This window comes from Rahnella selenatireducens (genome assembly GCF_046449555.1).
Taxonomy (GTDB): Bacteria; Pseudomonadota; Gammaproteobacteria; order Enterobacterales; family Enterobacteriaceae; genus Rahnella; species Rahnella selenatireducens.
Map to the genome: position 1 here is coordinate 346,029 of NZ_JBKEZJ010000004.1, position 57,671 is coordinate 403,699.

General features: G+C 50.9%; 52 protein-coding genes and 1 pseudogene (2 of these 53 cut by a window edge). 23 read left to right on the forward strand and 30 right to left on the reverse strand.

What is annotated here, in order from left to right:
- A protein-coding gene (gene zapD, locus ACLBVC_RS09310) for a cell division protein ZapD (RefSeq protein WP_410149363.1) crosses the window boundary here: on the reverse strand, positions 1-186 show its beginning. Its footprint begins 567 nt before the window's first position; only the first 186 of its 753 coding nucleotides appear in the window; it begins with the start codon at positions 184-186; its stop codon lies off the left edge, out of view.
- A complete protein-coding gene (coaE, locus tag ACLBVC_RS09315) occupies positions 179-808 on the reverse strand; it encodes a dephospho-CoA kinase (RefSeq protein WP_410149364.1) in 630 nt (209 codons plus the stop codon). The genes zapD and coaE overlap by 8 nt, the downstream gene beginning before the upstream one ends.
- A 241-nt stretch (positions 809-1,049) precedes the next feature.
- Between coaE and ACLBVC_RS09320 the strand changes: the two genes are divergently transcribed.
- Positions 1,050-2,093, forward strand: coding sequence for a GMP reductase (locus ACLBVC_RS09320; protein ID WP_410149365.1), 1,044 nt, complete (start codon positions 1,050-1,052; stop codon positions 2,091-2,093).
- A 61-nt stretch (positions 2,094-2,154) separates the two neighbouring features.
- On the opposite strand, the gene hofC is transcribed toward ACLBVC_RS09320, so the two are convergent.
- The 4 genes from hofC to nadC all read right to left on the reverse strand — a co-directional run bounded on the left by hofC (position 2,155) and on the right by nadC (position 6,503).
- The gene (hofC, locus tag ACLBVC_RS09325; RefSeq protein ID WP_410149366.1) at positions 2,155-3,375 is read right to left on the reverse strand and encodes a protein transport protein HofC; all 1,221 of its coding nucleotides are present in this window, start codon (positions 3,373-3,375) and stop codon (positions 2,155-2,157) included.
- Positions 3,372-4,868 (reverse strand): type II secretion system protein GspE, encoded by a 1,497-nt coding sequence (gene gspE / locus ACLBVC_RS09330; RefSeq protein ID WP_410149367.1) that lies wholly within the window; start codon positions 4,866-4,868, stop codon positions 3,372-3,374. The genes hofC and gspE overlap by 4 nt, the downstream gene beginning before the upstream one ends.
- Positions 4,865-5,314, reverse strand: coding sequence for a prepilin peptidase-dependent pilin (gene ppdD, locus ACLBVC_RS09335; protein ID WP_410149368.1), 450 nt, complete (start codon positions 5,312-5,314; stop codon positions 4,865-4,867). Before ppdD ends, gspE begins: the two co-directional genes overlap by 4 nt.
- 295 nt (positions 5,315-5,609) lie before the next feature.
- Positions 5,610-6,503, reverse strand: a complete 894-nt coding sequence (gene nadC, locus ACLBVC_RS09340; RefSeq protein WP_410149369.1) for a carboxylating nicotinate-nucleotide diphosphorylase — start codon at positions 6,501-6,503, stop codon at positions 5,610-5,612.
- Positions 6,504-6,597: 94 nt separating this feature from the next.
- Here nadC and ampD point away from each other — a divergent pair, with 94 nt between their 5' ends.
- A complete protein-coding gene (ampD, locus tag ACLBVC_RS09345) occupies positions 6,598-7,170 on the forward strand; it encodes a 1,6-anhydro-N-acetylmuramyl-L-alanine amidase AmpD (RefSeq protein ID WP_410149370.1) in 573 nt (190 codons plus the stop codon).
- Between the two features lie 54 nt (positions 7,171-7,224).
- A complete protein-coding gene (gene ampE, locus ACLBVC_RS09350; RefSeq protein ID WP_410149371.1) occupies positions 7,225-8,079 on the forward strand; it encodes a beta-lactamase regulator AmpE in 855 nt (284 codons plus the stop codon).
- A gap of 90 nt (positions 8,080-8,169) precedes the next feature.
- Here ampE and ACLBVC_RS09355 read toward each other — a convergent pair whose 3' ends face one another.
- The 3 genes from ACLBVC_RS09355 to aroP form a co-directional block, all read right to left on the reverse strand.
- Positions 8,170-9,150 (reverse strand): glycoside hydrolase family 43 protein, encoded by a 981-nt coding sequence (locus ACLBVC_RS09355; protein WP_410149372.1) that lies wholly within the window; start codon positions 9,148-9,150, stop codon positions 8,170-8,172.
- Positions 9,143-10,579: an MFS transporter gene (locus ACLBVC_RS09360; protein ID WP_410149373.1), complete on the reverse strand. Its 1,437-nt coding sequence runs from the start codon at positions 10,577-10,579 to the stop codon at positions 9,143-9,145. The genes ACLBVC_RS09355 and ACLBVC_RS09360 overlap by 8 nt, the downstream gene beginning before the upstream one ends.
- 216 nt (positions 10,580-10,795) lie before the next feature.
- Positions 10,796-12,166: an aromatic amino acid transporter AroP gene (aroP, locus tag ACLBVC_RS09365; protein ID WP_410149374.1), complete on the reverse strand. Its 1,371-nt coding sequence runs from the start codon at positions 12,164-12,166 to the stop codon at positions 10,796-10,798.
- Positions 12,167-12,595: 429 nt separating this feature from the next.
- On the opposite strand from aroP, the gene pdhR reads away from it, so the two are divergent.
- From pdhR to yacL, 6 genes are all read left to right on the forward strand, one after another.
- The gene (gene pdhR, locus ACLBVC_RS09370) at positions 12,596-13,366 is read left to right on the forward strand and encodes a pyruvate dehydrogenase complex transcriptional repressor PdhR (RefSeq protein ID WP_013576986.1); all 771 of its coding nucleotides are present in this window, start codon (positions 12,596-12,598) and stop codon (positions 13,364-13,366) included.
- Between the two features lie 164 nt (positions 13,367-13,530).
- Complete coding sequence (aceE, locus tag ACLBVC_RS09375; RefSeq protein ID WP_410149375.1) at positions 13,531-16,194, forward strand: pyruvate dehydrogenase (acetyl-transferring), homodimeric type; 2,664 nt, start codon at positions 13,531-13,533, stop codon at positions 16,192-16,194.
- Between the two features lie 13 nt (positions 16,195-16,207).
- Entirely contained in the window at positions 16,208-18,097 is a 1,890-nt protein-coding gene (gene aceF, locus ACLBVC_RS09380; protein ID WP_410149376.1) for a pyruvate dehydrogenase complex dihydrolipoyllysine-residue acetyltransferase, read from the forward strand.
- 213 nt (positions 18,098-18,310) lie between these two features.
- A complete protein-coding gene (gene lpdA / locus ACLBVC_RS09385) occupies positions 18,311-19,735 on the forward strand; it encodes a dihydrolipoyl dehydrogenase (protein WP_165059027.1) in 1,425 nt (474 codons plus the stop codon).
- A 937-nt stretch (positions 19,736-20,672) separates the two neighbouring features.
- Positions 20,673-23,270: a bifunctional aconitate hydratase 2/2-methylisocitrate dehydratase gene (gene acnB / locus ACLBVC_RS09390; RefSeq protein WP_410149377.1), complete on the forward strand. Its 2,598-nt coding sequence runs from the start codon at positions 20,673-20,675 to the stop codon at positions 23,268-23,270.
- Positions 23,271-23,347: 77 nt separating this feature from the next.
- Entirely contained in the window at positions 23,348-23,713 is a 366-nt protein-coding gene (gene yacL / locus ACLBVC_RS09395; RefSeq protein WP_410149378.1) for a protein YacL, read from the forward strand.
- A gap of 3 nt (positions 23,714-23,716) precedes the next feature.
- Here yacL and yddG read toward each other — a convergent pair whose 3' ends face one another.
- The 8 genes from yddG to ACLBVC_RS09435 form a co-directional block, all read right to left on the reverse strand.
- Positions 23,717-24,595: an aromatic amino acid DMT transporter YddG gene (gene yddG, locus ACLBVC_RS09400; protein ID WP_410149379.1), complete on the reverse strand. Its 879-nt coding sequence runs from the start codon at positions 24,593-24,595 to the stop codon at positions 23,717-23,719.
- Positions 24,596-24,696: 101 nt separating this feature from the next.
- Complete coding sequence (locus ACLBVC_RS09405; protein WP_410149380.1) at positions 24,697-25,566, reverse strand: hypothetical protein; 870 nt, start codon at positions 25,564-25,566, stop codon at positions 24,697-24,699.
- A 340-nt stretch (positions 25,567-25,906) separates the two neighbouring features.
- Positions 25,907-26,596 carry an SDR family NAD(P)-dependent oxidoreductase gene (locus tag ACLBVC_RS09410; RefSeq protein ID WP_410149381.1) on the reverse strand — a complete coding sequence of 230 codons (690 nt, stop codon included), beginning with the start codon at positions 26,594-26,596 and terminating at the stop codon, positions 25,907-25,909.
- 3 nt (positions 26,597-26,599) lie between these two features.
- Positions 26,600-27,070, reverse strand: coding sequence for a YhcH/YjgK/YiaL family protein (locus ACLBVC_RS09415; RefSeq protein ID WP_410149382.1), 471 nt, complete (start codon positions 27,068-27,070; stop codon positions 26,600-26,602).
- Between the two features lie 46 nt (positions 27,071-27,116).
- A complete protein-coding gene (locus tag ACLBVC_RS09420) occupies positions 27,117-28,295 on the reverse strand; it encodes a sialidase family protein (RefSeq protein WP_410149383.1) in 1,179 nt (392 codons plus the stop codon).
- Positions 28,296-28,297: 2 nt separating this feature from the next.
- On the reverse strand, positions 28,298-29,713 hold the full coding sequence (locus ACLBVC_RS09425; RefSeq protein WP_410149384.1) for a sodium:solute symporter family protein: 1,416 nt from the start codon (positions 29,711-29,713) through the stop codon (positions 28,298-28,300).
- 83 nt (positions 29,714-29,796) lie between these two features.
- Complete coding sequence (locus tag ACLBVC_RS09430; RefSeq protein ID WP_410149385.1) at positions 29,797-30,684, reverse strand: dihydrodipicolinate synthase family protein; 888 nt, start codon at positions 30,682-30,684, stop codon at positions 29,797-29,799.
- Between the two features lie 43 nt (positions 30,685-30,727).
- A complete protein-coding gene (locus ACLBVC_RS09435; RefSeq protein WP_410149386.1) occupies positions 30,728-31,864 on the reverse strand; it encodes an iron-containing alcohol dehydrogenase in 1,137 nt (378 codons plus the stop codon).
- A 194-nt stretch (positions 31,865-32,058) separates the two neighbouring features.
- Between ACLBVC_RS09435 and dtnK the strand changes: the two genes are divergently transcribed.
- The 3 genes from dtnK to ACLBVC_RS09450 are packed head-to-tail and all read left to right on the forward strand — an operon-like array spanning position 32,059 to position 35,173.
- The gene (gene dtnK, locus ACLBVC_RS09440) at positions 32,059-33,405 is read left to right on the forward strand and encodes a D-threonate kinase (RefSeq protein WP_410149387.1); all 1,347 of its coding nucleotides are present in this window, start codon (positions 32,059-32,061) and stop codon (positions 33,403-33,405) included.
- The gene (locus ACLBVC_RS09445; protein WP_410149388.1) at positions 33,398-34,378 is read left to right on the forward strand and encodes a D-threonate 4-phosphate dehydrogenase; all 981 of its coding nucleotides are present in this window, start codon (positions 33,398-33,400) and stop codon (positions 34,376-34,378) included. Before dtnK ends, ACLBVC_RS09445 begins: the two co-directional genes overlap by 8 nt.
- A gap of 36 nt (positions 34,379-34,414) precedes the next feature.
- The gene (locus ACLBVC_RS09450; RefSeq protein ID WP_410149389.1) at positions 34,415-35,173 is read left to right on the forward strand and encodes a DeoR/GlpR family DNA-binding transcription regulator; all 759 of its coding nucleotides are present in this window, start codon (positions 34,415-34,417) and stop codon (positions 35,171-35,173) included.
- 71 nt (positions 35,174-35,244) lie between these two features.
- Here the strand turns inward: ACLBVC_RS09450 and speD are convergent, their stop codons facing one another.
- The 3 genes from speD to ACLBVC_RS09465 form a co-directional block, all read right to left on the reverse strand.
- Positions 35,245-36,039, reverse strand: a complete 795-nt coding sequence (gene speD / locus ACLBVC_RS09455; RefSeq protein ID WP_410149390.1) for an adenosylmethionine decarboxylase — start codon at positions 36,037-36,039, stop codon at positions 35,245-35,247.
- A gap of 28 nt (positions 36,040-36,067) precedes the next feature.
- Positions 36,068-36,943: a polyamine aminopropyltransferase gene (gene speE, locus ACLBVC_RS09460; protein ID WP_410149391.1), complete on the reverse strand. Its 876-nt coding sequence runs from the start codon at positions 36,941-36,943 to the stop codon at positions 36,068-36,070.
- A 191-nt stretch (positions 36,944-37,134) separates the two neighbouring features.
- On the reverse strand, positions 37,135-37,482 hold the full coding sequence (locus ACLBVC_RS09465) for a YacC family pilotin-like protein (protein WP_195813749.1): 348 nt from the start codon (positions 37,480-37,482) through the stop codon (positions 37,135-37,137).
- 212 nt (positions 37,483-37,694) lie between these two features.
- Here ACLBVC_RS09465 and cueO point away from each other — a divergent pair, with 212 nt between their 5' ends.
- The 9 genes from cueO to hpt all read left to right on the forward strand — a co-directional run bounded on the left by cueO (position 37,695) and on the right by hpt (position 45,162).
- Positions 37,695-39,314 (forward strand): multicopper oxidase CueO, encoded by a 1,620-nt coding sequence (gene cueO / locus ACLBVC_RS09470; RefSeq protein ID WP_410149392.1) that lies wholly within the window; start codon positions 37,695-37,697, stop codon positions 39,312-39,314.
- A 259-nt stretch (positions 39,315-39,573) separates the two neighbouring features.
- Entirely contained in the window at positions 39,574-40,122 is a 549-nt protein-coding gene (srlA, locus tag ACLBVC_RS09475; RefSeq protein ID WP_104923303.1) for a PTS glucitol/sorbitol transporter subunit IIC, read from the forward strand.
- Between the two features lie 14 nt (positions 40,123-40,136).
- The gene (srlE, locus tag ACLBVC_RS09480; protein WP_410149393.1) at positions 40,137-41,117 is read left to right on the forward strand and encodes a PTS glucitol/sorbitol transporter subunit IIB; all 981 of its coding nucleotides are present in this window, start codon (positions 40,137-40,139) and stop codon (positions 41,115-41,117) included.
- A 9-nt stretch (positions 41,118-41,126) separates the two neighbouring features.
- On the forward strand, positions 41,127-41,489 hold the full coding sequence (gene srlB, locus ACLBVC_RS09485) for a PTS glucitol/sorbitol transporter subunit IIA (protein WP_104923301.1): 363 nt from the start codon (positions 41,127-41,129) through the stop codon (positions 41,487-41,489).
- A gap of 21 nt (positions 41,490-41,510) precedes the next feature.
- Positions 41,511-42,290 carry a sorbitol-6-phosphate dehydrogenase gene (gene srlD / locus ACLBVC_RS09490; RefSeq protein WP_410149394.1) on the forward strand — a complete coding sequence of 260 codons (780 nt, stop codon included), beginning with the start codon at positions 41,511-41,513 and terminating at the stop codon, positions 42,288-42,290.
- 49 nt (positions 42,291-42,339) lie between these two features.
- Positions 42,340-42,702, forward strand: a complete 363-nt coding sequence (gene gutM, locus ACLBVC_RS09495; RefSeq protein ID WP_410149395.1) for a transcriptional regulator GutM — start codon at positions 42,340-42,342, stop codon at positions 42,700-42,702.
- Between the two features lie 80 nt (positions 42,703-42,782).
- A complete protein-coding gene (gene srlR, locus ACLBVC_RS09500; RefSeq protein ID WP_104923298.1) occupies positions 42,783-43,556 on the forward strand; it encodes a glucitol operon DNA-binding transcriptional repressor SrlR in 774 nt (257 codons plus the stop codon).
- A complete protein-coding gene (gutQ, locus tag ACLBVC_RS09505) occupies positions 43,549-44,514 on the forward strand; it encodes an arabinose-5-phosphate isomerase GutQ (RefSeq protein ID WP_410149396.1) in 966 nt (321 codons plus the stop codon). The genes srlR and gutQ overlap by 8 nt, the downstream gene beginning before the upstream one ends.
- Positions 44,515-44,625: 111 nt before the next feature.
- On the forward strand, positions 44,626-45,162 hold the full coding sequence (gene hpt / locus ACLBVC_RS09510; protein ID WP_104923296.1) for a hypoxanthine phosphoribosyltransferase: 537 nt from the start codon (positions 44,626-44,628) through the stop codon (positions 45,160-45,162).
- A gap of 184 nt (positions 45,163-45,346) precedes the next feature.
- Here hpt and ACLBVC_RS09515 read toward each other — a convergent pair whose 3' ends face one another.
- The 5 genes from ACLBVC_RS09515 to ACLBVC_RS09535 form a co-directional block, all read right to left on the reverse strand.
- Positions 45,347-45,568, reverse strand: coding sequence for a DNA-binding transcriptional regulator (locus ACLBVC_RS09515; protein ID WP_410149397.1), 222 nt, complete (start codon positions 45,566-45,568; stop codon positions 45,347-45,349).
- A 97-nt stretch (positions 45,569-45,665) separates the two neighbouring features.
- On the reverse strand, positions 45,666-46,022 hold the full coding sequence (locus ACLBVC_RS09520; RefSeq protein WP_410149398.1) for a nuclear transport factor 2 family protein: 357 nt from the start codon (positions 46,020-46,022) through the stop codon (positions 45,666-45,668).
- 56 nt (positions 46,023-46,078) lie between these two features.
- Positions 46,079-47,227, reverse strand: coding sequence for a phage late control D family protein (locus ACLBVC_RS09525; protein ID WP_410149438.1), 1,149 nt, complete (start codon positions 47,225-47,227; stop codon positions 46,079-46,081).
- Positions 47,228-47,235: 8 nt separating this feature from the next.
- Positions 47,236-47,706, reverse strand: coding sequence for a phage tail protein (locus ACLBVC_RS09530; protein WP_112286890.1), 471 nt, complete (start codon positions 47,704-47,706; stop codon positions 47,236-47,238).
- A gap of 12 nt (positions 47,707-47,718) precedes the next feature.
- Positions 47,719-48,129, reverse strand: coding sequence for a hypothetical protein (locus tag ACLBVC_RS09535; RefSeq protein WP_410149442.1), 411 nt, complete (start codon positions 48,127-48,129; stop codon positions 47,719-47,721).
- Here ACLBVC_RS09535 and ACLBVC_RS09540 point away from each other — a divergent pair.
- Both ACLBVC_RS09540 and ACLBVC_RS09545 read left to right on the forward strand, forming a co-directional pair.
- A pseudogene (locus ACLBVC_RS09540) lies at positions 48,119-49,732 on the forward strand (terminase large subunit domain-containing protein); the annotation flags it as partial. The gene ACLBVC_RS09535 and the pseudogene ACLBVC_RS09540 overlap by 11 nt on opposite strands.
- Before the next feature lie 2 nt (positions 49,733-49,734).
- The gene (locus ACLBVC_RS09545) at positions 49,735-50,760 is read left to right on the forward strand and encodes a phage portal protein (RefSeq protein ID WP_410149399.1); all 1,026 of its coding nucleotides are present in this window, start codon (positions 49,735-49,737) and stop codon (positions 50,758-50,760) included.
- A 167-nt stretch (positions 50,761-50,927) separates the two neighbouring features.
- Here ACLBVC_RS09545 and ACLBVC_RS09550 read toward each other — a convergent pair whose 3' ends face one another.
- The 5 genes from ACLBVC_RS09550 to ACLBVC_RS09570 all read right to left on the reverse strand — a co-directional run.
- Positions 50,928-52,016, reverse strand: coding sequence for a hypothetical protein (locus ACLBVC_RS09550; RefSeq protein WP_410149400.1), 1,089 nt, complete (start codon positions 52,014-52,016; stop codon positions 50,928-50,930).
- Between the two features lie 1,000 nt (positions 52,017-53,016).
- Complete coding sequence (locus tag ACLBVC_RS09555; RefSeq protein WP_410149401.1) at positions 53,017-54,792, reverse strand: AIPR family protein; 1,776 nt, start codon at positions 54,790-54,792, stop codon at positions 53,017-53,019.
- Positions 54,793-55,331: 539 nt separating this feature from the next.
- Positions 55,332-56,027 (reverse strand): nucleotidyltransferase domain-containing protein, encoded by a 696-nt coding sequence (locus ACLBVC_RS09560; RefSeq protein WP_410149402.1) that lies wholly within the window; start codon positions 56,025-56,027, stop codon positions 55,332-55,334.
- The gene (locus tag ACLBVC_RS09565; RefSeq protein ID WP_410149403.1) at positions 56,024-57,259 is read right to left on the reverse strand and encodes a pentapeptide repeat-containing protein; all 1,236 of its coding nucleotides are present in this window, start codon (positions 57,257-57,259) and stop codon (positions 56,024-56,026) included. The genes ACLBVC_RS09560 and ACLBVC_RS09565 overlap by 4 nt, the downstream gene beginning before the upstream one ends.
- Before the next feature lie 348 nt (positions 57,260-57,607).
- Positions 57,608-57,671: the 3' end of a replication endonuclease gene (locus ACLBVC_RS09570; RefSeq protein ID WP_410149404.1), read on the reverse strand. Its footprint extends 2,093 nt past the window's final position; only the last 64 of its 2,157 coding nucleotides appear in the window; its start codon lies beyond the right edge, outside the window; its stop codon occupies positions 57,608-57,610.

A 57,671-nucleotide genomic window follows, 5' to 3' on the forward strand; every position in this document is an offset into this window, starting at 1 on the left:
GACTTCTCCGCGCTCCAGCACGTCCAGTAAATCAGACGCGGTGCGGAAGAACAGCAGGGCCGAAGCCGCAGCAGTAATTTGTGCATTCGCATGCATCTGCTGTAACAGGAATTCGATACGCAACCAGGTACGCATTTTTTCATTCAGAGGATGTTCAAAAAGAACGGTTGCAGCTACATCAATCATGCTTGGCAATATCCTGTCTGTTTTCGCCCGCTGCCAGTTTCAGATAGCAGCGATGTAATTGGGCAACACGCGGTTCGATCGTTTGCGGATCGCCGCTGTTATCAATAATGTCATCCGCGCAGGCCAGGCGTTTTTCACGGCTCACCTGCGCGGCAATAATACTTTCAGCCTGGAGGCGGTCAACGCCGTCGCGCAACATGGTGCGGGAAAGCTGAATTTGTGGCTCGACGTCCACCACCAGAACGCGATCAGCCTGCGTTTGCAATCCGTTTTCAATCAATAACGGCACCACCCAAAGCACGTAAGGCGTATCAGCCTGCGCAATAAGGTTCTGTGTCCGGGCGTGAATAATAGGGTGTAATAATTTATTAACCCATTCTTTTTCAAGCGGATTACTAAAAATACGCTCCCGTAACGCCGGGCGATTCAGTGAGCCATCGGCAAGAATAATACTTTTGCCAAATCGTTTGCCCAGTTCTTCCAGCGCCTGCTCACCTGGCGCTACAACCTGGCGGGCAATAATATCTGCATCGACAATGCTTACGCCATGACGGCTGAAGCTTTCGGCAACGGTACTTTTGCCGCTTCCGATACCTCCGGTCAATGCAACGATATAGCTCATACTGGCGCTCTGATAAAATTAGTTAGGTAAATGATAAAGAGATTATGAGTAAGTGCAAGCCGCCTTCGACGTGGTTTTGATGCGAAGAATTATTCATCAGCGCAATCAAAAGTCTGTGATGTATGTTGTAAAAGCCATCTTGCCGTTGTCATTTTCCTGTGTATGATAAAACCACTGGAAAGGGTGTCTAAAATTTGTTGTACGCCCTAGCGATTCGTCGCCAAACCAGGACAAAGCCGTCATGCGTATTGAAGAAGATTTGAAGTTAGGTTTTAAAGACGTACTCATCCGCCCTAAGCGTTCTACCCTCAAAAGCCGTTCCGAAGTTGAACTGGAACGCACATTCACATTCAAACACTCTGGTATCAGCTGGTCAGGCACGCCGATTATTGCTGCCAATATGGACACAGTGGGTACATTCCGCATGGCGACGGTACTCGCGTCTTTTGGTTTGCTGACCGCGGTGCATAAGCATTACAGCATCGAACAATGGCAGGCTTTCATTACTTCCGCTGACGAGTCAGTATTACGGAATGTGATGGTGTCGACCGGGACGTCTGAAGCTGATTTTGTTAAAACACTGCAAATCCTGGCGCTTTCCCCGCTGCTGAAATTTGTTTGCCTTGACGTCGCTAACGGCTATTCCGAACATTTTGTCAGTTTCTTACAGCGCGTTCGTGAAGCCTGCCCGGACAAAGTCATTTGTGCTGGCAACGTGGTCACGGGCGAAATGGTTGAAGAGCTGATTCTCTCCGGCGCAGATATCGTTAAAGTCGGTATCGGCCCGGGTTCTGTCTGCACTACACGTGTGAAAACCGGTGTGGGCTATCCGCAACTTTCTGCTGTTATCGAATGTGCGGATGCTGCGCACGGTTTGGGCGGACAAATCGTCAGTGACGGCGGTTGCGCAGTCCCTGGTGATGTGGCGAAAGCGTTTGGCGGCGGCGCAGATTTCGTGATGCTTGGCGGTATGCTGGCAGCGCACGAAGAATGTGAAGGCACCGTCGTTGAAGAAAATGGCGAGAAATTCATGCTCTTCTACGGCATGAGCTCAGAGTCTGCCATGAAACGCCACGTTGGTGGTGTCGCCGAATACCGCGCTGCAGAAGGCAAAACAGTGAAACTGCCTTTGCGCGGTCCGGTCGAGAACACGGTACGCGACGTTCTTGGCGGCCTGCGCTCTGCCTGTACCTATGTCGGCGCAGAGCGTCTCAAAGAGCTGACCAAACGTACTACCTTTATCCGCGTAGCAGAACAGGAAAATCGCTTGTTCGGCAGTAATTAAGCCAGTAAAGCCAATTGCGGCGAAACGTGTTTTCGCCGCAATTATTTCCCCCGCACTATCGTCATTCCATTACTGATCCCAGCTGGAAAATGGGCAAGTACATCGCAATCACTAATCCGCCAACAATCACCCCCATCACTGCCATCAGTACCGGCTCAATCGTTTGAGATAAAGTATCAGCCAGCGAATTTGCCTTGTTATTGTGCAACTGCGCCAGCTTAAGCAACAGCTCATCGAGCGTTCCGGATTCCTCACCGATTTTAATCAGTTGCTGACATAACACAGGGAACAATGACGATTCCTGAAATGCTTTATGTAAGGGCGTCCCCTGCATAATTCTTTCGCGAATCACCTCGAGCGCAGCTTGAAAATGCAGGTTGGATGTCGACGCTGACGCGGCAGTCAGCCCGGAAATCAGCGTCATTCCGGCGCGTTGTGTCATCGCCAGCGTTTGAAAAACCTGACTGAGGCAACTGTCAGTGACCAGCCGAGACATCAGTGGTAATCGCAGAAGCAGTTTTTGTTCGCGCAGTTTCCAGCGAATATGCGGATGCAGTCTTTGCTGATAGCCAAAACAGCAAAACGATAAAATACCTGCCAGCCACGGGCCTATGCTGATCAGAACTTCGGATACGCCGATCAGCATGCGGGTAAACCAGGGTAACTGAGCATCAAATGTGGCATAAATTTTTGCAAACTCCGGCAGAACCAGCGTCAGCATTAACAGTGTGACGAGAGTGGCGATGAAACTGACGATCAGCGGATAGCGCAACGCTTTTCTCACCTTTGTTCTCAGTTCCGTCAGTTGTTCCTGCTGTGCCGACAGCTGCAAACAGCATTGGTCTAACTGACCAGTCAGCTCGCCCATAGAAACGAGTTGCCGGTAAATCGGCGGGAAAACGTCAGGGTATGCGCTCAGCATGGCCGATAACGGTTTGCCTTCTCTGACACCTTTCGCTACGTTTAGCAAAACGCAGCGCCATGCGGCTTTCGGGTGTTCGTTTGCCAGCAACGCCAGGCTACTGACCAGCGGCAATCCGGCCTGTAGCAGTATAGCGAGTTGCCTGACAACGGAAATACGCTCCTGGTTTTTCCAATAACCCGGCGTGAGGCGCCTGATCATTATGATCTTCAGTGGCTGTAAACCCGCAACGTAAAGTTGCTGATAAATGCTGTCTTTGTTTATCTCAATGGCGTCGCCTTGTTGAATGCTTCCCTGAGTATCAATAGCCTGCCAGTGAAAAAGCCGCCATTTTGGAGCGATCACTGGCGTTTCACTCATGCGCAATGACCTTCGCCGGTCACCCGATAAAGCTCTTCAAGTGAGGTGATACCTTGTTCAACCAGCAACATTCCCGCTTCCTGTAATGTCTTTTGCCCCTGTTCTCGGGCGATTTTACTCAGCTCGCTGACACTGGCATCGGCCACCAGTGCCTGCTGTAGGCGGGGAGTGATGTTCAGTATTTCGTAAATCCCCATCCTGCCGTAATAGCCGGAAAAGCATTGATTGCAGCCTGATGCCCGCCACATTGGCGCGGGCCCACTGTTCCCGTCCGGCCCGTTTACGACCAGGGACAAATGTGGCTTCCGGCAGTGTGGGCACAGTTTTCGCACCAACCTTTGGGCGATCACCAGCCGCAAACTGGCAGCGATATGGAAACCTTCAATGCCCATCTGCCGTAGCCGGGTCAGTGTTTCGCACGTTGAGTTGGTATGCAGCGTGGAAAGCACCAGATGTCCGGTCTGCGCGGCTTTAACGGCGATCTCGGCCGTTTCTCTATCGCGAATTTCGCCGACCATAATCACATCCGGATCCTGTCGCAACAATGCCCGCAGGACGCTGGCAAAACTGAGGTCCGTCTTGCTGTTGATCTGCGTTTGATTGATGCCGCTGACTGGGATTTCCACCGGATCCTCGACGCTGCTGATATTGCGTGAAATGGCGTTGAGATGACGCAATCCGCTGTAAAGCGTCACCGTTTTGCCGCTTCCTGTCGGGCCCGTTACGAGGATCAGTCCCTGCGGGTGTTTTAGCGCGGCTTTAAAGTATTCCAAATCGCGCAGCGTGAAGCCTAACTGAGACATCGCCAGATCCTGCTGTGTCATGTGCAGGATCCTCAGAACAATTTTTTCACCATGCAGGGTGGGCAGGGAAGAGACGCGCATGGAATAACGCTGATTTTGCAGGATGACGGAAAGCTGGCCGTCCTGCGGTAAGCGACGTTCGGCGACGTTAAGTTGCCCCATGATTTTCAACCGCGCGCAAACTCCGGCGGCCATTGAAAATTCAGGTCCGGGAATTTCTTGCAACACGCCGTCAATTCTCACCCGTACGCGGAAACTGTTTTCGTAGGGTTCAAAATGGATATCCGACGCCCTGCGGCTGATTGCCTGCCGCAAAATCTGGTTGAGGATATTCACCACTGGTGCATCGCTTTGGTCATTTAGCGCATTATCCTCAGCGCCTCCGGAAGACGAAGATTGTCCTCCGGCGGCAGGTTCCTGCTTCATTTGCGCCGGGCTGTTTCCTTTGTATTGTTCCATTCTGGCCTGCGGCCAGTGCTCTACCTGAACTTTCAATCCGCTGGCAAAGCGCAGCACGTTACTCAGCGTTTCTGTATCTGTCTCGGCTTCATGGCAGGCAATGCGCAGAGTCTGTTTATCGCGATGCACAATAATGGCTTTATAACGCTGACAAAGGGCGTCCAGCGAGGCGTCGCTGTGCTGCCTTTCTCTATCTGTTGGTGAAACAGGATTGTGCGGGGTATCGGTCATTTTGCGGCTCCCGTGGTATCAAAACGGAACACGCTTTCACAAGCTTCCACCATTGCGGCATTACCGGCGCTGGTGCAGGTGCGGTTCCAGATAATGCCGCCCGCCTGAGCATCCACGGACGGGATCATGACGACGCTTAGCCCGTTAAGGGCCTGCTGGCCGGTGAGTGAGATCACGCCTGCGGTGACCTGCGTTTTACTGACATAACGGCTGGTGGCGGCTGCCGGAATACCTTCGCTGCCTGCGTTGCAGCTGCTTAATGAGCCGGTATCAATGACGCACAATTCGACGCCGGTTTTATACGGCACCATAGTTTGCAGCATGTCGGTCATTGCGGCTTTCTGAATGTAAGTCTGGTAAGCGGGAATGCCGATGGCGCTCAGGATCGCAATAATCGCGATCACGACCATCAGTTCAATGAGGGTAAATCCTTGTTGCCGGTGCATGGCGTTCTCCATTTGTGAGGCTGCATGGTTGTTGCTCGGCAGCAAATTAAATGGGGAAGGAACTTTCTTCCAGCGTCTTTGGTGAGTTTTCCAGGATGCCTTCCATGCTCTTTTCCGGAGGCGACAAAAGCATCAAAACATTTGCGGCATGCCTCGCAGCGATGAAAGACAAATGAAAAAGAGTCTGGTAGTCAGAAGTGATGAGTGTGAGGGTAATGCGGCAAGATGAAATATACCGAAGGGAAGTCGTGCTACCCCTGAAATGGAATTCAGGGGTAGCAGCGTAGAAATGGGATCAGCTAAAACGCATCGAGAGATCCATTGCGCGGACATGCTTAGTCAGTGCGCCCACGGAAATATAATCCACACCTGTTTCCGCAAATTCACGCAGCGTTGCCTCAGTGACATTGCCGGAGACTTCAAGCAGCGCGCGGCCTGCGGTAAGTGCCACGCCTTCACGCATCATCGGGACGGTGAAGTTATCGAGCATGATAATGTCAGCACCGGCATCCAGTGCCTGCTGAAGTTCGTCGAGTGATTCTACTTCCACTTCAACAGGAACATCCGCGTGGATCCACAATGCGCGTTCAACGGCGGCTTTGATCGAGCCACAGGCAATAATGTGGTTTTCTTTAATAAGAAATGCATCGGCCAGGCCGAGACGGTGATTGCTTCCGCCACCGCACAGGACAGCGTATTTCAGCGCAGTACGCAGCCCGGGTAAGGTTTTACGCGTGTCCAGCAGCCGGGTTTTGGTGCCTTCGAGTAATTTCACGTGGTGATTTACTTCGGTTGCCACGCCCGAGAGCGTCTGGACGAAATTCAGTGCAGTACGTTCGCCGGTCAGCAACATGCGCGCAGAGCCGGTCAGTTCACACAATTTCTGATTTTCAGAAACGACATCGCCGTCTTTGACGTGCCATTTTACTGAGACGTTATCACCGGCGAGCTGGAGGAAGACTTCATCCAGCCAGCGTTGTCCGCAAAAAATACCGGCTTCGCGAGTGATTATCGTCGCATTAGCTTCTTTATCCTGCGGCAGAAGCTGTGCGGTTAAGTCATTGTCAGCGTTGGCCTCGCCCCCGAGGTCTTCGCCAAGCGCCTGAGTCACAATGGCAGGGATATCATGCTGAATACGTTCGAGTAACTGTGCGCGGCGACTTTCAGGGCTGTAGCTGCGTGTGGACATACAAATACTCCGAAATGGCGGATAAGAAGGACAAAAAAACATGCTACCCTGTTGCTGTGATAAGTACCACACAAGCACATCACTGAGGCCTTTGATGCACTTACAACATGGCTGGATTGCCGGAGCCCGGCAGGTCGCTTCCCCCCATTTTGATCTCCGTCCTGACGACGAGGTCCCTTCTTTGCTGGTGGTCCATAACATCAGCCTGCCACCCGGAAAGTTCGGCGGCCCTTATATTGATCAATTATTTACCGGTACGCTGGATCCGCAGGATGATCCTTACTTTGAAGGGATCCACCATCTGCGTGTGGCGGCACATTGCTTGATCCGCCGCGATGGTGAGATTGTTCAGTACGTTCCTTTTGATAAACGCGCCTGGCATGCCGGTGTTTCCGTCTGGAACGGGCGCGAACGTTGCAATGATTTTTCGATTGGTATTGAGCTGGAAGGTACCGATTTTGTGCCTTTCACTGACGCGCAGTATCGTAGTCTTGCCGACGTTACCGGCTTGTTAATTAAGCACTATCCAATTAGTCTGGATGCCATTACCGGGCACAGCGATATCGCGCCGGGGCGTAAAACCGATCCCGGTCCTGCGTTTGACTGGGCATTTTATCGCAAGCTGTTAGCATCGCCGGTAGGGCAAAATGAGTCTTCTGACCAGTGAGTGAAAAGGCCGCCGGTTTTTTGTTTTAAGAATGTGTAGAGAGAGTGATAGGCGATGACGTTATTTACTTTGCTGCTGGTGCTGGCCTGGGAACGGTTGTTTAAACTGGGTGAACACTGGCAGTTGGATCATCGGTTTGAGGTCATTTTCCGCCGCGGGCGGCAGACTTCTTTAGTCAAAACGCTGGCGATTATGATTGTCTGGATGGCGGTGATCTGGGCTATTTTGCGCGCCCTGCACGGGCTGTTTTTTGGCGTGCCGTCCCTCGTTATCTGGGTGATTTTGTGTCTGCTGTGCATCGGTGCAGGTATCAAGCGCAAACATTATCGCGCCTATTTGAAATCTGCCCGTCAGGGTGATGCGGACGCCTGTAAAGAGATGGCGGAAGAACTGGCGCTGATCCACGGTTTGCCGAGTGATTGCACGGAAGAAGCCCGTTTGAGAGAACTACAAAACGCGCTCTTGTGGATAAACTACCGTTATTATCTCGGGCCGTTGTTCTGGTTTGTGGTCTGCGGGCCTTACGGACCTGTTGCGTTGGGCGGATATGCCGTTCTAAGGGGTTATCAAACCTGGCTGGCGCGTCACATGACGCCACTCAAACGTTCACAATCTGGCGTCGACAGCCTGCTGCATGTTCTTGACTGGATCCCTGTTCGCCTTGCGGGTGCGGCATATGCGCTTCTCGGGCACGGCGAGAAAGCATTGCCCGCGTGGTTCGCTTCGCTCGGCGATATTCATTCTTCCCAGTATCAGGTGCTGACTCGGCTGGCGCAGTTCTCTCTGGCACGCGATCCGCATTTAGATCCTGTACAAACGCCTCGTGCCGCAGTAGGTCTGGCGCGCAAGGTCACCATGATAATTCTGGTTGTCGTTGCGGTACTGACGATTTACGGCACACTGATTTAAGATCTGAATTTCACGCCTGAATTTGGTTATGTAACCTGAATTTGGTTATGTAAAAAGCCCGGCAGATTTCTGTTGCCGGGCTTTTTGTTTTTATTGTTCAGTATTTTTCTGCAACGTCAGCAGCCGGTTATCGGGGCCGGGAACCCCAAAGTCTGGCAGCCCGTTTTCACCCCAGACGAAGGTTTTAATCCGCGTATGGCGGTTCGGGTCGTAGAGCGGGTCACCCTCAATTTCAGTGTAATTTCGGGCATGGTAAACCAGCACGTCTTCGCCCTGTTCGTTGCGCGTAAAGCTGTTGTGACCGGGACCAAACTGCCTGTTCTGCTTATGTGTGGTGAATACCGGTCGAGGCGACTTATGCCATGCAGTTGCGTCGAGCAGATTGCTGCCGGTATCTGCCGAGAGCAGCCCGATACAGTAATTTTCATCGGTCGCGCTGGCGGAATAAGTAATGAAGATTTTATCGCCGTGCTTAATCACTGCCGGACCTTCATTTACCCAAAATCCTATAATTTCCCAGTTCAATTCCGGTTTGCTGAGCATGACGGGCGGTGATTTCAGCGTCCACGGATTTTCCATTTCGGCGATGTACAAATTAGAGTTACCCCGAATCACCGGGTCTTTTTGCGCCCACAGATAATAGCTTTTCCCCTGATGTTCAAAGTGCGTTGCATCGAGCGAGAAGCTGTCGATTGGCGTCTGGATCCGGCCTTTTTCTCTCCATTTCCCTGTCAGCGGATCGGTATCCTCGCACACCAGCGCATACATGCGGTGCTGGAATAAGCCATCAACAATGTCCTGCGAAGGTGCAGCGGCGTAGTAAATAACCCATTTTCCATTGATGAAATGCAATTCGGGTGCCCAGATCAGCGCGCTCATCGGGCCGGTATCGGGTTTATGCCAGACAATGTTAGCAGGCGCGTCGGCCAGCCCCGTCAGCGTTGCTGAGCGCCGGATTTCGAGCCGGTCATATTCCGGAACCGAAGCAATAAAGTAATAGTGACCGTCGTTGTGCAGCCAGATGTGCGGATCCGCGCGCTGTTCGATCAGCGGATTCGGGTAATTACTCATGTTTCAGCTCCTTGCTGTGAAGGGGCGCAGTGGCAAGTTCCTGCGCCTGTTTTTCATCATGATATTCATTGAGTTCGCGGTAGTTGCGGCGGCGAATTTCCAGATCTGCCTGGATCGTCCGCATGGTTTCGCGATCCACTTTCAGCAGGCGTACAACTCCAGCCGTAATGAGATAACCTATGCCGGGAATGACGGTAAACAGCAGCATAATCCCGTTGATGGCGTGGTCACTTTGTTGCGCCGCGCCGGCGTTGTAGCCATAAGCGGAGAGCAGGAATCCGACCATCGCACCCGCCACGGCCAGGCCACATTTCAGGAAGAACAGGTTGCCGGAGAAGCTGATCCCGGTGACGCGTTTACCGGTTTTCCATTCTCCGTAATCATCCACGTCGGCCATCAGCGACCAGTGCAGCGGCGAAGGGAGCTGATGCATGATGTTCAGAATAAAGTAAGCCACCAGAATCAGCGTCGTGGCGTGCGGGTCGAGGAAATAAAAACCGCAGGAGAAAATGGTCAGGATGATATTGGCCCAGAAGAAGACTTTCAGTTTGCAGTATTTGTCCGTCAGCGGTTTCGCCAGCGCACTGCCAATCATCATGCCAACCACTCCAAGGCTGATAAACATACTGGCGAATGACGTCGATTTTTCCATCACCCACGTGACGTAATACATAGTGGCCGCCATGCGGATGAAGCCGGGGCAGACGTTGCAAAAAGTCAGCAGCAGAATGCGAACCCATTGGTCGTTTTTCCATACGTCTTTCAGGTCAGATTTTAAGGCGTGTTTGGACGGCACGGCAGGCTGGATACGTTCTTTCACAGAACTGAAACAGAACAGGAACATAAATAACGCGATGATCGCCATAACGCCCATCGACATCTGATAGCCCTTGGCTTTGTCCGCGCCACCGAAAAAATCGGCCATGGGCAGCAGGGTGGAAGATAAAATCAATGTCGCAATACCGACCATAAAGAAGCGGTAAGACTGGCAAGCGACGCGTTCATGCGGGTCAGCGGTAATCACGCCGCCGAGCGAGCAGTACGGAATATTTATGGCGGTATAGGTTAGCGACATCAGGAAATAGGTAATGAAAGCATAGATAACTTTGCTGTTGTAGCTCCATTCGGGCGTGGTGAACATCAGTACGCTGAACAGAACGTAGGGCACCGATACCCATAACAAATAGGGGCGGAAACGGCCCCAGCGGGTGGTGGTTCGGTCAGCAATTGCCCCCATTATCGGGTCAGTGACGGCGTCAATGACCCGCACCGACAGCAGCAATACGCCGACCAGCGCCGGGGCGAGGCCGAAAACGTCGGTATAGAAATAATTGAGAAACAGCATGATGGCACCGCCAATCATATTGCAGCCCGCATCTCCCATTCCGTACGCTACTTTCTCTTTGAACGACAGCGCGCCTTCCTTCATGGATATTCTCCGGCTATTGGTTAAAAAGGTAAGTTTTTAAAACTGTTTGATAGCGTTGAGTATTGGCTGGTGAGGCGAAGAGGAGTCAGGAGGTAAGAGTCGTGAAGATGGACGATTTGGTCATGTCGGACAAACTGTGACGCATATAACAAAGCGCCCCGGTAAGTGAAACTTAGCCGGGGCGCTTTACGTTTTTAACAATGATAAACCGGGGTCTTACGCGTTAACCGATTTGCCACTTTGTTGATTTTTAATCCAGTAGCCAACGCCCAGGATCACCAGCCAGACCGGGATCAGCCAGACGGAAATCGCCATGCCCGGCGTGATAGCCATAATCACCAGAATTGCGGCCATGAACAGCAGGCAGATGTAGTTACCCAGCGGATAAAGCAGCGCTTTAAACTTGGTTTCCACACCCTCACGACGTTTTGCCTGACGGAATTTGATATGTGCAAGGCTGATCATCGCCCAGTTGATCACCAGAGCAGAAACCACCAGCGCCATCAGCAGACCGAAAGCTTCACCCGGCATCAGGTAGTTAATCAGTACACAAAGTGCAGTGGTCACGGCAGACACGAGGATTGATGCCACCGGAACGCCGCGCTTGTCGACATTAAGCAAGGCTTTTGGCGCGTTGCCTTGCTGAGCCAGACCAAACAGCATGCGGCTGTTGCAGTAAACGCAGCTGTTATAGACCGACAATGCAGCCGTCAGGATCACGACGTTCAGCGCGTTGGCGACCAGCGCATCACCCAGATCGTGGAAAATCAGGACAAACGGGCTGGTATCCGGCCCGACGCGGGTCCATGGCATCAGGGAAAGCAGAACCGCCAGTGAGCCCACATAGAAAATCAGGATGCGATAGATAACCTGGTTGGTTGCTTTCGGAATGCTGACTTCAGGATTATCTGCTTCTGCCGCGGTAATACCGACCAGCTCAAGACCGCCGAACGAGAACATGATGATTGCCATCATCATCACCAGCCCTGTCATGCCGTGGGGCAGGAAACCGCCTTGCTCCCACAGGTTACGGACTGTCGCTTGCGGGCCTGCGGTGTCGCTAAACAGTAACCAGCCGCCGAACAGAATCATGGCCACAACGGCAACCACTTTAATGATGGCAAACCAGAATTCCATTTCCCCGAATACTTTGACATTGGTCAGGTTGATGGCGTTAATCACCACGAAGAAGACCGCCGCTGAAGCCCAGGTCGGGATCTCCGGCCACCAGAACTGAATGTATTTACCGACTGCCGTCAGTTCGGCCATCGCGACCAGAACGTAAAGCACCCAGTAGTTCCAGCCGGAAGCAAAACCGGCAAATCCGCCCCAATATTTATAGGCAAAATGGCTGAATGACCCGGCAACCGGCTCTTCAACAACCATTTCGCCTAACTGGCGCATAATTAAAAACGCAATAAAACCAGCGATTGCGTAGCCGAGAATAATCCCCGGGCCCGCAGACTGGATGACGGAGGCGCTGCCCAGAAACAGACCTGTCCCGACAGCCCCACCCAGCGCGATCAACTGAATATGACGGTTTTTCAGGCCGCGCTTCAGCTCATCGCCTTGTTGTTGATCAACCATTTACCTGTCCTCTGTCATTGGGGCAAAACCCATAACATTCTGCGTGTTAGAAAGAATGTAAGGCGATAATTACACTTTTTGTATTTAATTATTTACGGCTGGATTGTGCCTAAAAAGCAGCATCATCTACCGTTCGGGCAAGAATAGTGTTATGCGCAAAAGTTTGCACGGGGTTTATGCACCGTCTGCATAACAAATAGCCAAATTGACTGGAAATTTGTTCAGGATCTAAAAAATGTGATCTGACGCAGAGAAAAATCGAGAGATGATAAGAATTTGTTAAATTGTGCGAGGGCGACGCATTTACTGGGTCACCATATGGACACAAGGTGAATACTTTGTTACTTTACGGCCACGTTTTTTAAATTGGTATTACCAATTGACTCCGGCAACTTACAGAGTCGCTACTCGCAGAGAACAACACATATTATGGCTTACAGCAAAATCAGACAGCCTAAGTTATCCGATGTGATCGAGCAGCAACTTGAGTTCCTGATCCTCGAAGGCACCTTGAGACCCGGGGAAAAGCTTCCGCCAGAGCGCGAACTGGCCAAACAGTTTGATGTTTCGCGACCTTCTCTCAGAGAGGCTATCCAAAGCCTGGAAGGGAAGGGACTGCTCCTGCGCCGCCAGGGTGGTGGTACTTTCGTCCAAAGTAATCTGTGGCAAAGCGTGAGTGATCCGCTGGCTGAGTTACTGGCCGACCATCCTGAATCACAATTCGATCTCCTTGAAACACGACATGCCCTTGAAGGGATCGCTGCGTATTACGCGGCGCTTCGTGGCACAGAGGAAGATTTGCAGCGCATTCGCGATTGTCACGTGGTCATTCAGACTGCACAGGACAGCGGGGATCTGGACGCAGAAGCCGATGCGGTTATGCAGTATCAGGTCGCTGTAACAGAAGCAGCGCATAATGTTGTGCTGTTGCATCTGGTTCGTTGTATGGGACCGATGCTCGAGAAGAACGTTCGACAGAACTTTGAATTGCTTTACTCACGCCGGGAAATGCTGGCCACGGTAAGCAACCACCGCGCCAGTATTTTCGAGGCGATTGTTGCACGGGAACCAGAAATAGCGCGTGCCGCATCTCACCGTCACCTGGCGTTCATTGAAGAAGTTTTGCTGGATCTCAGCAGGGAACACACCCGGCGGGATCGGTCTTTACGACGGCTCCAGCAACGAAAAGATGAAAGTTAACCTTCGGGGTTAATTTTAAGAGCCTTCATTTGAGGGCTCACGGCAACTACATGACGGGCCTGTCTTCGTGCGTTTTGTTCAGTATGAAGAGCTTTTGAAGCAAGAGCGCAGGAAGACAGGCTCCAGATAAACCAACGTATAAGATACAGATAAGGAAAAGCACCATGTCAGAACGTGTAAATAATGACGTGGATCCGATCGAAACTCGCGACTGGCTACAAGCGATCGAATCGGTCATCCGTGAAGAAGGTGTTGAGCGTGCGCAGTTCCTGATCGATCAGGTTCTGAGTGAAGCGCGTAAGGGCGGCGTCAGCGTCGCTGCTGGTGCTGCCAGCCGTAACTACGTCAATACCATCGCTGTTGAAGACGAACCGCAATACCCGGGTAACCTGGAGCTGGAACGTAATATTCGTACCGCAATCCGCTGGAACGCCATCATGACCGTTCTGCGCGCTTCCAAGAAAGACCTGGAACTGGGCGGCCACATGGCTTCCTTCCAGTCTTCTGCGACCGTGTACGAAGTGTGTTTCAACCACTTCTTCCGCGCACGTAACGAGAACGACGGCGGCGATCTGGTGTACTTCCAGGGCCACATCTCTCCGGGCGTGTACGCGCGTGCTTTCCTTGAAGGCCGCCTGACCGAAGACCAGATGAACAATTTCCGTCAGGAAGTTCACGGTAAAGGTCTGTCTTCTTATCCGCACCCTAAACTGATGCCTGAATTCTGGCAGTTCCCGACCGTTTCCATGGGTCTGGGCCCGATCGGTGCAATCTATCAGGCTAAATTCCTGAAGTACCTGGAACACCGCGGTCTGAAAGACACCTCCGCGCAGCGTGTTTACGCGTTCCTGGGCGACGGTGAAATGGACGAACCAGAATCCAAAGGTGCGATCACCATCGCGACCCGTGAGAAACTGGACAACCTGTGCTTCATCATCAACTGTAACTTGCAGCGTCTTGATGGCCCGGTAACCGGCAACGGCAAAATCATCAACGAACTGGACGGCATCTTTGCAGGCGCTGGCTGGAACGTGATCAAAGTGATTTGGGGCGATCGTTGGGATGCTCTGCTGCGTAAAGATACCAGCGGCAAACTGATCCAGCTGATGAACGAAACTGTGGACGGCGACTACCAGACCTTCAAGTCCCGCGACGGCAAATACGTTCGTGAACACTTCTTCGGTAAATACCCGGAAACTGCGGCACTGGTCAAAGACATGACCGACGACGAGATCTGGGCATTGAACCGCGGTGGTCATGATCCTAAGAAAGTCTTTGCTGCACTGAACAAAGCGGCAAATACCAAAGGCCAGCCTACCGTGATCCTTGCGCATACCATCAAAGGTTATGGCATGGGTGATGCGGCCGAAGGTAAAAACATAGCTCACCAGGTGAAGAAAATGAACATGGATGGCGTGCGCTATATCCGTGATCGTTTCAGCGTGCCGGTTTCCGATGAAAATCTGGAAAAACTGCCGTACATCACTCTGGAAAAAGACTCTGCAGAATACAAATACCTGCATGAGCGTCGTGCTGCGCTGAAAGGCTATCTGCCGACGCGTCTGCCTAACTTCACTCAGAAGCTGGAAATGCCTGCGTTGTCTGATTTCGCTCAACTGCTGGAAGAGCAGAAGAAAGAAATCTCCACAACCATCGCTTTCGTTCGTGCCCTGAACGTGATGCTGAAAAACGACTCCATTAAAGACCGTCTGGTCCCGATCATCGCCGATGAAGCGCGTACATTCGGTATGGAAGGCCTGTTCCGTCAGATTGGTATTTACAGCCCGAACGGCCAGCAGTACACCCCGCAGGACCGTGAGCAGGTTGCTTACTATAAAGAAGACGAGAAAGGTCAGATCCTGCAGGAAGGTATCAACGAATTGGGTGCCGCGTCTTCATGGCTGGCTGCAGCGACTTCTTACAGCACCAATGATCTGCCAATGATCCCGTTCTACATCTACTACTCCATGTTTGGTTTCCAGCGTATCGGCGACCTGTGCTGGGCAGCGGGTGACCAACAGGCACGTGGCTTCCTGATCGGCGGTACTTCAGGTCGTACGACCCTGAACGGTGAAGGTTTGCAGCACGAAGATGGTCACAGCCATATTCAGTCTCTGACTATCCCTAACTGTATTTCTTACGACCCGTCTTACGCGTACGAAGTGGCTGTCATCATGCATGACGGTCTGGTTCGTATGTACGGCGACGCGCAGGAAAACGTTTATTACTACATCACTACGCTGAACGAAAACTACCACATGCCAGCAATGCCGGAAGGCGTTGAAGAAGGCATCCGTAAGGGTATCTACAAGTTAGAAACTCTGGAAGGTAGCAAAGGTAAAGTACAGCTTCTGGGCTCCGGTTCTATCCTGCGTCACGTTCGTGAAGCGGCTGAAATCCTGTCCAAAGACTACGGCGTAGGCTCTGACGTTTACAGCGTAACTTCCTTCACCGAACTGGCCCGTGACGGTCAGGACTGTGAGCGCTGGAACATGCTGCACCCAACTGAAACTCCACGCGTTCCGTACATCGCTCAGGTGATGACCGGCGCGCCAGCGGTTGCGTCTACTGACTACATGAAACTGTTTGCTGAACAGGTTCGTACTTACGTTCCGGCCAGCGATTATCGCGTTCTGGGTACGGATGGCTTCGGTCGTTCAGACAGCCGCGAAAACCTGCGTCACCACTTCGAAGTTGATGCTTCCTATGTTGTGGTTGCTGCGCTGGGTGAATTGGCTAAACGCGGCGAAATCGAAACATCTGTAGTGGCTGAAGCCATTAAGAAATTCGATATCAATCCAGAAAAAGTTAACCCGCGTCTGGCATAAGAGGTAAAGACAGATGGCTATTGAAATTAACGTACCGGACATCGGTGCAGATGCAGTGGAAGTCACCGAAATCATGGTGAAGGTGGGCGATAAAGTCGAAGTTGAACAATCGCTGATCACCGTTGAAGGCGATAAAGCTTCTATGGAAGTGCCTTCTCCACAAGCAGGCGTGGTCAAAGAGATTAAAGTTGCGGTCGGCGATACCGTCGAAACCGGCAAACTGATCATGATCTTCGAAGCCGCTGATGGTGCTGCTGATGCAGCACCTGCGAAACAGGAAGCAAAAGCAGAAGACAAACCTGCTGCTGCCGCACCTGCTTCCAGCGAAAGCAAAGAAGTGAACGTGCCAGATATCGGCGGCGACGAAGTTGAAGTCACCGAAATCATGGTCAAAGTGGGCGACACCGTGACAGCTGAACAATCGCTGATCACCGTAGAAGGCGATAAAGCTTCTATGGAAGTCCCTGCTCCGTTCGCGGGCAAAGTCAAAGAAATCAAAATCGCTGCGGGCGACAAAGTCAGCACCGGTTCTCTGATCATGGTCTTCGAAGTTGCAGGCTCAGGTGCAGCAGCACCGGCAGCGGCAGAAGCCAAATCAGAAGCGGCTCCGGCTGCTGCTGCACAAACCGGCAGCAAAGAAGTGAACGTGCCAGATATCGGCGGCGACGAAGTTGAAGTCACTGAAATCATGGTTAAAGTGGGCGACAAAATCAGTGCGGAACAATCACTGATCACCGTTGAAGGCGACAAAGCTTCAATGGAAGTTCCGGCTCCGTTCGCGGGTACCGTGAAAGAAATCAAAATCGCTGCGGGCGACAAAGTCAGCACCGGCTCTCTGATCATGGTCTTCGAAGTTGAAGGCGCTGCGCCTGCTCCGGCGGCGAAGAAAGAAGAAGCTGCTGCCCCTGCGAAACAAGAACAAAAAGCTACTGCACCTGCTGCTCCGGCCGCAAGCAAAGGCGAATTCGCTGAGAACGACGCTTACGTTCACGCCACGCCGGTTATCCGTCGTCTGGCCCGTGAATTCGGCGTTAATCTGGCGAAAGTGAAAGGGACAGGCCGTAAAGGTCGCATCCTGCGCGAAGACGTTCAGACTTATGTGAAAGACGCGGTCAAACGTGCTGAAGCCGCTCCGGCTGCTGCCACTGGCGGCGGTATTCCGGGCATGCTGCCTTGGCCGAAAGTTGATTTCAGCAAGTTCGGCGAAATCGAAGAAGTGGAACTGGGCCGTATCCAGAAAATCTCCGGTGCCAACCTGAGCCGTAACTGGGTGATGATCCCGCACGTTACACACTTCGACAAAACCGATATCACTGAGCTGGAAGCGTTCCGTAAACAGCAAAATGACGAAGCAGCGAAGCGCAAACTGGATGTGAAATTCACGCCAGTGGTCTTCATCATGAAAGCCGTTGCGGCTGCTCTTGAGCAGATGCCACGTTTCAACAGTTCTCTGTCCGAAGATGGCCAGAAACTGACGCTGAAAAAATACATCAACGTCGGTGTCGCGGTTGATACGCCTAACGGCCTGGTTGTTCCAGTCTTCAAAGACGTGAACAAGAAAGGTATCGCTGAGCTGTCCCGTGAACTGATGGCTATCTCCAAGAAAGCGCGTGACGGTAAGCTGACTGCTGCTGAAATGCAGGGCGGTTGCTTCACTATCTCCAGCCTTGGCGGTATCGGGACGACCCATTTCGCGCCAATCGTTAATGCGCCTGAAGTGGCTATCCTGGGTGTTTCCAAGTCTGCGATGGAACCGGTCTGGAACGGTAAAGAATTCGTTCCGCGTCTGATGATGCCAATGTCGCTCTCCTTCGACCACCGTGTAATCGACGGTGCGGATGGTGCGCGCTTCATTACCATCATCAACAATGTACTGTCTGACATTCGCCGCCTGGTGATGTAAGCCAAAAAGCCGGCCAAACGGCCGGCTTTTTTCTGGTAATCTCTTTCTGCCGTCAGAGATTATCAGGTGGAAAACGTAAATCGTATGCCGTTTGTTGTTTCAAATATGTTAACAATTTTGTAAACTGCGGGCGGATAGAACGACCCGGTGGATGATGGGCGTTGCAGCATAAAAATGACGTCTGACCCGCCGGAAATAAATTAAGAGGTCATGATGAGTACTGAAATTAAAACTCAGGTCGTGGTACTTGGGGCGGGCCCTGCAGGCTATTCTGCTGCTTTCCGTTGCGCTGATTTAGGTCTTGAGACAGTTCTGGTTGAACGTTATTCCACCCTGGGTGGCGTGTGCCTGAACGTAGGCTGTATCCCTTCAAAAGCTCTGCTGCATGTTGCTAAAGTTATTTCTGAAGCAAAAGCTCTGGCAGAACACGGTATTGTTTTCGGTGAGCCGAAAACCGATATCGACAAAGTGCGTCTCTGGAAAGAGAAAGTCATCAACCAGCTGACCGGTGGTCTGGCAGGTATGGCGAAAGGCCGTAAAGTCAAAGTCGTTAACGGCTTGGGCAAATTTACCGGTGCAAATACTCTGGTTGTTGAAGGCGAAAATGGTCCAACGACCATCACTTTCGACAATGCAATCATTGCGGCGGGTTCCCGTCCAATCAAACTGCCATTCATTCCTCATGATGATCCACGCGTATGGGATTCCACCGACGCACTGGAACTGAAAACCGTCCCTGAGCGTCTGCTCGTGATGGGCGGCGGTATCATCGGTCTGGAAATGGGCACCGTTTACCATGCGCTGGGTTCTCAGATTGACGTGGTAGAAATGTTTGATCAGGTCATTCCTGCGGCTGATAAAGACGTGGTGAAAGTCTTCACCAAGAAAATCAGCAAGCAATTCAACCTGATGCTGGAAACTAAAGTGACTGCCGTAGAAGCCAAAGAAGATGGCATTTACGTCACCATGGAAGGTAAAAAAGCGCCAGCCGAACCACAGCGTTATGACGCTGTGCTGGTGGCAATCGGTCGCGTACCTAACGGTAAGCTGCTGGAAGCAGGCGCTGCGGGCATCGAAGTTGACGACCGTGGCTTCATCCACGTCGACAAACAAATGCGTACCAACGTGCCACACATCTTTGCTATCGGCGACATCGTCGGTCAGCCAATGCTGGCGCACAAAGGTGTTCACGAAGGTCACGTGGCAGCCGAAGTTATCTCCGGCAAAAAACACTACTTCGATCCGAAAGTCATTCCGTCAATTGCCTACACTGAGCCAGAAGTTGCCTGGGTTGGCCTGACTGAGAAAGAAGCGAAAGAAAAAGGCATCAGCTACGAAACCGCCACCTTCCCGTGGGCAGCTTCAGGCCGTGCTATCGCTTCCGATTGTGCAGACGGTATGACCAAACTGATCTTCGACAAAGAATCTCACCGTGTTATCGGTGGTGCGATTGTCGGTACCAACGGCGGCGAGCTGCTGGGCGAGATTGGTCTGGCCATCGAAATGGGTTGTGATGCAGAAGATATCGCGCTGACCATTCATGCTCACCCGACTCTGCACGAGTCAGTGGGTCTGGCAGCAGAAATCTACGAAGGTAGCATCACTGACCTGCCAAACCCGAAAGCCAAGAAAAAATAATTCTGGCCTGACGGTATGAATAAGCGGCGCTGAAAAGTGCCGCTTTTTTTATGTCTGAAAATCAGGTTTGAAAAAGGTCGCCCGTTCAGGCGACCTTTAGCGTTACTTGTTCTGAGAAAGTACGTTGATCTGAACATTGACGTGTGAAACTGACCACCCGCTATTGCCCATATCTAACGCATTGCTCAGTACAACGAGCAGGATACAAACTGACGTCCTTTTCATTGCGTGATTCCTGTTACGAACCACGAACACCGGCATTTCATCGGGAAAATAACGGTGAAACAAGCGCTTGGTAGCGCCTGAACCGCAGTACTGATGAATCTGCTCCCAACTGCCCGGTGACCGGCTGCTGAAACGGCGAAGCAGCTCGGGAAAGATGCTAATGCAAAATCACCCAATTTGAATATTTTCAGTTTTATATTGGAAAGCATCTCGCAAAGACAATCTTTAGGATTGTTTTTCACGCGTTTTGTGGTCAATATGCAACCGCTTGGTAGCGCTTAATAGTAAGGATTCCCCCGGTGCCTGCTAACATTTTGGGAATACAAATAGATCGTCCTTTGAGGCGGTTTTTTTGTGCCTTTTTTCTCCCTTTCCGACTATTTATTCCCTTGTGCCAATAAGGTTGTTGTGATGATCTAGAAGGCGAATTGGGATGAACAGCCGATCCGTCTGTGCTCAACGATTCAGCAAAGATTTAATGTTGCTTTTATGTGAACGAATTAACAAGCGGGCAAAATCCTGCTATGCTGCTTCGGCGCTAAAGGGCACTGTGCTCAGGTTCAGGACGTAAAGTTTCCGATCAAGAAACCCTCTTACCCGCAGTGTCCCCGATTCATCAGACAGCTTGATTTTCCCTGTCCCTACAGGCATGACGTGATGCTGATGATGGAAGCCAGGCATAATAAATGACAATGAGAGCGAGGAGAATGTCGTGCTAGAAGAATACCGTAAGCACGTAGCCGAGCGTGCTGCAGAGGGCATCGTCCCTAAGCCACTTGATGCTTCACAGATGGCAGCGTTGGTTGAGTCCCTGAAAAATCCGCCAAAAGGCGAAGAAGAAACTCTGTTAGACCTGCTGATTAATCGTGTTCCGCCGGGCGTTGACGAAGCCGCCTATGTTAAAGCCGGGTTCCTGGCTGCCGTCGCCAAAGGCGAAACTACCTCCCCGTTGGTCACTCCTGAAAAAGCCATTGAACTGTTAGGCACCATGCAAGGTGGCTACAACATTCATCCGCTGATCGACGCACTCGAAAACGAAACGCTGGCGCCGATTGCCGCTAAAGCGTTGTCCCATACGCTGCTGATGTTCGATAACTTCTACGATGTGGAAGAAAAAGCGCACGCAGGAAACGAACACGCGAAGAAAATTTTGCAGTCGTGGGCGGATGCCGAATGGTATCTGTCACGCCCGCAGCTGGCTGAAAAAATCACCGTCACCGTTTTCAAGGTGACCGGCGAAACCAACACCGATGATTTGTCACCGGCTCCGGATGCCTGGTCCCGTCCAGATATTCCATTGCACGCGCTGGCCATGCTGAAAAACGAACGCGAAGGTATCCATCCGGATCAACCTGGCAGCGTCGGCCCGATCAAACAGATCGAAGAGCTGAACAAAAAAGGTTTCCCGCTGGCCTATGTCGGTGACGTGGTCGGTACCGGTTCTTCCCGTAAATCTGCGACAAACTCCGTGCTGTGGTTCATGGGCGACGATATCCCTCATGTGCCGAACAAACGCGGCGGCGGCGTAGTGCTGGGTGGCAAAATTGCGCCAATCTTCTTTAACACCATGGAAGATGCCGGTGCATTGCCAATTGAAGTGGACGTTTCTAACCTGAATATGGGCGATGTGATCGACATCTATCCGTACAAAGGTGAAGTGCGTAACCACGAAACCGGTGAAGTGATTGCCACTTTCGAACTGAAAACTGATGTTCTGCTGGACGAAGTTCGCGCCGGTGGCCGTATTCCGCTGATCATCGGCCGTGGTTTAACCACCAAAGCCCGTGAATCGCTGAAACTGCCTCAGAGCGAAGTATTCCGCATCGCGAAGCCGGTGGCTAAGAGTAACAGAGGCTTCTCGCTGGCGCAGAAAATGGTGGGCCGCGCCTGTGGTGTTGCCGGTATTCGTCCGAACGAATATTGCGAACCAAAAATGACGTCTGTGGGTTCTCAGGACACCACCGGCCCGATGACCCGTGACGAGCTGAAAGACCTGGCGTGCCTGGGCTTCTCCGCTGATTTAGTCATGCAGTCATTCTGTCATACCGCTGCGTATCCTAAGCCGGTTGACGTGACCACGCACCACACACTGCCGGACTTCATCATGAACCGTGGTGGTGTTTCCCTGCGTCCGGGCGACGGTATCATCCACTCGTGGCTGAACCGTATGCTGTTGCCGGATACTGTCGGTACTGGCGGTGACTCCCATACCCGTTTCCCGATCGGGATTTCGTTCCCCGCGGGTTCCGGTCTGGTGGCGTTTGCCGCAGCGACCGGCGTGATGCCGCTGGATATGCCAGAATCCGTTCTGGTGCGTTTCAAAGGTGAAATGCAGCCGGGTATCACCCTGCGTGATCTGGTTCATGCCATTCCTTACTACGCCATCAAGGAAGGTCATCTGACCGTTGAGAAGAAGGGTAAGAAAAACCTCTTCTCTGGCCGTATTCTGGAAATCGAAGGCTTGCCGGAGCTGAAAGTTGAACAGGCATTTGAACTGGCGGATGCGTCCGCAGAACGTTCAGCGGCCGGTTGTACGATCAAACTGGATCAGGCGCCAATCAAAGAATACCTGAGCTCTAACATCGTGCTGCTGAAGTGGATGATCTCTGAAGGTTACGGCGATCGTCGTACCATCGAGCGCCGCATTAAAGGCATGGAAGAGTGGCTGGCGAATCCAAGCCTGCTCGAAGCCGATGCCGATGCAGAATATGCTGCGGTGATCGAAATCGATCTGGCGGATATCAAAGAGCCAATTCTTTGTGCGCCAAACGATCCGGACGATGCGCGTCTGTTGTCTTCTGTTCAGAACAGCAAAATCGACGAAGTGTTTATCGGTTCGTGCATGACCAACATCGGTCACTTCCGCGCCGCCGGTAAACTGCTCGACAGCCATAAAGGCGCGTTGCCAACCCGTCTGTGGGTTGCGCCGCCGACCAAAATGGATGCCGCACAGCTGACCGAAGAGGGCTATTACAGCGTCTTTGGTAAGAGCGGTGCGCGTGTTGAAATTCCGGGCTGTTCACTGTGTATGGGTAACCAGGCGCGTGTGGCCGACGGTTCTACCGTGGTTTCCACTTCAACACGTAACTTCCCTAACCGTCTGGGCAACGGCGCCAATGTTTATCTGGCCTCCGCTGAGCTGGCGGCTATCGCGTCTCTGCTGGGTCGCCTGCCGACACCAGAAGAATATCTCAGCTATATGGCTGAAGTGGATAAGACTGCGGTGGATACTTACCGTTATCTGAACTTCGACAAGCTGAGTGAATATACGGATAAAGCTGACGGCGTGATCTTCCAAACCGCAGTCTAAATCGTTATATTTGCGCGATTGACGGAAAGGAGGCTTCGGCCTCCTTTTTTATTTTCATTTTTCCAGAGGGCTGAACCATGGATTACGATTTTCTGCGCGATATCACCGGTGAGGTCAAAGCCCGCTTCTCAATGGGCCATGAAGTGCTTGGTCACTGGCTGAATGAAGAGGTGAAGGGCGATCTGAGCGTGCTTGATGCTGTCGAAGCCGCGCTGGCTGAGCTCAAAGGCAGCGAGCGCCAGACCCAGCGGGTCGGCCATGAATACACGTTGCTGCTGGCCGATGACGAAGTGATGATCCGCGCGAATCAGCTGGATTTCGATGGCGATGAAATTGAAGAAGGCATGAGTTATTACGACGAAGAAAGCCTGGCTTTTTGCGGCGTCGAGGACTTTCTGCAAGTCCTCGCCAAATACCGCAATTTTGTGACCACTTACCGCTAAGTTTTACTTCCCGCGCGAGGCAGTCCAGCACAGCAACGAACCGCCGACGACCATCAGCACACCCGGCCAGAAACTCGCGCCCGGCAGCGTGCGCAACCACAATCCGGCAATCAGAATCGATGACAGCGGCGTGAAATACGACAGCGCCGCGACCAGTGTGGCATTGCCCTTTTTCATCGCCAGATCCCAACACTGATAGGAAATTGCCGTTACTGCGCCCATCGCCAGCAACTCCAGAATGGCCGGTAGCGTCAGGCTGATCCGGTTCGAAGAATACGTGAAGTACAGCGCCCACAGCACCGCACCGGTCGCCAGCAGAAACAGCGGCAGAACGCCTTTGCCCTTGCACATTACGCGCACCAGATTGGAATACAGTGCCCACGACACCGCCGCGCCCAGCGCCAGACTGTAGGCCACCGGATTACCACGCACGTTACGCATCAGCTGATGAATATCCAGCCCGTGACCGCCGCTGATCGCCCACAGCACACCGATAAATGCCAACACGACACCCGGCCAGATCCACCAGCGCACCCGCAGTTTTAATAACGGAACGGCAAAAAGCAGCGTCAGGCTCGGCCAGAGATAATTAATCAGTCCGAGTTCCAGCGTCTGCTGGCGGGTATGTGCCAGGCCAATCGCCAGTGAAAACGCCACCATATAAAAGACAAACAGCAGGCCGCAGACAATCAGATACGACGCAGATTCTCCGCGCAGCGATGGTCTCCCGCCCGCCATCCAGACCATAATCCCGCTGACGGTATAAATTGATGCGGCGGCGCCAAAAGGCCCCAGCGATTCAGACAGACTGCGGGTGAGCGCCACGCTCATGCTCCACAGCAAAATGGCAAGAACGCCAAACAGCGTTGCGAAACGATCCATCGGAAAGGTAAGCCTCAGAAGAAGAAGACTTTAAAGATAAGCGATTGTTGCGTTGGTGGAAACCGCAACAATCGACTTAACAGGCTCTTTAGGAGAATGCATTAAAAGTAGAAACCGACTTCGAGGCCGAGTGTGGACGTGGTTGTCGCTGGCTGGTAATAACCTACAGTGCTTCCGTTCAGGTCGCCCTGTTTCTCGTCCGATTTGCCGTATTTCTGATGCACGTAGCTGGCTTTAACAAAGACATCGTCGTTGATGTTCCAGGTCAGGCTGGTAAACGGCGAAAGCTTTGATTTCGGCTCCAGCCAGACTGCGCCCTGATTGCTGTGCGTCCAGGTTTTAATCGGATACAGCGCACCACCTTCCAGGCTCAATCGCGAGTCGGCGGTCAGTTGCCAGTTAGCGCCTAAAGAGGCTTTGGCATAAGGCTGCAAAGACACTTCAACCGCGGTATAGCGTCGCGTTCGATCTTCGCTGGCGATATAGACATTGTCAGAGCGGATGTTACGCAACCATACCTGGCCGCCAAGCGCACCTTTCATATCGAAAGACACGCTCTCTGACGCCCGATAACGGTAACCGCGCGTCAGATCCGCACTGTAGCCGGTGTAGTAGGTTTTCCCCTTGAGCGATCCGTTCGGCACATTGGCCTGATCGTCCAGAGTACTGCCTTTGTAATTAACGATCCCGAACATAACACTCATGTCCCAGGCTTTTAATAAACCTTCTCTGGCATCAAGATAATTATTGGATCCGAAATTAACGCGCAGGCGCGGGCCATGTTCAGCAACATATTTACCGTCCATATTATCGACGGATTCGTCCCACTTATAATATTCAGCACCATAACTGACATAGTGCCGCATCCCTTCAGTATTATTGCTTAACAAACTTTCCCCGGCCCGGGAAACCCCGGAAACCAATAAAGAACTCGTGACCAGCAGGCTGGATACGGTCTTTAATTTACTCATTGTCATTTTTTATTTCTGCTTGCAGGTGGATGGAGCTGGTTGCTTAGTAAGCAATAGGGCGATGCTAAAGGTCGGAGCGGGATATATAAAGGGATTTATCGTTTTTTCGGAAAAAAGCGATCTTTTGATCTGCGTTAAGTCAAATTAAAGGCGATATATAAGATTGATTTGATTTATAGCCTGTATATTAGTTTTATAATTTGGCTTAATTCGCAGATCTTTGATCGGGTAATTTGACTTAAATAAGGATTTTGTTGGTGTTTAAGTATTAATTTGTCTTAAGGAGTGTAGCCGGTTTTTAAGACGGCCACGTTATTTTACTTAAGTAATGCTTATTGAGTTATAGCGATGCGCCGCCACAAATAATTAATTGCTGGCCGGTGATTGCCGCTGCTGAAGGGGAGAGTAAATAGCAAACCAGGTCGGCGACTTCCTGCGGCTGGATAAAGCGTCCAATTGGCGGCAGCTTCGGCGGTGAATTTTGGCGTTGCGGGTTTTCCAGCATAGGCGTCTGCGTCGCGCCGGGCGCAACAATATTGACGGTAATCCCGCGCGGTGCCAGCTCCGCCGCCCAGCTTCTCGCCATTCCGATCATGGCCGATTTAGTCGCGACATACTGACTACGGCCGGCAACGCCGGAAGAAGTGCGGCTGCCAAGCAATACTATGCGGCCACCGTCCGGCATTTTGTCCACCAGCCGGTCGGCCAGAACTTCTGCAACACCAACATGCAGCTGCCACAGTGCTGCGCTGGCCTGCGTATCCAGTTGCCCCAGCGGTGCCGCTTTCATCATGCCCGCCGCGTGGATCAGGGCGTCAACGTTGGAAAGCGTTTCCAGCAGGGCGGTCAGTTTTGCCGTATCGGTGATATCGAGTGCAATTCCGGTAAAATTAGCGTGCGGGAAACTCACCTTGCGGCGCGCCAGCCCGGTCACCTTCCAGCCTTGTGCCAGCAATGTCAGGCACACCGTTTCGCCAATGCCTGAACTGCAACCGGTCACCAGTGCATGTCTGACAGTAACAGGGGGCATTATTTATCTCCTGAATGCCGAAGCCGGGACTTTGAACACGGCTTTCCGCACGACGTCGGGGCGATTTGTACAACACAATGCGCGATGCGGCTCGCCGGGGGCGAACGTCACAAAGTCCCCGCTGCGCAGTAAAATCTCTTTCGACAATTGAGGATTTTCAAGAATAAACAGATCTGGTTTCCGCTCGGTGGCGGGCTGTCCGGTGACGTTTCGCGTATCAAAACCAATGATTTCCTCGCCTTCCAGTACGACCTGAATATCCAGCCAGTCACGATGAAATTCCGTATGCCGTTCCGCCGCAGGTGACGTATTCGCGTTGCCAATCGTGCAAAACCACTCAGCGCCTTCCGGCTGAAAACGCCCGTCTTCCCGCGCGCACAATGCGGCCAGTGAACACGCCGGTAGTGTCAGGATCTGGCGAAGCGCATCGGGTAATGTGGCCAGTTCCAGCGCTTGTAAATGACCTGTAATCATGTGTAGCTCCTGATTAAAAAAAGCCCGCGACAGCGGGCCTGAGGGATCAGCCTTTTACCCAGGATTCATCCACGCAGACGTATTTGATTGCCTGACGATAGTAGGTGAAGGCGATGTGCAGTTCACCGTTTAGCCCCTGCTTGATGCTCGGATAAGAGAACTCACGGTTCAGTTTTTGCTGCGAATTGTTGGTCATGCAGTAGCCGTCACCGGTTTCCAGATTGCGCTGGTAAGGCCACGTGCGGCCGCCGTCTTCAGAAATCGCCAGCGTCATCGGCGCACGCGGTGCACCCCAGAACGCGCTGCGACCTCCAGTTTCCACCGGCGCTTCAGAGCGGGCATCGTCTTCTTCATCTTCAATTTCGTCATACAAAGACGCGCGACGTTCACTGGCGTCTGCCGCACTCAGCTTGTTAAACACCAGTGCCAGATGGCCGTTGACGAGCGTGGTGACCTGAATGGACGAATTATTGTTAGGCAGCTCTGTCGGCTGCGGCGCAGTCCACGTATTGCCGCCATCGACAGACCGGCTCTGATAGATAAAGTCTGCCCAGCGGCTGCGGTACAACGCCAGCAGGCTGCCGTCGTGCAGCGGCGTAATGTTCATGTGTACGCAACCAGTGCTTTCCGGCACGGACACATCGCGCCAGCTTTTGCCCTGATCGCTGGAAATTTTGACCGCGCTGTCATCATTGTTACCGACCCATTTTTCACCGGATTGCGTCCGGCAATAAAACACCGGCAAAAGCCAGTCGCCGTTGGCAAGAACCGTTACCGGCTGGCGGATAAACGTGCCGGGTTTGTCGAGCAGCGTGCCAATCTTGCCCCAGCTTTTGCCCAGATCCTGTGACTGGCGAAAACGAACAATCGCGGTGTCCTGATTTCCGGATTTCTGTGCGGTGTACATCAGCCAGAGCACGTTATCAGGAGCGAGAAACAGCACCGGATTCTGTTCAGAACGGCTGGCATCTTCGGAAAGTTTTACCGGCTGGCCCCAGACCTGCGCACCTTTTTCCAGGCATGACAGATAAATCGAGATGTCCGCAATCCCTTCCTGAGTCCCGGCAAACCATGTACACAGCAGGCTGCCGTCGGGCAAAGGCAGCAGATTGGCGGCATGATTTTGCGGACAATCAGACGGCAACATGGCGTCCCGACGTGCGGCGTCGTTTTCCGGGATGTGGACTTTTCCGCTGCGTTCGACGGTTAGCGTTTCAGTGGTCATCTTTAAGCTCCAGACTTTTGAATAATTTGTGCATTTTTACTTTTACCGGCGCGCTGCGGAATCAAACGGTCAATCACCATAATGATGGCCGGCGTGACCAGCGCAATGTACATATTGTTAATACCAAACGGATCGCCGAGTACATACCATACGGATGTCACGACGCAGGCACCGATCAGGCCGACATTCGCACCGCGCGCGCTTTTGAAGAACGGCAGGTAGAAAGCCATGACTGCAACCACGGAAATCGAGAGGCGGATTGCGCGGGTGAAGAAGGAAAGTTTCAGCACCTCCGGTACCAGCAGTACGAAAATCAGCGGCAGGAAACCAATCAGCAGCGACAACCAGCGCGTCATTTTGAATTCGCGCTCAGGTGTTGGATTGCGGTAAGGCACGTAGAAATCTTTCACAATCAGCGAGGCGATGGCCAGCGCCACGGTACTGACGCTGACGAATATAGAAGCCACCAGCGACGTGGTTACCAGACCTGCCAGCCATGGATTCATATCCTGAATAAAGACCGGCAGCGCATACAAGCTGTTCATGTCAGGATGCAGGAATTTAGCCGCCACGCCGATCATGCCAATCGCCAGCGCAATCGGTACGCAGAAGAAGAACGCGACCCAGGTTGCACGCTTTGCAGACTCAGCGCTTTTGGTGGAAGAGATGGCCTGAATGACGAACTGTGTACAGAAAATAGAACCGATAGTGCCAATCAGCCATGCAAAGATGGTACTGGCGCCAATGCTGCCGTCCCACGTCCAGTAGAAGTCTGGCATCTCTTTGACCATCGGCATCACGCCACCGGTCATGTGCAAGGCGATGCCTAAAATCACCAACACGCCGATGTACTTGATAGCGCTGTGCAGCATCGTCACCCACGCCATGCCTTTCATGCCTCCGAACGCAAAGTAGAACGTGCTGACGACTGCAGTGATAAAGGCCGCCACCGGCAGATTCACTTTCAGCACCGTGGAAATCGCCGCCGCGCCGCTCACGTAGTTCCCGACGTTCACCAGCAGCAGCGCGTAAATCATGATGATGGAAATGATGTTCTTGGTTGTGTTGCCGTACTTTTCAGCAATTGCGCCCGAAATGGTGATTTTGCCGGTGTTATAAATGCGTTTGACCAGCAACAGACCAAAAATCGGGAAGCCGATGGCAGCACCCAAAATCGACCAGGATGCTGCAAAACCGCCTTCGAAAGCTGCCTGCGCCGTACCGATGGTGGATTTGGCGCCGATGTATTCTGACATCAGCAGCACGCCGACAATAAACGCAGGCATTGCGCGCGAACCTTCCATGAAATCGCCGCTGGTTTTACTGCGCAACCGGTAGGTCAGCCAGGTGGTGAACAGGATGTAGGCGAGCACAATGCCAATAATAATTAACGTATCTGATGAGCTAAATTCTTTCATTTTTTCCTCACACAGCGCGTAGGGGACCTTGCCTGCGCACTTTCATGCGCAGGAGATCGGTAGATTCGTTCGGTAAGACGCGTTTAGCCGCGCAAATTGAATTCTTTTATGACGGTCAGGATCTTCTGTGTATCGTCCTGCGTGAATTCCACCGGATACCGGCTTTCACCCACGTTAAACCCGAGCAGATTCACGGCTTTTTTAACCACGGCCGGTGAAAACGCAATGCTGTACAAATCGGTGCGGATCTTATTGATGTCTGCCTGCACCGCTTCGGCGGCGGCAGGCTGGTTTTCCTGCAGATGGCGGTAAACGGCGTTGACCTGTGCGGGGATAATATTGGCGATACCGGAAATGCAGCCGGCGCTGCCTTCGGTGAAACCGCGATAAATCAGTGAATCAGGCCCGGTCAGCACGTCAAAATCAGCAAACTGCTGACTGACCTCGTGAAAACCGTGCAGGCTCTCGTACGAACCAGCACTGTCTTTAATCCCTTTAATATTAGGATGATCGGCCAGTACGCGGACTACGTCCGGCGTCAGCGTATTACCGGTTCTTGCCGGAATATTGTAGAGATATACCGGAACCGTCAGCGCATCGGCGACGGCGCGGAAATGCGCAATCAGCTCCTGCGGACGCAGCGCCGCAAACCACGGCGTAATCACCGACACGGCGCGCACGCCGAGTTTCTCAATCTGTTTTCCCAGACGAATGGTGTCGCGGGTAGAAATCTCGCCGACATGCGACATCACGCCCGTGTCATCGCCCGCGGCTTCGAGACAAATCTCTGTGACCTGAATTTTTTCCTGCTCGCTGAGCATAAAGAATTCGCCGTTAGTGCCGTTACAGAAAATATTATTTCCTGCCTGTTTCTGGCGTTTTACCTGCTGGCGCAATGCGTCACCGTCGAGTTCTCCCCTGGCGGAGAACGGCGTCACAATGGCGGTATAGACTCCGGTAATATTATTCATTTTATTCTCTTTACGTCGTTGTAATCGGATATGAAATAAGGGGTTAACGAATGCTGCGGTAAATTTCCGCTATTTGATTTTTGTCGACCGGCATCGGTACATTTTTAATTAAACGTTGTACCTCTATTGCCCCCTGCGACAAATAAGGAATGTCGTCAGGTGTGATATTCAGCTGGCTTAATTTGACCGGTAAATCCAGGCGATGGACCAGCGCATCAAAATATTCCACCAGTGCATAGGATTTTTCTTCTTCACGTAATGTCGGGTCAGCGCCGGGAATTAAGTCATAGGCTTGCGCAAATTTATTCACGGCGGAAGGTCTGACAAAAGCCATACAAGGCGCGAGCAGAATGGCGTTCGCCACCCCGTGAGGAATGTGATATTTCCCGCCGAGCGGATAGGACATAGCGTGAACCAGATGGGTACCCGCATGGGCAATCGAAGCGCCGCCGTAATAAGACGCCCACAGCATATTCAGCCGTGCCTCCAGATTTTCCGGTTCGGCAACGGCCGTTTCGAGGCTGGCAAACAATTTTTTCATGCCGACCAGCGCGAAGTTATCACTGACCGGGTTAGCAATGACCGACGTGAAGCATTCGAAAAGGTGGCACAGCGCATCGATGCCGGTTGAGGCCGCAATGCGCGCGGGCATACTGGTGGTGAGTTCGGGCACCAGCGCAACATAATCGGGCAGCATGACCGGCGTAATAATGCCTATTTTGGTTTCCTTTTCGGGGATCGCCAGAATCGCGTTTGGCGTGGCTTCTGAGCCTGTGCCTGCAGTGGTGGGGATCAGTAACGACGTCGTGCGGCGTTGCGGTTTCTCACCTGCCAGCAGACTGCCGAGCGTCACGACTTCATCTCCGGCGCACAGAATCGAAAGCAGCTTTGCGACGTCCAGAACACTTCCACCGCCGACGCCAATCACCAGATCGACCTGCGGCTGACCCAGGGTTTTCAGAATGTCGGCGACGTCATGCTGGCTCGGTTCCGGCGGCACATTATCAATTATGCTCACCTGACAGCCCGCGTTATCGAGCTGACCGATAAGCGACTGCACCGGCGGCAGGCCAATAATGTTTTTGTCGCTGACCAGCAGAACCTGACGTTTTCCGGCCAGCAAGTAGCCGATGTCCTGTAATGACTGAAAACCGCTGATGATCGTAGTGTCTATATTCATGCCTTTTTCCTGCCGTCTGAGTCTTTAGTAAGAGTGAGTTCAATCATTAAAGATCGACACTCCTCACATCGTCAGGGCAATTTATAGGCGAAATTGAAGTTGAATAATTTGAACTTGCTCACATATAATCAATCATGATTGAATATAATCATATCCAGCAAGATTAACCTGACCTCATTCATCACGGAGCCACGATGGCCGAAACAGCAGCAACCACAGACTCTCATCACACAGCCGGATTGCTGGTGATTGCCGACGACTTTACCGGCGCGAATGATACCGGCGTGGCGCTGGTGGCGCAGGGAATGTCGGTATGCGTGCAGTTTGACATTACTGGCAGCGTGGAAAAAAACCGCGCCGGTCACGCACTGATTTACAGCACCGACAGCCGGGCTATGAGTGCAGCGGATGCCGCGCTTAAGGTCACGCAGGCTGTGCTGGTCGCATCACCGGTTTCCACTGAGGAAGGATGGGTCTTCAAGAAAATCGACTCCACGCTACGCGGGAATCTGGGGGCAGAAACCGAAGCCGCACTGATGGCGCTCGACTGCCCGCTGGCGATTGTCGCGCCCGCAGTACCTGAACTCGGGCGAGTGGTAAAAGACGGGCTTTGCTACGTGAATGACCGCTTACTGACGGAAACAGAATTCGCCACAGACCCGAAAACGCCGGTCAGCACGGCCAGCGTCGGCGGACGTCTGGCTGACCAAACATCGCTGCGCCAGCATCACATCAGCCTTGAGGCGCTGCGCTCCGGTGATTTTCAGGCGCAGCTTTTCGCGCTGACGGCCTCGGGTGTTCGCATTGTTGTGGCCGACAGCCAGACCGCAGACGATTTGAACCTGATTATCCGGGCCGCTGAAAGTCTGCCATTCAGGCCACTGCTGGTCGGTGCTTCCGGCCTGAGCCATGCGCTTGCGCAACATTGTCTGACGCCGCAAATCTCGCCTGTGAATATCACTGAACGCACAGCCGCGCCGCTGCTGGCGGTTATCGGTTCAATGAGTGAAATCGCGGCGCAGCAGATTGCTTTTGTACAACAACACCGCCCCGTTTTACTGATCGACATTGATGTTCTCCGGCTCTTCTCAGCGGATTCAGACAGGTTGCTGACGACGCTTTCTGCTGAAATTCGCCACGCCGTCGCGGAGGGCAAACATTGTTTTATCCGTACCCGCCAGAATGAAGAACAACGGCATTCCGTTGCCCTGTTTTGCCAGCAAAATCACATCAGCCGCCCGCAAATGGGCGGGCGCATTGCCGCCTTTCTCGGGCAATTGATTCAGAACGTTTTACAGCAACTGGAGACGAAACCGGGCGGACTTTATCTGTCAGGCGGAGATATCGCGCTGGCCGTTGCCCGGGCTCTGGGCGCGAAAGGATTTGAAATCAAAGGACAGATTGCAGGCTGTGTTCCGTGGGGTTTTTTACTCGACGGCCCGCTTAACCGGTTGCCGGTCATGACCAAAGCGGGCGGGTTCGGCACTGAAAATACGCTACTTGAAGTTTTACGCTTTATTGAGGAGAAGTTGAGTGACTAAAATTATTGCTGTAACCATGGGTGATCCTGCCGGTATCGGCCCTGAAATTATCATTAAAGCGTTAGCTGAAGGTGAATTGTCCGGGACGCCTGCGGTGGTGGTAGGATGCGCGGCGACTTTCCGCCGGATCCTCGCACTTGGCATCACACCCGCCGCAGAGTTGCGAATTATTGATGACGTTTCGCAGGCACATTTCGCGCCGGGCGTGATCAACGTGATCGACGAACCGCTGGCGGATCCGCAGGCGCTGGTGCCGGGAAAAGTGCAGAAAGAAGCCGGTGATCTGGCCTATCGCTGTGTGAAACGGGCCACCGAACTGGCGATGGTCGGGCACGTTCACGCCATCGCTACCGCTCCCCTTAATAAAGAGGCGATGCATTCTGCCGGGCATATTTATCCGGGGCATACCGAATTGCTGGCAGAACTGACGGGCAGCCGGGACTACGCGATGGTGCTTTACACCGACAAGCTGAAAGTTATTCATGTCACCACGCACATTGCCCTGCGTAAGTTCCTCGATACGCTTAACGCCGGGCGCGTGGAAACTATCATTCAGATGGCAGATACCTTCCTGCGTCGCGTCGGTTACGAAAACCCGCGTATCGCGGTGGCGGGTGTGAATCCGCATGCCGGTGAGAACGGATTGTTCGGCGATGAAGAAATCAGGATTGTCGGGCCGTCTGTGGAAAAAATGAAAGCTAAAGGCATTAATGTCGCCGGGCCTTGTCCGCCGGATACTGTATTCCTGCAAACCTACGAAGGGATGTATGACATGGTGGTGGCGATGTATCACGATCAGGGGCATATCCCGCTGAAACTGATGGGGTTCTATGACGGTGTGAACATTACGGCGGGCCTGCCTTTCATTCGTACGTCGGCAGACCACGGCACCGCATTTGATATTGCGTGGACAGGAAAAGCCAAGTCTGAGAGCATGGCGATCTCCATTCAGTTAGCCGTACAACTGGCGTAATTCTGCGCCAGCGGCGCAGGGAAAAAAGGAATCACGTTGACCGGACAAAGCCGCCTCGATCAGATTATGGATTATCTGAAAAGCCATAATCTGGTCACCGTTGAACAACTGGTTGCCGCCATTGCGGCCTCGCCGGCGACCATTCGCCGGGATCTGATTAAACTGGACGAGCAGGGCGTCATCAGCCGCAGCCACGGCGGCGTGACGCTCAACCGCTTCATTCCCAGCCAGCCGACGACCAATGAAAAGCTTCAGCGCAGCCTGCAGGAAAAACAGGCCATCGCCGTAGTCGCTGCTGCTCTGGTAAAACCGGGCGATGCCGTCGTCCTCGATGCAGGCACCACGATGCTTGAACTGGCGCGCAATCTGACCCATTTGCCTCTGCGGGTCATTACAGCCGATTTGCGTATCGCGCTGTTTTTATCGGAATTTAAACAAATCGAAGTGACCATTATTGGCGGGCGTATCGACGACAGCAGCCAGTCATGCGTCGGCGAACATGGCCGCCGGTTGCTGCGCAGCGTCTATCCGGATATCGCGTTTATCAGTTGTAACTCGTGGAGCCTGGACAAAGGCATCACCACGCCGACAGAAGAAAAAGCCGGACTCAAGCAGGATCTTGCCGTCAATGCGCGTCGCCGGGTATTGCTGGCGGACAGCAGTAAATATGGCGCGTACTCATTGTTTTGCGTCACACCGCTGGCCGGGATGACCGACATTATTAGCGATAAAGGTCTGAACGCAGAAATCCGGCAAGTTCTGGACGATCAGCTCTTTACGCTGACTCTGGCCTGAAACCAGCAGAGAATTCGCGATAAAAAAAGCCGGACATCCTGCGATGCCCGGCCTTTTCTTTTATGTGCCGATCAGACGGCAGGGAGATTCCGGCCGTAGTAGATTTCCTGCATTTCTTTGTACAGCAAATCGGTGATTTCCTTGCGTTCCTGCGCGCTCAGTTCTTCTGGGTTTGCATTAAACAGATAATGCTTTAGATCGAATTCTTTCAGCAACATCTTGGTATGGAAGATATTTTCCTGATACACGTTCACGTCCATCATCTTGTACAGCCCTTTCATATCCTGCGACATAAAGTTCTGAATCGAATTGATGGAATGATCGATGTAGTGCTTCACGCCGTTCACGTCACGGGTAAAACCGCGGACGCGGTAATCAATGGTGACGATGTCAGATTCCAGCTGGTGGATGAGGTAGTTCAGCGCTTTCAGCGGTGAAATCACGCCACAGGTGGACACTTCAATGTCGGCGCGGAACGTACACAGGCCGCCTTCAGGATGGCTTTCCGGATAGGTATGCACGCAGATGTGGCTTTTATCGAGGTGCGCGACCACGGAATTCGGCAGCGGGCCCGGATGTTCGGTGGTATCGACATCACTGGGGTCAATAGGCTCTTCGCTCACCAGAATCGTGACGCTCGCGCCCTGTGGTTCGTAATCTTGCCGCGCAACGTTAAGAATGTTTGCACCAATAATCGAACAGGTTTCGGTGAGGATCTCGGTTAAGCGGTTAGCGTTATATTCTTTGTCAATGTAGGCAATATAGCCATCACGATCGGCTGCGCTTTTAGCGTAGCAGATATCGTAGATACAAAAACTCAGGCTTTTGGTCAGGTTATTGAAGCCATGCAGTTTCAGTTTTTGCAATTTAGTTCACCTCCTTGCGGATACGGCATCAGCGCGCAGCTGACAGGGCATTCAGTAAATACTGCGGCAAGGCAAAGCTGCCGTGATGGATCGCCGGATTGTAATAACGACATGTAATGCCTGCTGCGTCAAAGCGCGCCTGCAATGTCTGGCTGTCAATCTGGCGGTAAGCCGGGTTATTGGTCGCCCAGGCGAAGGTCATGATGCCGCCGTAATAGGTCGGGATCGCGGCCTGATAGAAACTGACATCACTGAAATAGTGGCTCAGTTTGGTGTGGCTGTTGACCGCTTCATCCTGCTGGAGGAAGCAGACGCCGTTTTGCGCCACGAAAATGCCGCCCGGATTCAGGCAACGTGCGCAACCTTCGTAGAAGGCCGAGGTGAACAGGCTTTCTCCCGGACCGATCGGATCGGTGCAGTCGGAGATGATCACATCAAACGTTTCAGCAGTCTGATTCACGAAATTCACGCCGTCTTCAATCACCAGATTGAAACGGGCATCATCGTAAGCCCCGGCATTATGATTGGGCAGATACTGGCGGCAAAATTCCACCACGCCGGCATCAATTTCCACCATCGTGACCGATTCCACGGCTTTATGACGGCAGACTTCACGCAGCATACCACCGTCGCCACCGCCGATGATCAGCACTTTTTTGGCATCGCCGTGCGCCAGTAACGGGACATGCGTCAGCATCTCGTGATAAATGAATTCATCACGTTCGGTGGTTTGCACCACGCCGTCGAGCGCCATTACGCGCCCCAGCGCCGCATTCTCAAAAATCACCAGATCCTGGTGTTCAGTTTTCTCACGGTACAACTCTTTTTCGACGCTGAAGTACTGGCCAAAATGGGCGTGCAGCGTCTCATACCATATTTCTTTGGATGACGAGTTCCGGGACATGTCGTTGTTTCTCCTGAGCATTCGCAGCCATAAAAATGGGCGCACATGATAGCTAACTCTGCCTGCGCATGCACGGTTGAATTTCACACAGATTAATTTAGCTTAATTGTAGCTGAGCGAGGCGTGACGCGGATCGGGAGGGGGAAAATGAAACGCTCCGGCAGCAAATTGACGGAGCACTGCGGGGAAATTTAGTTGGTGTAGGCCAGCAAACTCAGTGAATCGCGCGCCAGAGATTTGCATTTGGTCGGTTTTGGAACGGCGATACCGCTCAGGTCGCGATAACTGTCTTCGCCCATCGCCTGCATATTGAAACTGTTGTAGTTGCTCAGGTCCCAGCGGTTTTGCTGTGCGAAAAAGACGATCGCTCGTTTGATTTGGGTGTTCGGCAGTTGTTCGTAGCCGCAGTTATTTTTTAAATAGACGAAGACCGCGGTCAGATCCGCCAGATCTTCCGCTTCTGACTCACTCAACGCCTGGCTGGCGGAGGAGAAGCCGAGCAGCGACAGTAACAGCAAACACAATGTTGTTCTTTTCATGGAAGTGTTCTTGTTCTTTTAGATTGAAAGATTAGAAAGACCTGGCTCAAAGAGAATCGAAATGACGTTACCATATTTGCCACAAGTGGCACCAAATTTCTTTTCTGCGTGCCCGCCACTTGACCTTCCCCTTAGTGGAGGGTTTAGGCTGTCGTACTATTATGGCAGTTTTATGCCGTTCGTCTGGCAATTTTCCCTCATAAGGACTGAATATGAACCGTCGCGATTTCGTGAAGTGGACAACGCTTTTGGGTGCCGCCAGCACGTTACCCGGCTGGAGCCGCTTTGCGCTGGCAGATGACCGCCCGGCGCTGCCCATTCCCGCACTGCTTGAACCGGATGCCCGCAGCGTGATTTCGCTTTCCCTGCAACGTGGTCAGAGCCCGTTTCTGCCCGGTGTGAATACACAAACCTGGGGTGTGAACGGCAATCTGCTGGGGCCCGCGCTGCGCGTGCGGCGCGGTAAAGCGGTCAATGTCACGGTCAGAAACAATCTGGACGTCGCGAGCACGGTTCACTGGCACGGGCTGGAAATTCCCGGCGACGTCGATGGCGGCCCGCAAGGGCTGATTGCGCCTGGCCAGAGCCGCAGCGTGAGTTTACAGCTCGATCAGCCCGCCGCGACCTGCTGGTTCCACCCGCATCCGCACCAGACCAGTGGCTATCAGGTGGCGATGGGGCTGGCCGGATTAGTTCTGATTGAAGATGAAGGCAGCGACGCATTACAGATCCCGAAACGCTGGGGCGTGGATGATATTCCGGTCATTTTGCAGGATAAACGCCTCAACGACGCCGGGCAGATTGATTACCAGATGGACGTGATGACTGCCGCTGTCGGCTGGTTCGGCGAACACATGCTCACTAACGGCGCGATTTATCCGCAGCACGGCATTTCGCGCGGCTGGGTGCGTTTTCGTCTGCTCAACGGCTGCAATGCGCGCTCGCTGCACATCGCCACCAGCGACCAGCGGCCGATGTACGTTATTGCCAGCGACGGCGGTTTTCTCGCCGAGCCGGTGAAAGTCAGCGATTTGCCGTTGCTGATGGGCGAACGGTTTGAAGTGCTGATCGATTGCAGTGACGGTAAAGCGTTTGATCTGGTCACATTGCCGGTGAAACAAATGGGCATGACGCTGGCACCGTTCGATAAACCGTTGCCGGTGCTGCGTATCCAGCCGACGCTGACGCAAAGCGGCGGTTCGCTGCCGGATTCCCTGATTAAACTGCCTGCGCTGGTGTCTGTCGATAATCTGCCTTCACGCTGGTTACAATTGATGATGGATCCGCAGCTGGATCAGCAGGGGATGGCCGCGCTGATGAAACGCTACGGTCATAACACAATGGCCGGAATGAGCATGGATCACGGCGGCGGGGATAGGGGAGATAGTGATATGGCGGCGATGCCGGGGATGTCCGGTTCAGGCCATGACGGCCACGGCGCTATGGCCGGGATGGATAGGGGCAAAGCGTCCGGAAGTTATGATTTTATGCAGGGCAATAAAATCAATGGCAAAGCGTATGACATGAACGTTCCTGCGTTCGATGTGAAACAAGGGCAATACGAGAAATGGACGATCTCCGGCGAAGGCGACATGATGCTGCATCCTTTCCATATCCACGGCACGCAGTTCCGTATTCTTTCTGAAAACGGCCAGCCGGTCGCCCCGCATCGTCAGGGCTGGAAAGATATCGTCCGCGTCGAAGGCGCCCGCAGCGAAGTACTCGTCCGCTTCAGCCATCTGGCGGATAACCAGCACGCGTACATGGCGCACTGTCATCTGCTGGAACACGAAGATACCGGCATGATGCTCGGGTTTACGGTTTCGGCTTAAGCGACGTCCCTGATTTCCTTTCTGTAATTTCTTAAAAATCAGTGGCCCGGGGAGCTTTCTCCGGGCCATTTTTTCTTTTGCTCTTCCCGCATCTATTCCTTTTGTGCTAACACTTGCTTATCAATATTTCATTTTGAAAGATAAAACTTTCAAAATGTGATCAATATAAAATTATTATAAATTCATAATGATTATATTTTCAGCGTGGAGTGACAAAACATGAAAGCTTAAAGCCCACGTATCCCTACAGGAGAACAACATGATTGAAGTGATTACACACGGTGCCGAGTGGTTTATCGGCCTGTTTCAAAAAGGGGGAGAGGTTTTTGTCGGGATGGTCACCGGCATTTTACCGCTCTTAATCAGTTTGCTGGTGGTGATGAATGCGCTGATCGTTTTTGTGGGTCAGCGCAGGATCGAACGTCTGGCACAGCGCTGTGCCGGAAATCCGGTTTCACGTTATCTGCTGTTACCCGTCATCGGCACATTCGTATTTTGTAACCCGATGACGCTGAGTCTCGGGCGCTTCATGCCTGAAATCTACAAACCGAGTTACTACGCGGCGGGTTCCTACAGTTGCCATTCCATGAACGGATTATTCCCACACATCAACCCTGGCGAACTGTTCGTTTATCTTGGCGTGGCCAGCGGGCTGACCACGTTGGGATTACCGCTCGGGCCACTGGCGGTCAGCTATTTCCTGGTCGGCATGGTGACCAACTTCTTCCGGGGCTGGGTGACCGATCTCACCACGCGCATCTTCGAACGTAAGATGGGCATTCAGCTTGATCGTCAGGTTCAACTTTAAACGCGGAGCAGAAAATGAGCGTTACCATTCGAATTAACCGGGGTGAAGGTGGCTGGGGCGGCCCGTTACTGATTGAAGCCGTGCCAGGCAAAAAAATTGTGTATATCACGGCGGGCACGCGTCCGGCGATCGTCGACAAACTGGCGGAGCTGACGGGCTGGGAAACTGTCGATGGTTTTAAAGAAGGTGAACCACCAGCAGAAGAAATCGGTGTAGCGGTGATCGACTGCGGCGGAACGCTGCGCTGCGGCATCTATCCCAAGCGTCGGATCCCGACCGTGAACATCCATTCGACCGGCAAATCCGGCCCGCTGGCACAGTTTATTACGGAAGACATTTATGTCTCCGGTGTGCGGGAGCACGACATTGTTTTCGACACCGCTCAACGCGTTCCAGCGGATGCGAAATCCGCGCCAGCGGCGGCGGGACGCGACTACGACACCACCAAAAAAATCACCGAGCAAAGCGATGGACTGCTGGCAAAAGTCGGGATGGGCATGGGGTCGGGCGTCGCGGTGCTGTTCCAGGCGGGGCGCGACACCATTGATACCGTGCTCAAAACTATCCTGCCGTTTATGGCCTTCGTGGCGGCGCTGATCGGCATCATTATGGCGTCCGGTCTCGGCGATCTGGTGGCGCACGGTCTGACGCCGCTGGCGAAAAGCCCGGTCGGACTGGTGATGCTGGCGCTGATTTGTTCCTTCCCGCTGTTGTCTCCTTTCCTCGGCCCCGGCGCGGTGATCGCACAGGTGATCGGCGTGCTTGTCGGCGTTCAAATCGGGTTGGGTAACATTCCTCCGCATCTGGCTTTACCGGCGCTCTTTGCGATTAATGCGCAGGCGGCCTGCGACTTCATTCCTGTCGGGCTTTCACTGGCCGAAGCCAAACAGGACACCGTTCGCGTTGGCGTGCCGTCCGTGCTGGTCAGCCGTTTCCTCACCGGTGCCCCGACGGTGCTTATCGCCTGGGCGGCGTCCGCCTTTATCTATCAGTAAGGAGCCACCATGCAAACTATCTATCAGACCACGATTACGCATATCGGTGACTTTGCCCGCGAGGCGTTATCCGATCAGATGCTGATTACCTTTCGTGAAGGCGCACCGGCCGATATTCAGGATTATTGCTTTATTCATCAGCACGGCCAGACCGAAGGCGAGCTGCATCGCGGAGCCTGCATGGAACTGGCAGATGTGTGTTATCCGGTGACCGCCGTCGGCGAGGTGGCGATGCAAAACCTGCGCGAACTCGGACATATCACGCTGCGTTTTGACGGCAGCGCGGAGGCGGAATATCCCGGCTGCGTGCATGTAAAAGGCGTGACGCCCGAAGATATTCCGCTGGGCAGCATATTGAAATTTATCGATTAACACTAAAGTCAGGAGTCAGTTATGGAACAGGTTGCAGTCGTGATCGGCGGTGGTCAGACGCTGGGCGCATTTCTCTGTCAGGGGCTGGCTGAATCCGGATATCGGGTTGCGGTGGCAGATCTGAATGAAAAGAATGCCGCAGAAGTTGCGGCACAGATTAATCAGCAGTTTGGAGATGAAAGGGCATTTGGATTTGTGGTCGATGCTACGAATGAAAGCAGTGTTAAAGAGCTGGCGAAGGCGGTGGACCAGACGTTTGGCGGCGTCAGTTTGCTGGTCTACAGCGCGGGAATGGCGAAAGCCTCGCCGATTACCGACTTTGCTCTCAATGATTTTGATCTCTCGCTTCAGGTGAACCTGGTCGGCTATTTCCTTTGCGCCCGGGAGTTTTCCCGCCTGATGATCCGCGACCGCATTCCGGGGCGCATCATTCAGATCAACTCCAAATCGGGAAAAGTGGGCAGCAAACATAACGCCGGTTACAGTGCGGCGAAATTCGGCGGCGTGGGGCTGACGCAATCTCTGGCGCTGGATCTGGCGGAATACGGTATTACCGTCCATTCGCTGATGTTAGGAAATCTGCTGAAATCGCCGATGTTCCAGTCATTATTGCCGCAGTATGCTAAGAAACTCGGCATTCAGGCCGACGAGGTTGAGCAGTATTACATTGATAAAGTGCCGCTAAAACGCGGCTGTGACTATCAGGACGTGCTGGACATGCTGCTGTTTTACGCCAGCGATAAAGCGTCCTACTGCACCGGCCAGTCGATCAATATTACGGGCGGGCAGGTTATGTTCTGATGCCCTCCGCCCTTGTCTGAGACAGGGGCGGATTTTTTAGGAGAATACGATGACTTCGACTTCAGCACTGATTGTTTGCGCCATTCTGGCCTGGGCGGCTCAGATTGTTTTGGGTTGGTGGCAGTTGCAACGTTTCAACCGCGCGTTTGATGAGCTGTGTTTACGCGGTTCCGTGGGGGTCGGGCGTTCGGGCGGCCGCTTCAAACCGCGCGTGGTGCTGGCGCTGGCTTTCGATAAAGAAGAAAAAGTCTCCGCCGGTTTTCTGCTGCGCGGGCTGACCATTTTTGCCCGTCCTCAGCCATTTACAAGCCTCAACGGAATCAAACGGGAACAATTGATGACAGGTGTGATCTTCCCGAAAGATCCAAATATTCAAACCGCACTATCATTAGCGATTGAACCGAAATCATGATATTTTCACTTTAAAAGCTATTATCTTTCAAAAAAAATGATGGCGAGTGAATTTATCTGAAAATTTGAGCGGAAATCGTGATGAAACCTAAGCAACGGCAGGCGGCGATACTGGAGCATTTGCAGCAATTTGGTAAGACGGCGGTGGAAGATCTGGCAGCGCATTTTGCCACGACCGGCACCACCATCCGGAAAGACCTCACGTTGCTGGAAGAAGAAGGTGCGGTGATCCGCACCTACGGCGGCGTGGTGCTGAGCCGCGAAGAAGGCGACCAGCCTATCGACCGTAAAACACACATTAATACCGGTAAAAAACTTCGCATTGCCCGCGCGGCGATTAACGAAATTCAGGACGGCGATTCCCTGATTTTCGACGCAGGAAGCACGGTCATGCAGATGGTGCCTTTCCTCAGCCAGTTCAATAACATCACCGTCATGACCAACAGCCTTCATATCGTCAATGCGCTGGTCGAGCTCGATAACGATCAAACCATTCTGATGCCGGGCGGCACCTACCGTAAAAAATCCTCTTCTTTCCATGGCAGTCTGGCGGAAAGTGCTTTTGATCAATTCAACTTCGACAAACTGTTTATCGGCGCGGATGGCGTTGATCTGAACGGGGGTGTCACCACGTTCAACGAAGTTCACGGCGTCAGCCAGGCGATGTGCAATGCCGCCGAACGTATTTTCCTGCTGGTGGATTCCTCAAAATTCGGCCGTAAAAGCCCGAATGTGGTCTGTAATTTGGGCAAAGTCGATACGTTGATCACGGACAGCGGGTTAACTGCTCCCTATCGTGAGGCCATCGAAAAACTGGGGATCCGCATCATTTTAGTCGGGGAAGACGATGAATGATTCATTACTGAACTTTGCACGCGAAACGCTGGAAATTGAGATTGAAGAATCGCAACGGTTACTTACGCGTCTCGACGATAACTTCCTTTGCGCGTGTCACCTGTTGCTGAACTGTACCGGAAAAGCGGTGGTTTCCGGCATGGGGAAATCCGGTCATATCGGCAAGAAAATCGCCGCATCGCTGGCCAGCACCGGGACGCCTGCGTTCTTCGTCCATCCCGCCGAAGCCCTGCACGGCGATCTGGGTATGATCGGCAGCAATGATGTGCTGATTTTCATCTCCTATTCCGGTCGTGCAAAAGAGCTGGATACGATTTTGCCGTTGCTGAAAGAAAATCAGACGCGCCTGATCGCCATTACTGGCGGGAAAGATTCCCCGCTGGCGCTGGCGGCAGATTGTGTGCTCGACATCAGCGTTGAGCGCGAGGCCTGTCCGATGGGGCTCGCACCGACGTCCAGCGCAGTGAATACGCTGATGATGGGCGATGCACTGGCGATGGCACTGATGCGCCACCGTGGTTTCGGCGCCGAGGATTTCGCACGCTCACATCCGGGCGGCAGTCTGGGCGCAAGATTGCTCAACCGCGTCCATAACCTGATGCGCACCGGCGATCGCTTACCGGTTGTCGACAGCCAGAAAAACGTCATGGACGCGATGCTGGAACTGAGCCGCACCGGTCTGGGGCTGATTGCAGTCTGCGACGCCAGCCTGCATGTGGTGGGCGTTTTCACCGACGGCGATTTGCGCCGCTGGCTGGTGAAAGGACACAGCCTGAACGATCCGCTGGTAAGCGCGATGAGCCGTCCAGGGTATCTGCTTCCTGCACAATGGCGGGCGGGTGAAGCGCTGGAAGCCTTACACGAGCAGCACATCAGCGCCGCGCCGGTAGTCGACAGTGAGGGCATTTTGGTCGGCGCTATCAACCTGCATGACCTGCACCAGGCGGGTATTGGCTGACACCGGCGTTACTCATCGCCGGGTTCTTTGATATAATCCTTTCCACTATATGGTCGCCGTTCTTTCTGAAAACGGCGATAAATATTCTTAAATCAGGTGGTTAGTCTTTATATGAAACATCGCGTTGATGTCATGATTTCCGAACAGGAAATTAAAACCCGAATTGAAGAACTGGGCCGTAAAATCACCGATCACTACCGTGACAGCGGCAGCGAAATGGTACTGGTCGGGCTGCTGCGCGGTTCCTTTATGTTCATGGCCGATTTGTGCCGCGCTATTGATGTGCCGCATGAAGTCGATTTCATGACCGCATCAAGCTACGGCAACGGCATGTCCACCACCCGTGACGTCAAAATCCTGAAAGACCTCGACGAAGACATTCGCGGCAAAGACGTGCTGATTGTCGAAGACATCATTGACTCCGGCAACACGCTGAGCAAAGTGCGCGAACTGCTGCAACTGCGCGGCCCGAAATCACTGGCAATTTGTACGCTGCTCGACAAACCAGAACGCCGTGAAGTCGAAGTCCAGGTGGAATACGTCGGTTTTGCCATCCCGGACGAATTCGTCGTCGGTTTCGGCATCGACTACGCCCAGCGCTATCGTCATCTGCCGTATGTCGGCAAAGTGGTTATGCTGGACGAATAGAAACAGGCTATTCGCTTTTGCCTTTTTCTGAAGGCAGTGGGTACAGAAAAAAGCACTTAAAAAGGCACATTTTTGTGCCTTTGAAAACGATGTTAAATATATGAATTAAATGGATTTATTCATTTCAGTGTCCACGCATTGACCACATCGACAAGAGAAGCCCCGTTTATTCGGGGCTTTTTCTTTAGTGCATCTGGAAGGATTGCTGCTGATTTTTGTCCGGATGCAACAGCACAGCGTGAACGGTACCAGGTTCGACAATGATGTCTGCAATCGACTCATGCGTTTTGAAGGTGCAACTGCAGTTAATGTTCTGACACTGGTGATAACGTTCTTTAGTATTGATGCTCAGGTAACGGCTGGAACGTGCGTGTGCGGCGTGCTGGCATTTGGGGCAGTGCATCATAATAATCACCATGTAATCATTTGCAATCAGATGCAGTCATTGTATGCATTCTTAATTATCATACATCTGGTATTACAATGATTTACATACCCCAGATTCAATCAGAGCTTCCATCCGGTGTCCCCTGATGAAACACCATCTGCCAATCGTAGTTTTCTGAGTAAACCCAAAGAGATGAACGCAGTGCCCGACGACAGCCCGCTTTTCCCTGGGTACGGTAGGTAAGAATTACATGGGTACTGTCGATCTCAATAAGGGAATAATTAAAACCGAAAATTTCAGGCGCATCAGTCTCTGAAAGCAGCGATTGAATAACTTTTTCGCGGTTAACGAGGTGCCCGGAATAAGTTATTTCCGTGAAATGAGAATGTAAGACCATGTCCAGCCAGATTGGGTCATGCCTTCGCACTGTGTGCAGACTGTCTTCAAGTTTTTTAATTTTATCTAAAAGCATCACAACCTTCCTGATAACGGTGCTCATTACACTCAATAATAGAGATGTATTTTTAATTAATCCCCATCATTTCCAATCGCCTCATAACTCACATCCGACAGCAATACCTCCAGATTTAGCGTCGTCACAAATCCGCTGCCGCCCAGGCTGTGTGTCACCTTGCTGATTATCCAGGGCTGCGCGTCGATCACGGATTTAAATCCGGACACCGCCACCGGCGTTTCAGGAAATAAATCGGCCCGCCCGCGAGCCAGGGAGATCGAGAACTCCGCGACACCGCGCTGGAGTTTGTCCCACTTCGCCTGGGCTGCACGCATGGCCGCTTTCTGCGTGGCGTAGACGGTAGTGAGGGTAAGCACATTGTCTTCACTGCCCGCCAGGTAATCGCCTTCTTTCGCCTCTGGCGTTTTCTGCACCTTTGCGCTGACCTTCTTCGCCTTCGGATGTTGCAGGGCACGCAGGTACTGCACTTTCGGTTTCCGCTGCACCTTCACCTTTTTCGGCTTCGGGTCTTTGGTATGCAGCCAGCTTGCCGAAACGCCGGTATAAGCCCCACGGTCAGCAATATTAAACGTGTGCCCGTCGCCGTCGCTGCGGACAATCGTCATCTGCGGGATAGGCTTCCCGCTGGCCGTCTTCGCCGCCCCTGGTTTGATAAACAGAAGATTACCGGCCTTGATGGCAACAACCGCGCCGTTCAGCTCCGCCAGGCGGGTGATAAACTTCGCGTCGGTTTCCTGCGTCTGGTCGATATGCGACACCTTCACGCCCCTGAAAGGTTCAGCAACCGCAGGCTTGAGGTTATTGCGCGCTGCGACGGCAGACACCACCGCCTCCAGCGTCGTGTCGTGATAAGAGTTGTCGCGGCGGGAATTCAGGCTGCCGCGATAGTCCGCACTGCGGGCGCGGAGGGTCAGCGTATCCGGCGTTCCGCGATGCTCCACCTCATCCACGGTAAAGTCGCCCTTGTTCGTCAGCGCCTGGCCTTTCCAGCCGAGTGCGATATTAATCACCGCACCGCGTGGCGGCATGTCCAGCAGGCCGTCGGTGTCGCTTAGCTCGATGTCGAGCTGGTCAGCCTCAAAGCCGCGGTTATCCGTGAGCGTCAGAGAAATCAGCCGGTTGCTGACGTCCTGCGTGATGTCTTTGCCGCCGACGGTCACCGTGAAGTCCGGTGCAAACTGCGCACCGGCTCCGATAGTCATATCCGTAATCACAGCAGCCCTCCTAACTGACCGGTTAAACCACCAGCCTGATCCAGCAGCCCGTCGGCCTGGGCTTTCATGTCGCCGAACATCGCCGCCAGGGATTCATCCACGCGGGTCAGCGTCAGCGTGAATTCAATCCGGCGGGCGGCACCGTTGGAAAAATGTTCCGTGTGGGTTTCGCTGACGCTGTTCACCACGAACATCCCGTAAATGGTGCCGCTGCCTTCCAGCAGCGGCCACGCCTTGCCTTCGTCAGCCATCAGGTTCAGTGCCAGCAGTGACAACTTCCCGCCGGTGATTTCCGGCATCAGCACGCCGGACAGGGTAATTTTCTCCTCATTCACGCCTAGAAACTGCGGCAGCGGGCGCAGGCCGACGCGGTTGTTTACCGGCCAGCGGTAATCGACATCGCGCTGCAAACTTTGGTAAGGGACGGTCTGCAACTGAAAGACAAACAGCCCGAGGGTTAACATCATGCGGCTTTCTCCTTAATCGTTATCCATGCGGGAACGTTGCTGTGCGGCGCGGGCGCGGTCACGGGCTTCCAGCTCGGCGCGGATCTGGCGGCTGGTATCCTGGGCACCCAAACCAGCACCGGCGGCAATGGTGTAATTGTGCGTGCTGCGGTCGATATAGCTGCGCCCGCCGCCGACGGACACCGGCGCATAACCGCCGCCCAGCAGACCACCAGGCGGTGGCGTGACCGGCGCGGGGTTGTCCAGCTGGTGTGCTTGCGGATCCCCGTCGCCGGATTGCTTCGAACGCCGGTCAGCTTTGTCCGCCGTTTTATCAATGTCTGCCGATTCATCCTTGATGATGCCGAGCTTCTCCAGCAGCCAGTCCACGCCCGAACGCAGTTTATTAAACGCCTGTAGCGGCGCAGTCAACGTCGCACCCATTGCCCGCGTGGAGTCCAGCCTGGAAGCGCGTCTTATTCAGCTCACCACCAAAGACGTCAAAGGGAATGCGGATTACAAGGAAATGGAGGCGTTAGGCCGGTTGATGGAACGCCTGGCAAGGGTGAACCGTTACGGTCAAACCGGGAATGAGGTGGATTTAAACCCGAAGATTGCCAACAGAAATAAGGGGGATCGTAAGAAGCCGACCAAGAACTATTTCACCGACGAGGCACTGGAAAAACTGGAGGGTATTTTTCTTGCCCAGTGCTTCCAGTATCAGCGCGTTTGGTACGACGCGGGGCTTAAACACCGTATCCGCGACATCCTCAAATCCCGCCAGATTGGCGCAACGTTTTTCTTTGCACGGGAGGCGTTATTGCGCGCCCTGGCAACAGGACATAACCAGATTTTCCTGTCAGCCAGTAAAACCCAGGCTTACGTGTTCCGTGAGTACATTATTCAGTTTGCCCGCCAGGTCGATGTCGAGCTGACCGGGGACCCGATTGTGATCGGCAACAACGGGGCAAAGCTGATTTTCTTAGGCACCAACTCCAACACCGCCCAAAGCCACAATGGCGACCTGTACGTGGACGAAATCTTTTGGATCCCGAACTTCCAGAAGCTGCGCAAGGTCGCCAGCGGGATGGCCTCGCAGGAACATCTGCGCACCACCTACTTTTCTACGCCGTCAGCGCTGACGCACGGCGCGTATCCGTTCTGGTCAGGCGAACTGTTCAACAAGGGACGGGAAGATCGCAACGACAGGATTGAGCTGGATATCAGCCATCACGCCCTGGCGAAAGGCCAGCTTTGCGGCGACGGACAGTGGCGACAAATCGTCACCATTGAGGATGCGCTAGCCGGTGGGTGCAACCTGTTCAACATCGACACGCTGAAACAAGAAAACAGCAGCGAGGATTTCCGCAACCTGTTCATGTGTGAGTTTGTTGACGATCAGGCTTCCGTTTTCCCGTTTGCCGAGCTGCAACGCTGCATGGTGGAAAGTGCGGAGGAATGGGAGGATTTCAGCCCGTTCGCCGTGCGTCCTTTTGGCTATCGCGCCGTCTGGATTGGTTACGACCCGTCGCACACCGGCGACAGCGCAGGCTGTGCCGTGGTGGCTCCGCCGCTGGTGGACGGCGGCAAATTCCGCGTACTGGAACGCCATCAATGGAAGGGCATGGATTTTGCCGCCCAGGCTAAAAGCATTGAGGAGTTAACGAAACGCTACTGCGTGGAATACATCGGCGTAGATGCCACCGGCATCGGCCAGGGTGTTTTCCAGCTTGTCCGGCAGTTCTTCCCTGCCGCGATGGAAATCCGCTACAGCCCCGAAACCAAAACGAAAATGGTTCTGAAAGCGAAAGACACCATCACGTCCGGACGCCTGGAATATGACACCAATCACAAAGACATCACGTCGTCATTCATGGCGATCCGCAAAACCATGACCGCCAGCGGCAGCCGTTCCACCTATGAGGCCAGCCGCAGCGAGGAAGCCAGCCATGCAGATGTCGCCTGGGCAATCATGCATGCACTGCTCAACGAGCCCCTGACAGCCGCGAACGGCGGTCAAAGCCCTAACATCCTGGAGTTTTATTAATTATGAGTAAGCGCAAATTTCGCAAGGCGACACAAAGCACAGTCACAGCAAGCGCACAGCAGACGGGCGGCGCAGAGGCGTTCAGTTTTGGCGATCCTACGCCGGTGTTAGACCGCCGCGAAATCCTGGATTACATCGAATGCACGGGGAACGGTCAGTGGTACGAGCCACCGGTCAGCTTTGACGGACTGGCCCGCACGCTGCGCGCTGCGGTTCATCACAGCTCATCGCTTTACGTAAAGCGCAACATTCTCGCCTCGACCTATGTCCCGCATCCGCTGTTATCACAGCAGGAGCTTAGCCGGTTTGCCCTGGATTACCTGGTATTCGGGAATGCGTTTTTGGAAGTGATCCGCAACCAGCTCGGCGACGCCGTGGTGATGAAAACGGTGCCCGCCAAATATGCGCGGCGGGGCGTTGAGTCTGATACTTACTGGTTTGTGCAGCAGTGGAAGGACGCGCACCAGTTCGAAGCCGGTAGCGTGTTTCATCTGATTGAGCCGGATATTAATCAGGAGCTGTACGGCCTGCCGGAATACCTCAGCGCCCTGAATTCTGCCTGGCTGAATGAAGCAGCCACGCTGTTCCGCCGCAAGTATTACCAGAACGGCGCGCACGCCGGATATATTCTCTACATGACCGACGCGGCACAAAGCAGCTCGGACATCGATCAGATGCGTAAAGCGATGCGAGACACAAAAGGGCTGGGCAACTTCCGGAATCTTTTCATGTACGCGCCGAACGGTAAACCGGACGGCATCAAGATTTTGCCGCTGAGTGAAGTCGCCACCAAAGACGATTTCTTCAACATCAAGAAAGCCAGCCAGAACGATTTGCTGTGCGCGCACCGCGTGCCGCCGCAGATGATGGGGATTATTCCGGAGAACAGCGGTGGATTTGGTGATTCGGTTAAGGCGTCACAGGTGTTTGTCCGGAACGAACTGACACCATTGCAAGAAAGGTTTAAGGAGTTAAATGCGTGGTTTGGGGAGGATGTCATCAGATTTACTTCTTACCAGTTAATATAGGAATAAATGGTTAAGCCAAAAAATATATTTCAGAAGGAACAAAATTAGGATCAGTCAGCTATTAATTAATAAATATATTAAGTTATAATAAACTCCGGGCATTTTAAATGCTTTGATGAGCTTGTTTTTACACGTAAAGTAAATAGTTATAACTTAATTTTTTGCGATTAGAAAAACTTCCAAATAATTGCTAATATGGAGGTTGCACCCGCAACACAAGCACCTAATATAATGCCAAAAAACTCCTTTGATGCATAGAATTGATTCCATCCATCTTTAAGAGATAGTCGGACTTTCTTCTTGTCTGTAATGGCAGTTTCAGCCTGACGGATACTATCTGATTTTTCTTTTAATTCACGCAAAGCTCTAGGTAAGTGAAAATCTTTTACAAACTGCTCTATTGTTCTTATAGCGGTAAAACTATAAACGACTTTTTCGGGGGAATTAACTAGCTCTGATATTGCATTGAAATAAATATGGTTTTTTGATAAGCTTTCATTTTTAATAGATGCGCTGATAACCATCATTAGTTCAAAAATATTGCAACAGCTGTTATATTTCCTCTCGGCTTCTTTTTTTCCAATGAAATTATATGGTATCTGTTGAATCACACCTTGTTTGTCTATGAGAGTTAATGCTTCATTTAGTTGATGATCTTTATTACGCTTTAACACATCATCGATAATACTTTTCACGGGCTGCGTATGGCCTGATAAGGATTCGACTAAACGGCAGTCATCAACAAGAGTAGAATTTACATCAATTATCTCTATCGAGGTGCAACGCAGGGTTGGTAAAGTTTTAAGTGGCCTAAAATTTTTATAGTTTCCTGATTTAATAAGCCCTGCTATTGCTAATGTAAAATTATTTATTTCAGGGTAATAACTTAAGTTGGTTATTTTCTTCAATGACTCAAAACTAATGACATTTGTATCAATATAGTTAATTGTAAGTACAATATATTTTTCAAAATAAGCATGAATAGTAAAGCTTAAAATATTATTATCTTTTTTATATGGTGATTTTTTTCCAACTATTCCCAATTCTTTATTTAATTTGGAAATGGCGTTATTAAAAACAATAGTGGGCCTGAGAACAATAGGGCTTATTGCAAAATTTTCCATTCGCCCACCTATTTTTCTCAGGAATGAAGTACCTGACTCTGCTACGAAGAGTTTATGCTCAGAAAAATAGTTAGGCGTTGTATCATCTAAGGTGATTAGGATTTTCCATGACTGATTCAGCTTGTAACTCATGGGATATTTCCAATTTATAATGGGTGGCACGAAAGGGATTCGAACCCTCCAGAGCAAAAAAAATCACTCTTGCGCTCCTTTGCGCGCATGCCATATTGAAAGCTAATTGAAATTTTATAGTTAAATCAATTAGTTATGCAATGATAATTGATTTTGATTATCCTATTTCTTCAGCTTAGCATACAACACATTGAATTTATTAATCAAATAAAATTTCTCACCTAATCTTAAGGTTAAAAGCAACCTGATAGCAAGTTTGCCAATTGTTTACAATTTGCAAATAAAAATTTCTATACGGTATAAAGTTTACTTTAAGAGGAATTTAAATGTTTCATATTTATCAAGTGGCCAGTAAATAGACTTTAACAATGGAAGAGAGTTACGATGTTCATGTTTTTTTAAGAGACAGTCTAACTTAATGAGATGACTCATGTAAGTTGAGATAATAATATGGTTGGCTGTTCTGAAATGACCTCAGCATGTAATGGTGCACAGTGTACTAAGAAAAAAGTTAAATCATCAGATACGCGATATTACAACTGACTTCACTAAATCCTCTCCTCCTATATTTGATTAATCAGGTTCTTTCAATGCATTTGAAGTGAATGGCGATCCGTTGCTACCGCAATGTTAGTATGTTGATAATACTTAGATGAATGGGCAATATTATTACCTTGAAGCTCAACGCGCGCAATGTTACCCGCCTGCCCGTTTCTGACTTGGTTCACTGTTTTTAATGCATGTGTCAGAGCGACGCTAAGCCCAGCTAGAGCGGCATTCTCATGTCTTTTGATCCTTTCTGGATCATGCAAAATCATGCAGGTGATGCATGCGGAGGAGTACCGTTATCGGTAATGGAATTTTTTGGGCTTAATTTCTTCTTCTTTTAAATTAAATTGCAAAAGGCCAATTATGATCTCACTAGTAATTTAACTTGCAATTTCATCAGTATTTGAATTGTAGATAATAAATTGGATGTGATGAACACATCCAATTTTTATTAGAATGTTACATTTTTTGTAAAATCTGGAAGTAGTGTTGGGAAATCATCCCTATACATATCCATATCGCTCTGGAATCTCTGGATCGCGTCAGTAATATCTTTTCGGTGAGATAGCCGACCTTCTGTAGCCGGATCTAACACACTAGAACGTGTAAGGATTCTAGTTATTACAGTTTTCCATAGTTCTATCGCCTCTAAGCGAGAAATTGAATCTTTAAATGAAACAATGTATTTGTTTGGGATGGCTCTTCCCATGATTATTTCAATAATACTAGATGTTGCATTTATTATTAAAAGTGAAACTCCTGGTCTGCTCAAAAATAACTGTTTTACTTTGTCAACTTCTGGTAGTTCACCATGCCGATACAAGTCAGCATAGTGTTTTTTAATCTGACTAATAGCCTCGTTGAGAGTATATACAAAAATAATATGCCCTTTTGTTATTGAGTCGTCGAATGCCTTTTTATATAAGGTGTCATCATCCCAAATGTCCTTTTTATTGTGATAAGCGTTTGTTGGATGGAAATGAAAAGCAATTAGAATTTGAGCTACAGTATCTGTCGGTAAAAGCATTCTTTTTTGAGTTGGTGTAAGAGTTTTACGTAGCCCACCAGTGTATAAAACATCTTTGCTGCTAACAAAACTTTCACGAAGTCTGCGCTGAATAGCATCACTTGATCTGAAGTCAGAACGTAACACTTTATTTTGCGAGTTATTCGCAAGGGTGATTTTTTGGATTTGATCCTCATCCTCAACCTTAATGAATCTAATGCCGATTTTTAAATTATCGCTAACATCACGATCAGTATTCGAGATGCTGCCAGTAGTCTGTGCACCGTTTACAATTGAGATGCCTGTTATTGTATTTAGATTTCCTAACGTGGAACCATCGCAAACAGGGGTGTATCTAAAATCATGTACTAATGCAGTGATACCATTATTGTATACGAAGAAGTCCCCAGCATTTTCAACGGCACTGCGTTGAATCTCTTTGTTTATCGATAAATCTCTACCATTACTTCCCATATATGAACGCACATTAGCGCTAAATAATTTATCTTCGCCGTAGCTATCGTACAACTGTTTAAGGAAACTACCCTTTATAGATGTTACAAATGAAACCCAAGAGCCAGGTTTCGATTCAACAAAACCAGCTAAATCTTCTGTATTAATTTGGTCTGAAATAAGGATAGGGCTATGCTGTGCATTATATAATTCATCAAGAGTCTCTAAACCAACTTGCTTTGAATCGACCCTAATACTCTGATCTTTATATAGATGATTTAGCTTGTCTATAACGGAGCGACCAATCGCATGGAGAGGTCTACCGCACTCATCAGTTTCAGGGCAATTGTGTAAAAACCAAATGTTAATTCTATCTATTTCGCTCTTTGCTAAAGCATCCCTAGCATCTTCAACCTGGCGTCTTATGCGTAGAGGCACCTTTTCAATATCTGCCGAAAATAATGCAGTTTCTGCATATGATGACTCTTGTGCTTTAGTTGGCTTTGCACCCAACGGCCGAAAAAGAGGGGATTGGAAAGATTGTATTAAATAAATTCTCCTCCCCTCACGATCAACAAGTAATACATCAATATTTTCATCATCTCCGCCCTCTGTGATTATATCAGGAGCTAAGAGATTTATATCATCAAATTCTCCATGCAATTCTAAGGCGTAGAGGGCAGAATTTAGATTACCATGTACCTTAAGATCTTCTCTTTGTTGTAGTGCTACCCAATAAGGGCTGTCATTGAGCTGTGTATATTTCATTTGACCACCAATTTTATTTGAAAATACATGAATATTTTTATGAGAACTTAGATTACTTCAAAGAAACTTTGGCATAATTGCTCTAACTTTAACTAATTATTTAATTCTTGGAAATTTTTTTAATGATGTAAGTTGTATTTTAAATGTATGTGTTTGTTAAATATGATTTTTTTCTATAAATCAAAGAGGGTAATATGAGTTTTTTTTGCACATGTAACTCTTTATCCAAACTTCTGTGGTATTTGTGTAGTCTGCATCACGAAAGTTATCGGAGTTGGACGCTATAAAGTAGGTTCCAGCCTGGCAATCACTCCCATTTGAGGTGGCTTTCTTTCTTTCAAACCCACAGTTAGTGACAGGACTCGAACGTCAGTTCACGCTGGATTTACTTAGTAGATAAATATCATTATTCAAAGTGTTTAGTCATTAACTCCTGAATTATATAATCAGAATGCTTTAGGATGTTTCAACACCTATGTATGGACTTGTATAAATCTTTCATCAAGTGATAACAATGAAATATCCCTGTAGTTTAATTGTCACGTATAGGACTCATACATTAACTGAGCTACGGTATTTTTAAGTATTCCTTCACTGTTAACCAGATATTCAGATTCCCGATGTGAAGGCTTGCAATATTGGATCTCACTCAAAAAAATACGTAATAACTGTAAGTTAACTAAAGAGCAACCGCTATTTTCTCTTGGGTTTATTAGTTGCAGGAAGTCTTGGTATGAAATATTTTTATGAACACTATGACCATGAAAAGCAATATCAGGCTTTGCAAAGGAAATGTTCCCATTCTCAGCCATTAACGATAGGATGTATGTTCTAACACACCAAGCAATACGCTTGTTTGCAACAAGCCAATTTCTTATTGTAGACTGCTCTTTGAGAATAATACTCCCCATTAAGAATGCTAAGCGCCTATCTTTATTGTAATTGTCTTTGTATTTGAAGCTTGAACAAATATCATTAAACAACTCTTCATTAACTAATGCTATCCCTTCTTGTTTTATATGTAACGCAAATAGTTCACCATCATGCATCATCTTACGTAGATGTGATTTTGAATATATTGCTAAGTTAACTTTATTAACATTAATCATTTGATGACTTTCTCGAACAACGATGCCGAGTAAATCAACGTCAGAATAACTATCATTGTCTCCTCTTGCATGAGATCCTATTACAGCAAGGCATTCCAGTTTGTTATCTTTAATAATTTTATTCATAATCTGGTAACGCTTATCTTATTTATTAATGATGGTATCGCAACGGCATACCAGAATAAACCGATTAACATGTTAGTTAGCAATACATATTGTTTGAATAAGCTATCGTGGTTGGATATGTGTTTTGTGTAGCCTGCAAGGAATGTTATATCGAAGCTTTTTATCAATGATGAAAAGAAAAAATAAATACTCTCTGTATGCACATGTGCAATTTTGACTCCTTCTGTATCCGTTGCGTAGTTCACCCATCCTTTGTCCATAATAAAGTATAAAACAGAATATGCCATAAGTATGGCGAAACCGATTGCAAGAACTCTTTGAATACTACCACCCCAATTATTCATAAATCCAAAGAGCTTCACAATTATTTTTTCAATATGATATGTATGCTGGCGTGCTTTCAAACATTTAACTTTAAAACTACTAGTTAAAATGTACCATAATTCTTTGCTCTCTGTAGTTTTACATTCAACCTTTTTTTCTTCAATATTCGAGCTTAATGTTGCTATTCTTTTGAGATTGTAATATTTTTTTTCATTTATTTTTTTTAAGCATAAATTTTTCAATGACGAGTAGTAAAAGTCATCATTTGAACAGGACTGGGTGGACGCCAATATATTTCTTGATAGCTTGACTATGCTTTTCGCTAACCTATATTCTTCTTCTGGTAGATTAAGGTTTTTATAACTCTCAGGCTTTTCATTGAATGCTTCGTATGTTTTTTTGAAGAAACTAATTGCATTTATTTCAGTGTCTTCAAATTTAGTTGAGCTTCCAGATATTGAGAGGTTATAGAATTTGCAATTTTCATCAAAAATACATCTATAAAATCTAGATTGAGAAAATGAGCATGAGTTGAATTTACAATTTACGAAATTTACATCATTGAATCTACTAAATGAAAAATAACAAAGATGGAATTCGCAGTTTTTTATAGTTATTTTTTTTCCAAGATTGTTTCCGGAGAAATCACAGGAATCAAATTTCACCTCCTGTATAAATAGACTTTTATCAGGTGAAGCGTCATCGTGTCGAAGATCATTCTTTTCTATGGAGATATTCTTATTATTAACGATATTCTTACTTTTAGTAGTATTAGGGATATCAGTTAAAATAGCATTTTCGAAAACGGTTAAATCTATTTTAGGATTGAATACTACATCCCAATTATTTTCTTTCCTATGCAGTCTGATTGTTTTCAAAAAACTCTTAAACTTGTCATCTTGCTCCATATTTAGATGTTCCAATTTAATCTAGTGTAGATGGATGGAGTCAATATTAATCCAATTGAGAGGAAAGATGCAACACGGTTTTGTTTATGTACATCTAGTATTTGGCCTCAGCTAGCCACAAAAAACCTTCATCTAAAGCTTATTATTATTCGATGCAAAGTTCTACCTATCGGCATGCTCACTAGTGCGCGACGCTCTGTGTCTGTGTCTGTGTCTGTGTCTGTGTCTGTGTCTGTGTCTGTGTCTGTGAATTGGTCATGGTCAGCGCCGTCTACCTAGTCAATTCTGTTTCCAACTCTCGGTTTTTTGGCTAAATTTAGCTCTCTCGTAGAATTATTGACAGAACTTCTAGTGTTCCGCCGTGATGTTGTGTTTCATCAATTCGCGTTCGATTTCCGGCAAACGCGCCCGT

What these genes read in the sequence shown, in the direction of transcription:
- coaE (WP_410149364.1), bottom strand. Translation starts at nt 808, where the DNA reads ATGAGCTATATCGTTGCATTGACCGGAGGTATCGGAAGCGGCAAAAGT.
- ACLBVC_RS09320 (WP_410149365.1), top strand. Translation starts at nt 1,050, where the DNA reads ATGCGTATTGAAGAAGATTTGAAGTTAGGTTTTAAAGACGTACTCATC.
- hofC (WP_410149366.1), bottom strand. Translation starts at nt 3,375, where the DNA reads ATGAGTGAAACGCCAGTGATCGCTCCAAAATGGCGGCTTTTTCACTGG.
- gspE (WP_410149367.1), bottom strand. Translation starts at nt 4,868, where the DNA reads ATGACCGATACCCCGCACAATCCTGTTTCACCAACAGATAGAGAAAGG.
- ppdD (WP_410149368.1), bottom strand. Translation starts at nt 5,314, where the DNA reads ATGCACCGGCAACAAGGATTTACCCTCATTGAACTGATGGTCGTGATC.
- nadC (WP_410149369.1), bottom strand. Translation starts at nt 6,503, where the DNA reads ATGTCCACACGCAGCTACAGCCCTGAAAGTCGCCGCGCACAGTTACTC.
- ampD (WP_410149370.1), top strand. Translation starts at nt 6,598, where the DNA reads ATGCACTTACAACATGGCTGGATTGCCGGAGCCCGGCAGGTCGCTTCC.
- ampE (WP_410149371.1), top strand. Translation starts at nt 7,225, where the DNA reads ATGACGTTATTTACTTTGCTGCTGGTGCTGGCCTGGGAACGGTTGTTT.
- ACLBVC_RS09355 (WP_410149372.1), bottom strand. Translation starts at nt 9,150, where the DNA reads ATGAGTAATTACCCGAATCCGCTGATCGAACAGCGCGCGGATCCGCAC.
- ACLBVC_RS09360 (WP_410149373.1), bottom strand. Translation starts at nt 10,579, where the DNA reads ATGAAGGAAGGCGCGCTGTCGTTCAAAGAGAAAGTAGCGTACGGAATG.
- aroP (WP_410149374.1), bottom strand. Translation starts at nt 12,166, where the DNA reads ATGGTTGATCAACAACAAGGCGATGAGCTGAAGCGCGGCCTGAAAAAC.
- pdhR (WP_013576986.1), top strand. Translation starts at nt 12,596, where the DNA reads ATGGCTTACAGCAAAATCAGACAGCCTAAGTTATCCGATGTGATCGAG.
- aceE (WP_410149375.1), top strand. Translation starts at nt 13,531, where the DNA reads ATGTCAGAACGTGTAAATAATGACGTGGATCCGATCGAAACTCGCGAC.
- aceF (WP_410149376.1), top strand. Translation starts at nt 16,208, where the DNA reads ATGGCTATTGAAATTAACGTACCGGACATCGGTGCAGATGCAGTGGAA.
- lpdA (WP_165059027.1), top strand. Translation starts at nt 18,311, where the DNA reads ATGAGTACTGAAATTAAAACTCAGGTCGTGGTACTTGGGGCGGGCCCT.
- yacL (WP_410149378.1), top strand. Translation starts at nt 23,348, where the DNA reads ATGGATTACGATTTTCTGCGCGATATCACCGGTGAGGTCAAAGCCCGC.
- yddG (WP_410149379.1), bottom strand. Translation starts at nt 24,595, where the DNA reads ATGGATCGTTTCGCAACGCTGTTTGGCGTTCTTGCCATTTTGCTGTGG.
- ACLBVC_RS09405 (WP_410149380.1), bottom strand. Translation starts at nt 25,566, where the DNA reads ATGAGTAAATTAAAGACCGTATCCAGCCTGCTGGTCACGAGTTCTTTA.
- ACLBVC_RS09410 (WP_410149381.1), bottom strand. Translation starts at nt 26,596, where the DNA reads ATGCCCCCTGTTACTGTCAGACATGCACTGGTGACCGGTTGCAGTTCA.
- ACLBVC_RS09415 (WP_410149382.1), bottom strand. Translation starts at nt 27,070, where the DNA reads ATGATTACAGGTCATTTACAAGCGCTGGAACTGGCCACATTACCCGAT.
- ACLBVC_RS09420 (WP_410149383.1), bottom strand. Translation starts at nt 28,295, where the DNA reads ATGACCACTGAAACGCTAACCGTCGAACGCAGCGGAAAAGTCCACATC.
- ACLBVC_RS09425 (WP_410149384.1), bottom strand. Translation starts at nt 29,713, where the DNA reads ATGAAAGAATTTAGCTCATCAGATACGTTAATTATTATTGGCATTGTG.
- ACLBVC_RS09430 (WP_410149385.1), bottom strand. Translation starts at nt 30,684, where the DNA reads ATGAATAATATTACCGGAGTCTATACCGCCATTGTGACGCCGTTCTCC.
- ACLBVC_RS09435 (WP_410149386.1), bottom strand. Translation starts at nt 31,864, where the DNA reads ATGAATATAGACACTACGATCATCAGCGGTTTTCAGTCATTACAGGAC.
- dtnK (WP_410149387.1), top strand. Translation starts at nt 32,059, where the DNA reads ATGGCCGAAACAGCAGCAACCACAGACTCTCATCACACAGCCGGATTG.
- speE (WP_410149391.1), bottom strand. Translation starts at nt 36,943, where the DNA reads ATGTCCCGGAACTCGTCATCCAAAGAAATATGGTATGAGACGCTGCAC.
- ACLBVC_RS09465 (WP_195813749.1), bottom strand. Translation starts at nt 37,482, where the DNA reads ATGAAAAGAACAACATTGTGTTTGCTGTTACTGTCGCTGCTCGGCTTC.
- cueO (WP_410149392.1), top strand. Translation starts at nt 37,695, where the DNA reads ATGAACCGTCGCGATTTCGTGAAGTGGACAACGCTTTTGGGTGCCGCC.
- srlA (WP_104923303.1), top strand. Translation starts at nt 39,574, where the DNA reads ATGATTGAAGTGATTACACACGGTGCCGAGTGGTTTATCGGCCTGTTT.
- srlE (WP_410149393.1), top strand. Translation starts at nt 40,137, where the DNA reads ATGAGCGTTACCATTCGAATTAACCGGGGTGAAGGTGGCTGGGGCGGC.
- srlB (WP_104923301.1), top strand. Translation starts at nt 41,127, where the DNA reads ATGCAAACTATCTATCAGACCACGATTACGCATATCGGTGACTTTGCC.
- srlD (WP_410149394.1), top strand. Translation starts at nt 41,511, where the DNA reads ATGGAACAGGTTGCAGTCGTGATCGGCGGTGGTCAGACGCTGGGCGCA.
- gutM (WP_410149395.1), top strand. Translation starts at nt 42,340, where the DNA reads ATGACTTCGACTTCAGCACTGATTGTTTGCGCCATTCTGGCCTGGGCG.
- srlR (WP_104923298.1), top strand. Translation starts at nt 42,783, where the DNA reads ATGAAACCTAAGCAACGGCAGGCGGCGATACTGGAGCATTTGCAGCAA.
- gutQ (WP_410149396.1), top strand. Translation starts at nt 43,549, where the DNA reads ATGAATGATTCATTACTGAACTTTGCACGCGAAACGCTGGAAATTGAG.
- hpt (WP_104923296.1), top strand. Translation starts at nt 44,626, where the DNA reads ATGAAACATCGCGTTGATGTCATGATTTCCGAACAGGAAATTAAAACC.
- ACLBVC_RS09515 (WP_410149397.1), bottom strand. Translation starts at nt 45,568, where the DNA reads ATGATGCACTGCCCCAAATGCCAGCACGCCGCACACGCACGTTCCAGC.
- ACLBVC_RS09520 (WP_410149398.1), bottom strand. Translation starts at nt 46,022, where the DNA reads ATGCTTTTAGATAAAATTAAAAAACTTGAAGACAGTCTGCACACAGTG.
- ACLBVC_RS09525 (WP_410149438.1), bottom strand. Translation starts at nt 47,227, where the DNA reads ATGACTATCGGAGCCGGTGCGCAGTTTGCACCGGACTTCACGGTGACC.
- ACLBVC_RS09530 (WP_112286890.1), bottom strand. Translation starts at nt 47,706, where the DNA reads ATGATGTTAACCCTCGGGCTGTTTGTCTTTCAGTTGCAGACCGTCCCT.
- ACLBVC_RS09535 (WP_410149442.1), bottom strand. Translation starts at nt 48,129, where the DNA reads ATGGGTGCGACGTTGACTGCGCCGCTACAGGCGTTTAATAAACTGCGT.
- ACLBVC_RS09545 (WP_410149399.1), top strand. Translation starts at nt 49,735, where the DNA reads ATGAGTAAGCGCAAATTTCGCAAGGCGACACAAAGCACAGTCACAGCA.
- ACLBVC_RS09550 (WP_410149400.1), bottom strand. Translation starts at nt 52,016, where the DNA reads ATGAGTTACAAGCTGAATCAGTCATGGAAAATCCTAATCACCTTAGAT.
- ACLBVC_RS09555 (WP_410149401.1), bottom strand. Translation starts at nt 54,792, where the DNA reads ATGAAATATACACAGCTCAATGACAGCCCTTATTGGGTAGCACTACAA.
- ACLBVC_RS09560 (WP_410149402.1), bottom strand. Translation starts at nt 56,027, where the DNA reads ATGAATAAAATTATTAAAGATAACAAACTGGAATGCCTTGCTGTAATA.
- ACLBVC_RS09565 (WP_410149403.1), bottom strand. Translation starts at nt 57,259, where the DNA reads ATGGAGCAAGATGACAAGTTTAAGAGTTTTTTGAAAACAATCAGACTG.